Source organism: Pyxidicoccus trucidator, from assembly GCF_010894435.1.
In the GTDB taxonomy this organism is placed as follows: Bacteria; Myxococcota; Myxococcia; order Myxococcales; family Myxococcaceae; genus Myxococcus; species Myxococcus trucidator.
The window spans coordinates 230,686-286,706 of record NZ_JAAIXZ010000012.1; the positions used below are offsets into that span (position 1 = coordinate 230,686).

Annotated in this window: 51 protein-coding genes (2 of these 51 only partly in view); 21 read left to right on the top strand and 30 right to left on the bottom strand. The window is 70.7% G+C overall.

Annotation, left to right across the window (positions count from 1 at the left end; all coding sequences use genetic code 11):
- Positions 1–119, top strand: partial view of an AraC family transcriptional regulator gene (locus tag G4D85_RS30615; protein WP_164017576.1) — the end only. 727 nt of this gene lie to the left of the window's left edge; 119 of the gene's 846 nt are visible here — the last part of the coding sequence; the start codon falls outside the window, past its left edge; its stop codon occupies positions 117–119.
- Here the strand turns inward: G4D85_RS30615 and G4D85_RS30620 are convergent.
- Positions 94–1,059: an MBL fold metallo-hydrolase gene (locus G4D85_RS30620; RefSeq protein ID WP_164017577.1), complete on the bottom strand. Its 966-nt coding sequence runs from the start codon at positions 1,057–1,059 to the stop codon at positions 94–96. The two genes, G4D85_RS30615 and G4D85_RS30620, sit on opposite strands and share 26 nt — an antisense overlap.
- 361 nt (positions 1,060–1,420) lie before the next feature.
- Here G4D85_RS30620 and G4D85_RS30625 point away from each other — a divergent pair, with 361 nt between their 5' ends.
- The 7 genes from G4D85_RS30625 to G4D85_RS50400 all read left to right on the top strand — a co-directional run bounded on the left by G4D85_RS30625 (position 1,421) and on the right by G4D85_RS50400 (position 9,085).
- Positions 1,421–3,142, top strand: a complete 1,722-nt coding sequence (locus tag G4D85_RS30625) for a ligand-binding sensor domain-containing protein (RefSeq protein WP_164017578.1) — start codon at positions 1,421–1,423, stop codon at positions 3,140–3,142.
- Between the two features lie 165 nt (positions 3,143–3,307).
- Positions 3,308–3,547 (top strand): hypothetical protein, encoded by a 240-nt coding sequence (locus G4D85_RS30630; protein WP_164017579.1) that lies wholly within the window; start codon positions 3,308–3,310, stop codon positions 3,545–3,547.
- 91 nt (positions 3,548–3,638) lie between these two features.
- Complete coding sequence (gene glpK, locus G4D85_RS30635) at positions 3,639–5,129, top strand: glycerol kinase GlpK (protein WP_164017580.1); 1,491 nt, start codon at positions 3,639–3,641, stop codon at positions 5,127–5,129.
- Positions 5,129–6,502, top strand: a complete 1,374-nt coding sequence (locus G4D85_RS30640) for a hypothetical protein (protein ID WP_164017581.1) — start codon at positions 5,129–5,131, stop codon at positions 6,500–6,502. The genes glpK and G4D85_RS30640 overlap by 1 nt, the downstream gene beginning before the upstream one ends.
- Before the next feature lie 53 nt (positions 6,503–6,555).
- A complete protein-coding gene (locus G4D85_RS30645) occupies positions 6,556–6,867 on the top strand; it encodes a 4a-hydroxytetrahydrobiopterin dehydratase (RefSeq protein WP_164017582.1) in 312 nt (103 codons plus the stop codon).
- Positions 6,868–6,872: 5 nt separating this feature from the next.
- A complete protein-coding gene (locus G4D85_RS30650) occupies positions 6,873–8,210 on the top strand; it encodes a hypothetical protein (protein WP_240359581.1) in 1,338 nt (445 codons plus the stop codon).
- Complete coding sequence (locus G4D85_RS50400; RefSeq protein ID WP_164017583.1) at positions 8,210–9,085, top strand: DMT family transporter; 876 nt, start codon at positions 8,210–8,212, stop codon at positions 9,083–9,085. Before G4D85_RS30650 ends, G4D85_RS50400 begins: the two co-directional genes overlap by 1 nt.
- An 11-nt stretch (positions 9,086–9,096) precedes the next feature.
- Here G4D85_RS50400 and G4D85_RS30660 read toward each other — a convergent pair whose 3' ends face one another.
- Positions 9,097–9,672 carry a Uma2 family endonuclease gene (locus G4D85_RS30660; protein WP_164017584.1) on the bottom strand — a complete coding sequence of 192 codons (576 nt, stop codon included), beginning with the start codon at positions 9,670–9,672 and terminating at the stop codon, positions 9,097–9,099.
- Positions 9,673–9,919: 247 nt separating this feature from the next.
- Positions 9,920–10,495, bottom strand: coding sequence for a Uma2 family endonuclease (locus G4D85_RS30665; protein ID WP_164017585.1), 576 nt, complete (start codon positions 10,493–10,495; stop codon positions 9,920–9,922).
- A 269-nt stretch (positions 10,496–10,764) separates the two neighbouring features.
- On the opposite strand from G4D85_RS30665, the gene G4D85_RS30670 reads away from it, so the two are divergent.
- On the top strand, positions 10,765–11,619 hold the full coding sequence (locus G4D85_RS30670; protein ID WP_164017586.1) for an alpha/beta fold hydrolase: 855 nt from the start codon (positions 10,765–10,767) through the stop codon (positions 11,617–11,619).
- A gap of 35 nt (positions 11,620–11,654) precedes the next feature.
- On the opposite strand, the gene G4D85_RS30675 is transcribed toward G4D85_RS30670, so the two are convergent.
- From G4D85_RS30675 to G4D85_RS49785, 4 genes are read right to left on the bottom strand one after another with little or no spacing between them, the layout of a single operon-like run.
- Positions 11,655–12,896, bottom strand: a complete 1,242-nt coding sequence (locus G4D85_RS30675; RefSeq protein WP_164017587.1) for a substrate-binding domain-containing protein — start codon at positions 12,894–12,896, stop codon at positions 11,655–11,657.
- Positions 12,897–12,950: 54 nt separating this feature from the next.
- The gene (locus G4D85_RS30680) at positions 12,951–13,328 is read right to left on the bottom strand and encodes a hypothetical protein (protein WP_164017588.1); all 378 of its coding nucleotides are present in this window, start codon (positions 13,326–13,328) and stop codon (positions 12,951–12,953) included.
- Between the two features lie 27 nt (positions 13,329–13,355).
- Entirely contained in the window at positions 13,356–14,369 is a 1,014-nt protein-coding gene (locus G4D85_RS30685) for a PEGA domain-containing protein (protein ID WP_205525784.1), read from the bottom strand.
- Positions 14,366–16,339 carry a serine/threonine protein kinase gene (locus tag G4D85_RS49785; protein ID WP_240359582.1) on the bottom strand — a complete coding sequence of 658 codons (1,974 nt, stop codon included), beginning with the start codon at positions 16,337–16,339 and terminating at the stop codon, positions 14,366–14,368. Before G4D85_RS49785 ends, G4D85_RS30685 begins: the two co-directional genes overlap by 4 nt.
- A gap of 344 nt (positions 16,340–16,683) precedes the next feature.
- Here G4D85_RS49785 and G4D85_RS30695 point away from each other — a divergent pair, with 344 nt between their 5' ends.
- Positions 16,684–20,256, top strand: a complete 3,573-nt coding sequence (locus G4D85_RS30695; RefSeq protein WP_164017590.1) for a DEAD/DEAH box helicase — start codon at positions 16,684–16,686, stop codon at positions 20,254–20,256.
- 214 nt (positions 20,257–20,470) lie between these two features.
- Positions 20,471–22,036 (top strand): hypothetical protein, encoded by a 1,566-nt coding sequence (locus G4D85_RS30705; RefSeq protein WP_205525785.1) that lies wholly within the window; start codon positions 20,471–20,473, stop codon positions 22,034–22,036.
- Between the two features lie 70 nt (positions 22,037–22,106).
- On the opposite strand, the gene G4D85_RS30710 is transcribed toward G4D85_RS30705, so the two are convergent.
- The 8 genes from G4D85_RS30710 to G4D85_RS30745 all read right to left on the bottom strand — a co-directional run bounded on the left by G4D85_RS30710 (position 22,107) and on the right by G4D85_RS30745 (position 29,118).
- Positions 22,107–22,553 (bottom strand): cell envelope biogenesis protein TolA, encoded by a 447-nt coding sequence (locus tag G4D85_RS30710; RefSeq protein WP_164017591.1) that lies wholly within the window; start codon positions 22,551–22,553, stop codon positions 22,107–22,109.
- A gap of 124 nt (positions 22,554–22,677) precedes the next feature.
- On the bottom strand, positions 22,678–23,742 hold the full coding sequence (locus tag G4D85_RS30715; protein ID WP_164017592.1) for a tetratricopeptide repeat protein: 1,065 nt from the start codon (positions 23,740–23,742) through the stop codon (positions 22,678–22,680).
- Positions 23,743–23,972: 230 nt separating this feature from the next.
- Complete coding sequence (locus tag G4D85_RS30720; protein ID WP_164017593.1) at positions 23,973–24,737, bottom strand: LytR/AlgR family response regulator transcription factor; 765 nt, start codon at positions 24,735–24,737, stop codon at positions 23,973–23,975.
- On the bottom strand, positions 24,734–25,873 hold the full coding sequence (locus G4D85_RS30725; protein WP_205525786.1) for a sensor histidine kinase: 1,140 nt from the start codon (positions 25,871–25,873) through the stop codon (positions 24,734–24,736). Before G4D85_RS30725 ends, G4D85_RS30720 begins: the two co-directional genes overlap by 4 nt.
- Positions 25,874–26,020: 147 nt before the next feature.
- On the bottom strand, positions 26,021–27,109 hold the full coding sequence (gene dapE / locus G4D85_RS30730) for a succinyl-diaminopimelate desuccinylase (RefSeq protein WP_164017595.1): 1,089 nt from the start codon (positions 27,107–27,109) through the stop codon (positions 26,021–26,023).
- 115 nt (positions 27,110–27,224) lie between these two features.
- Positions 27,225–27,863 carry a dimethylsulfonioproprionate lyase family protein gene (locus tag G4D85_RS30735; protein WP_164017702.1) on the bottom strand — a complete coding sequence of 213 codons (639 nt, stop codon included), beginning with the start codon at positions 27,861–27,863 and terminating at the stop codon, positions 27,225–27,227.
- A 61-nt stretch (positions 27,864–27,924) separates the two neighbouring features.
- A complete protein-coding gene (locus G4D85_RS30740; RefSeq protein WP_164017703.1) occupies positions 27,925–28,749 on the bottom strand; it encodes a 2,3,4,5-tetrahydropyridine-2,6-dicarboxylate N-succinyltransferase in 825 nt (274 codons plus the stop codon).
- Positions 28,750–28,797: 48 nt separating this feature from the next.
- Complete coding sequence (locus tag G4D85_RS30745) at positions 28,798–29,118, bottom strand: hypothetical protein (protein ID WP_164017596.1); 321 nt, start codon at positions 29,116–29,118, stop codon at positions 28,798–28,800.
- Positions 29,119–29,329: 211 nt separating this feature from the next.
- Between G4D85_RS30745 and G4D85_RS30750 the strand changes: the two genes are divergently transcribed.
- Positions 29,330–31,729 (top strand): carbohydrate-binding domain-containing protein, encoded by a 2,400-nt coding sequence (locus G4D85_RS30750; protein WP_164017597.1) that lies wholly within the window; start codon positions 29,330–29,332, stop codon positions 31,727–31,729.
- Positions 31,730–31,743: 14 nt separating this feature from the next.
- Positions 31,744–33,417 (top strand): DUF1501 domain-containing protein, encoded by a 1,674-nt coding sequence (locus tag G4D85_RS30755; RefSeq protein WP_164017598.1) that lies wholly within the window; start codon positions 31,744–31,746, stop codon positions 33,415–33,417.
- A gap of 55 nt (positions 33,418–33,472) precedes the next feature.
- Here G4D85_RS30755 and G4D85_RS30760 read toward each other — a convergent pair whose 3' ends face one another.
- From G4D85_RS30760 to G4D85_RS48995, 3 genes are all read right to left on the bottom strand, one after another.
- Complete coding sequence (locus G4D85_RS30760) at positions 33,473–33,793, bottom strand: hypothetical protein (protein ID WP_240359583.1); 321 nt, start codon at positions 33,791–33,793, stop codon at positions 33,473–33,475.
- 134 nt (positions 33,794–33,927) lie between these two features.
- Positions 33,928–34,398 carry a hypothetical protein gene (locus tag G4D85_RS30765; protein WP_240359584.1) on the bottom strand — a complete coding sequence of 157 codons (471 nt, stop codon included), beginning with the start codon at positions 34,396–34,398 and terminating at the stop codon, positions 33,928–33,930.
- Positions 34,399–34,803: 405 nt separating this feature from the next.
- On the bottom strand, positions 34,804–35,040 hold the full coding sequence (locus G4D85_RS48995; protein ID WP_240359585.1) for an Rdx family protein: 237 nt from the start codon (positions 35,038–35,040) through the stop codon (positions 34,804–34,806).
- Between the two features lie 230 nt (positions 35,041–35,270).
- On the opposite strand from G4D85_RS48995, the gene G4D85_RS30770 reads away from it, so the two are divergent.
- Both G4D85_RS30770 and G4D85_RS30775 read left to right on the top strand, forming a co-directional pair.
- Entirely contained in the window at positions 35,271–36,713 is a 1,443-nt protein-coding gene (locus G4D85_RS30770) for a pyridoxal phosphate-dependent decarboxylase family protein (protein WP_164017601.1), read from the top strand.
- 206 nt (positions 36,714–36,919) lie between these two features.
- Complete coding sequence (locus G4D85_RS30775) at positions 36,920–37,558, top strand: DinB family protein (RefSeq protein ID WP_164017602.1); 639 nt, start codon at positions 36,920–36,922, stop codon at positions 37,556–37,558.
- Here G4D85_RS30775 and G4D85_RS30780 read toward each other — a convergent pair.
- Positions 37,536–38,102, bottom strand: coding sequence for a TetR family transcriptional regulator (locus G4D85_RS30780; protein WP_240359586.1), 567 nt, complete (start codon positions 38,100–38,102; stop codon positions 37,536–37,538). The genes G4D85_RS30775 and G4D85_RS30780 overlap by 23 nt on opposite strands.
- Before the next feature lie 118 nt (positions 38,103–38,220).
- Between G4D85_RS30780 and G4D85_RS30785 the strand changes: the two genes are divergently transcribed.
- On the top strand, positions 38,221–38,646 hold the full coding sequence (locus tag G4D85_RS30785; protein WP_164017604.1) for a VOC family protein: 426 nt from the start codon (positions 38,221–38,223) through the stop codon (positions 38,644–38,646).
- A gap of 17 nt (positions 38,647–38,663) precedes the next feature.
- Here G4D85_RS30785 and G4D85_RS30790 read toward each other — a convergent pair whose 3' ends face one another.
- Both G4D85_RS30790 and G4D85_RS30795 read right to left on the bottom strand, forming a co-directional pair.
- Complete coding sequence (locus G4D85_RS30790) at positions 38,664–39,653, bottom strand: extracellular catalytic domain type 1 short-chain-length polyhydroxyalkanoate depolymerase (RefSeq protein ID WP_164017605.1); 990 nt, start codon at positions 39,651–39,653, stop codon at positions 38,664–38,666.
- Between the two features lie 32 nt (positions 39,654–39,685).
- Positions 39,686–40,501, bottom strand: coding sequence for an alpha/beta fold hydrolase (locus tag G4D85_RS30795; protein WP_164017606.1), 816 nt, complete (start codon positions 40,499–40,501; stop codon positions 39,686–39,688).
- 120 nt (positions 40,502–40,621) lie between these two features.
- On the opposite strand from G4D85_RS30795, the gene G4D85_RS30800 reads away from it, so the two are divergent.
- Positions 40,622–41,266, top strand: a complete 645-nt coding sequence (locus G4D85_RS30800; RefSeq protein ID WP_164017607.1) for a TetR/AcrR family transcriptional regulator — start codon at positions 40,622–40,624, stop codon at positions 41,264–41,266.
- On the opposite strand, the gene G4D85_RS30805 is transcribed toward G4D85_RS30800, so the two are convergent.
- Entirely contained in the window at positions 41,263–42,639 is a 1,377-nt protein-coding gene (locus tag G4D85_RS30805) for a chymotrypsin family serine protease (RefSeq protein WP_164017608.1), read from the bottom strand. The genes G4D85_RS30800 and G4D85_RS30805 overlap by 4 nt on opposite strands.
- A gap of 196 nt (positions 42,640–42,835) precedes the next feature.
- Complete coding sequence (locus tag G4D85_RS30810) at positions 42,836–44,290, bottom strand: tectonin domain-containing protein (protein WP_164017609.1); 1,455 nt, start codon at positions 44,288–44,290, stop codon at positions 42,836–42,838.
- Between the two features lie 103 nt (positions 44,291–44,393).
- Here G4D85_RS30810 and G4D85_RS30815 point away from each other — a divergent pair, with 103 nt between their 5' ends.
- Positions 44,394–45,215, top strand: a complete 822-nt coding sequence (locus G4D85_RS30815) for an alpha/beta fold hydrolase (RefSeq protein WP_164017610.1) — start codon at positions 44,394–44,396, stop codon at positions 45,213–45,215.
- Positions 45,216–45,307: 92 nt separating this feature from the next.
- Here the strand turns inward: G4D85_RS30815 and G4D85_RS30820 are convergent, their stop codons facing one another.
- Both G4D85_RS30820 and G4D85_RS30825 read right to left on the bottom strand, forming a co-directional pair.
- On the bottom strand, positions 45,308–45,715 hold the full coding sequence (locus G4D85_RS30820) for a hypothetical protein (RefSeq protein WP_164017611.1): 408 nt from the start codon (positions 45,713–45,715) through the stop codon (positions 45,308–45,310).
- A gap of 140 nt (positions 45,716–45,855) precedes the next feature.
- Positions 45,856–46,791: a bestrophin family protein gene (locus G4D85_RS30825; RefSeq protein ID WP_164017612.1), complete on the bottom strand. Its 936-nt coding sequence runs from the start codon at positions 46,789–46,791 to the stop codon at positions 45,856–45,858.
- A 297-nt stretch (positions 46,792–47,088) separates the two neighbouring features.
- On the opposite strand from G4D85_RS30825, the gene G4D85_RS30830 reads away from it, so the two are divergent.
- The 3 genes from G4D85_RS30830 to nhaR all read left to right on the top strand — a co-directional run bounded on the left by G4D85_RS30830 (position 47,089) and on the right by nhaR (position 49,497).
- The gene (locus G4D85_RS30830; RefSeq protein WP_164017613.1) at positions 47,089–47,703 is read left to right on the top strand and encodes a PH domain-containing protein; all 615 of its coding nucleotides are present in this window, start codon (positions 47,089–47,091) and stop codon (positions 47,701–47,703) included.
- Positions 47,704–47,912: 209 nt separating this feature from the next.
- On the top strand, positions 47,913–48,506 hold the full coding sequence (locus G4D85_RS30835; protein WP_164017614.1) for a manganese efflux pump MntP: 594 nt from the start codon (positions 47,913–47,915) through the stop codon (positions 48,504–48,506).
- 82 nt (positions 48,507–48,588) lie between these two features.
- Complete coding sequence (gene nhaR / locus G4D85_RS30840) at positions 48,589–49,497, top strand: transcriptional activator NhaR (RefSeq protein ID WP_164017615.1); 909 nt, start codon at positions 48,589–48,591, stop codon at positions 49,495–49,497.
- A gap of 46 nt (positions 49,498–49,543) precedes the next feature.
- Here the strand turns inward: nhaR and G4D85_RS30845 are convergent, their stop codons facing one another.
- The 5 genes from G4D85_RS30845 to hflK all read right to left on the bottom strand — a co-directional run.
- Positions 49,544–50,692 (bottom strand): ice-binding family protein, encoded by a 1,149-nt coding sequence (locus G4D85_RS30845; protein ID WP_164017616.1) that lies wholly within the window; start codon positions 50,690–50,692, stop codon positions 49,544–49,546.
- 141 nt (positions 50,693–50,833) lie between these two features.
- Positions 50,834–53,350, bottom strand: coding sequence for an ATP-binding response regulator (locus tag G4D85_RS30850; RefSeq protein WP_164017617.1), 2,517 nt, complete (start codon positions 53,348–53,350; stop codon positions 50,834–50,836).
- A gap of 184 nt (positions 53,351–53,534) precedes the next feature.
- On the bottom strand, positions 53,535–54,425 hold the full coding sequence (locus G4D85_RS30855; protein WP_164017618.1) for an RluA family pseudouridine synthase: 891 nt from the start codon (positions 54,423–54,425) through the stop codon (positions 53,535–53,537).
- Between the two features lie 15 nt (positions 54,426–54,440).
- A complete protein-coding gene (gene hflC, locus G4D85_RS30860; RefSeq protein ID WP_164017619.1) occupies positions 54,441–55,379 on the bottom strand; it encodes a protease modulator HflC in 939 nt (312 codons plus the stop codon).
- Positions 55,376–56,021: the 3' portion of an FtsH protease activity modulator HflK gene (gene hflK / locus G4D85_RS30865; RefSeq protein WP_164017620.1), read on the bottom strand. Its footprint extends 428 nt past the window's final position; 646 of the gene's 1,074 nt are visible here — the last part of the coding sequence; its start codon lies beyond the right edge, outside the window; it ends in the stop codon at positions 55,376–55,378. Before hflK ends, hflC begins: the two co-directional genes overlap by 4 nt.

Genomic DNA, 56,021 nt, shown 5'->3' on the forward strand with positions numbered 1-56,021 from the left:
CCTTCACCGCCTTCACCAGCGAGCGGCCCCGCGACTTCCGCCAGCGCGTCGCCCGGGGCGTGACGCTGCCACCCCGGGCCACTCCGAGGCCGGCTACCCGCCGCAGGCGAGGCGGTTGACCAGCCCGTACACGCCGTACCCCACCATGTACTTCAGCGAGTACTCCGGGAAGGCCGTCGCCGCGCGCTGCTCCAGCTCCGCGTAGTGCGGCGCCGCCGCGTCACCGCACAGCTCCGCCTTGCGGCCGCCCAGCTCCGCCGCGTAGCCCGTCACCACCGTCACCATGCCGTCCAGGTAGCGCTGCTGCGCGCGGATGGCCTCCGTCACCGGCGCGGCCTCGCCCCGGCCGCCGTACACCATCGCGTCCGGCCACGCGGCCAGCTCGTCCAGCGCCGCCTTCCACCCATCCACGTCCGGCACCACCTTGCCGTCACGCAGGCCGCCCTCCAGCCACGCATGCGCTCCGTGGTGCACCAGGTCTCCCACGATGAGCGCCTTGCGGCCCGGCACGTACGCCACCGTCTGCGTCGTGGTGACGCCCGGGTGCTTCAGCTCGGCCAATTCCACCTTCGCGCCACCTTCCAGCGGCAGCGCGTATGTGCCGCTGAACGTGACGTCCACCGTGGCCTGCGCGGGGTACGTCTCCTCGGTGAAGGCCTTCGCCACCTGCACCCAGAAGTACTTCTTGTACGCATGCACCGCGGGGATGGCCGCCGCGGTGGCCGCGCTCGCCACCACCTTCGCGCCCGCGCGCTGGAACACGCCCACGCCGTTGAACTTGTCCGGGTTCGGGTGCGTCACGACGACATAGCGGATGGGGTTGCCCGTCCTCGCCCGGACGGCGGCGAGCACCTTCTCCGCCTCCGCCTCGGTGAACTGCGCGTCGAAGACCACCACCTCCGCGCCCGTGTCATAGAAGAACGAGTGCGTGTCGAACCCGCTCGCGTCGCTCGTGTAGCGCGCCACCTCCGCGTCCGCCAGGTTCGCCCTCGAACCCGCGCACCCCACCGCCAGCACCGCACCCAGCGACAGCACCGCCAGCTTCATCGTGAAAGCCATGTTCCGTGTCCTCGTGTCGAAGTGCCGGGGCCACATGTCCCGGCGAGCGATGCGGAAGATGCCGTTACGGCCCCTGGCGCGCTTGCGCGCATCCGCCGTGGATTTGCTCCCATCCGCCACGCCTCCCGAGCCGTCCCGACGTCGAGCCAACCGCCACTGAACGCCCCCGCCGCACCGCCGGGTCAGGCGTGGGACTTCCCCGCGTGGGCAAGGCGGCACCCTGCCCCACCCCGTGCGCTTCCCTCCCTGCGTCGCCGCGCGCCCTTCACCGCGCGTCAACTCCTGGCACTCCGCTTGCCTCTGGGCTCAGTGGCAACGGGTGGAACGTCCGTCGAAGGACGTTGGAGAGGCAGAGCAGGGTATGCACTGGCTGGGACGAGGCAGGTGGTGGGCAGGACTGCTGGGAGCGGTGTTGTGGGTCGGGTGTAACGGAGGCGAAGCGCCAGAGACCCGTCCGGCCATCGAGGACCCCTCGCCTCCTCCCAAGGAGCAGCCCGGGGACGACACGCCGCCTCCGCCCGACGACGAGGACCCGCCTCCCGAAGAGGAGGAGCCGCCCCCCGACGACGAGGACCCGCCTCCTGAAGAGGAGGAGCCCGACTCCGGCACGCCCGACTCCGGCACCGGCGAGGACCCGCCGCCGCCTCCTCCCGACGCGGGCACGCCGGATGGCGGCTCGGGCCACCCGGGCGGAGACAACGTGCCTCCCAACTCGAAGGACTGGCGCTTCCTCGGCGCCGCGCAGGGCGCTCCGCGCGAGGTGCTGGGCATCACCATGGACGAGGGCGGCAACCTCTGGGTGGCGGGCGGCGAGGACGGCCTGTGCCTGCTGCGTCCGGACGCCTCCACCTTCCGCTGCTACACGCTGGCTGACGGCCTGAAGCCGTGGGCGCCGTGGAAGGGCAAGGACCCCTTGCCGGAGAAGCGCTACCTCAAGGTGACGGCGGTGACGGGCGGCCCCGAGGGCACCGTCTGGGTCGGCTACCAGGGCCAGCTCAACTGCGAGAGCGAGTTCTACAAGGCCCCCGGCGAGCTCGAGGACCCCGCCATCTTCAAGAGCGGCGACGCGGACCGCGTGGAGTTGAAGGACGACGGGACGCTCCGGGTGGTGCACTACGACATCCACTCGCCCGCGCACTCGGTGCCCGGCTATGGCCACCGCGAGAAGCTCTGCTCGGTGAACCGCATCGTCTGGGACAAGCAGCGCAACAGCCTCTGGTTCGCCTCCAACCACGGCCTCGCCTGGGGTGAGCCGGACTACGAGGGCGCCGAGACGTGCTCCGACCCGGAGATTCTCGCCGCCAACCAGTGGGTCTACATCGAGAAGGACGCGGCCGGGAATGAGGTGGGCCGCGAGACGCGCCAGCGCTGCAAGTTCGGCGTCATGGAGCACGTCCACCCGGCCATCGCCATGAACGACAGCACCAGCGAGGACAGCCGGCTCGCGGGTGACGTGTGGGGCGTGGCGGTGCGTCCCGACGGCGACGTGTGGATGGGCACGCACATCCGCACCTCGCGGTTCAAGATAATGACCAACGCCTTCGGCCACGTGGGCACCGGCGCCCCGTGGAACTTCGAGGTGGCGCGCAAGCAGACGGAGGAGAAGAAGCACCGGGCCAACCGCATCGACCTGTGGCCGGACGCCGTGGCCGAGCCGCAGATTCCCACCCGCGAGCAGCGCAAGGACGACGTCGTCAGCGACCTGGTGCTGATGCCGGACGGCACCGTGTGGATTTCCAGCTTCGCCTGGGGCCTGGCGAAGCTGAGCGACGCGGGCGTGGTGACGGGGTACTACCTGGACGGCACCTCGGACCGCTTCGTCTCCTCGCTGGAGCGGGACTCGCGCGACGGCAGCCTGTGGATTGGCCACCGCTGGGGCCGGGGCCTGATGCGGATGCACACCGAGGGCGACTTCGTCAGCCACAACAGCGTGCTCGGCAACCTCGCGGGCCGGCCCGTCTGGGACATCCAGGTGGTGGGCAGCGGGGACAGCCGCAAGGTGCTGGTGGCCTTCAGCGCCTACCGGGACGCGACGGGCACCATCGTCCACCCGGGGGCCATCGGCATCTACACCGGGCGCTGAGTCCGCCTGCCTGCCTCCGGGGCCGCCACCAGGCCCCGGGGGCGCTCCCGTCCGGAAAGGGGGTGTCCCCGCCGGGGGGAGGCGTCACCTTGAAGGCACTCCGCCTTCGCGGGGGGCTCTCGCTCCCCGCGGGGGCCTTCAACCCAATGACGCACAGGAGGCACCATGTCTCTTCTGGGAAGCATTCTCGGAGGTCTCTCCCGCAGTGGTCGCAGCTATGGCTCCGGCGGCTGGAATCGCGGGCGCACCAGCTATGGGCGCCGTCCCATTGGCTTCGGCTATGGGCGCAGCCGGGCCTCGTCGGGCGGTTTCCTCGGCAGCACCCTGGGCCGCATGGCCATGGGGGGGCTGGCGGCGTACGGCATGCGCCGCTTCCTGGGCAACCGTCGTCCGTACGGCTACTAGGCAGGCGGCGGGCAGGAACCTCGCCTGCCCGCCCCCCTGGCTGGAGTAGGTTCCCCCCAAGCTGGCGTCTGCCGTTGGGAGGACTCACCCCATGCCGAAGACGAAGTACGTGCTGGCCCTGGACCAGGGCACCACCGGAACCCACGTCTCCATCCTCGACTCGAAGCTCCAGGTGGTGGGCCGCTCCTACAAGGAGTTCACCCAGCACTTCCCCAAGCCCTCTTGGGTGGAGCACGACCTGGACGAAATCTGGACCACCAGCGAGTGGTGCATCGCCCGGGCGCTGAAGGACGCGGGCCTCAACGGCCGCGACATCTCCGCGGTGGGCATCACCAACCAGCGCGAGACGACGGGCCTGTGGATGCGCGGCACCGGCAAGCCGCTGGGCCGCGCGATTGTCTGGCAGGACCGGCGCACCTCCGAGCTGTGCCGGCGCCTCAAGGAGAAGGGCGTGGAGCCCCGCGTGCGCGAAGTCACGGGCCTGGTGGTGGACCCGTACTTCTCGGGCACCAAGCTCACCTGGCTCTTCGAGCACCTGAAGGGCGCGCGCGCCCGCGCCGAGAAGGGTGACGTGTGCTTCGGCACCATCGACACCTGGCTCGTCTACAAGCTCACCGGCGGCATGGCCCACGTCACCGACGTGTCCAACGCCAGCCGCACGCTGCTGATGGACCTCACCACGCTGCAGTGGAACGACGACATGCGCTCGCTGCTGTCGGTGCCGGCCGCGTGCCTGCCACAGATTCGCGGCTCCGCGGAGGTGTACGGCACCACGCGCGGCATGCGCAGCCTGCCGGACGGCGTGCCGGTGGCGGGCATGGCGGGAGACCAGCAGGCTGCCCTTTTCGGCCAGGCGTGCTTCGAGCCCGGCGAGTCCAAGTGCACGTACGGCACCGGCGCCTTCCTGCTGATGAACACCGGCACCACGCCGGTGCGCTCCAACTCCGGCCTGCTCACCACGGTGGCGTGGCGGCTGGGCGGCACCGGCACCACCACCTACGCGCTGGAGGGCAGCAGCTTCATCGCCGGCGCCGCGGTGCAGTGGATGCGCGACGGGCTCAAGGCCATCAAGCGCGCGCCGGACATCGAGGCGCTCGCCGCCAGCGTGAAGGACTCCGGGGACGTGGTCTTCGTCCCGGCGCTGGCGGGCCTGGGCGCGCCGCACTGGCGTCCCGAGGCGCGCGGCCTCTTCGCTGGCATCGACCGCTCCACCACGGTGGCGCACCTCGCGCGCGCCGTGCTGGAGGGCATCGCCCTGCAGCTTCACGACCTGGCGGACGCCATGCGCCGCGACAGCGGGCGGGACATCCCCGTCTTCAAGGTGGACGGTGGCGCGGCGGCCAATGACCTCCTGATGCAGTACCAGGCGGACATCCTCGGCGTGCCGGTGGTGCGCCCGCGCAACCTCGAGACGACCAGCCTGGGCGCCGCGTTCCTCGGTGGCCTGGGCGCGGGCGTGTGGGACAGCCCGGACGCCATCCGCCGCGCGTGGAAGGCGAACAAGACCTTCAAGCCGAAGATGAAGGCCGACGTCCGCGAGCGGCACCTGGCCAAGTGGAAGCGGGCTGTGGAGCGGGCGTGATGAGGGCCTCGCGCTGGATGTGCGTGCTGACCGCCCTGCTCGCGCTGGGCGGCGGCAGCGGTTGCCCGAGCGAGCCCATGCCCTGCTTCAACGGCGCGCCGCCCCAGCGGCAGGGCTCGCCTGTCGTTGGCGTGGGCAACGAGGCCATCTTCAGCATCAGCGCCGACCTGACCCGGGCCTGCGACGCGCCCGACTCGCCGCGGCAGCCCGAGTCCGTCACCGTGGAGGTCAAGGACCCGGAGAACCAGCCCGTGCCCGCCACGGCGACACTGACCGGGGACGGCAACACGGCCACCATCCGCTTCACGCCCACGGTGCGGGGGCGCCACCACGTCATCGTCGCCTTCGCCCCGGTGGGCAGCCTCCACCAGCTCGGCATCTTCGCGGGAGAGGACCGCCGCGAGGAGCCCGCCCTGGTGAACCTTCCCACCAGCACGGTCTGCCCCTATGTGGACCGCACCACGCGGGGCACCTGGCTGTGTGGCGTCGAGGCCCGGCGCGAGCTGACCGACGCGCCCCAGTCCCTCAGCACCACGCCGACCATCATCATGGCGGTGGCCGGAGACGTGGTGTGGACGGTGGATGGGGAGCGGGTGCTCCGCTACGTCGACACCGGCACCGGCCTGCTCGAGCTCACCGGCACCGCGCCCTACCCTCCCGGGGCGAGCTCGGGCACGTTCTATCGGCCCCCCTACGCGCGGCTCGCCAGCCCGGACGAACTGGTGCTGCTGAGCGAATCCTTCCTGCACCGCTACACCTTCACCGAGGAGGACGGCCTCGCCACCGCGCCCACCAACGTGTGGGTCCCCCAGGGGATGAGCTTGTTCGGCGGGGACAACGTGGGCGGGCTGCTGGTGCGCGCGGGAGCGAGGCTGCTGGTGGTGACGCGCGTCTCCGACCCGCGGACCTTCGAGACGCGGACCCAGGCCTGCCCGTTCCAGCCCGGTGAGGGAGGCACGTACCACCCCGTGTCGGGCGAAGCCTGTCACACGCTGGTGGGCGACCCCGTGGGCTACGAAGAGGGCGTGGTGTGGACGCGCACCCTCAGCTCGTCGGTCACGGCACCGGCGGACACGCTCCGCCGCTTCACGGCCACCAGTGGCCGGCTGCTGGAGGAAGGCAGTCTCTCGCTGGATGGGCAGCTCACCGTCACCCTGCCCCCGCTGCGCCCGGGGCCTGCCGTCCCCTATCTGGCGACGCTGGGCGGCAGTACGCCCTTCGTCGCGCCTCGCTGGAATGCGGCGCGGGGGCTGCTGGAGCTGGAGCTGCTGCCCCGCCCGTCGAGTAGCAGCCAGCCCTACCTCGGACAGAACTTCCTCTGGATACACGGTGCGTCCAGCAGCATTGTGTACCCACGGCAGTCCACCCGCTGACGGCAGGGCATTGACGGCTTTCCTCGGGCGCGGGAGCGGGTAGAAAGAGGGCCATGGCCCCTGACCGCACGCTGCTCGCCCCCGAGGCACTCCAGTCCTTCCTCGCCCAGCACCCCGAGTGGAAGCACGAGGGCGGGATGATTCGCCGCACCTACGAGGCTCCCTCCTTCCTGGCCGGCATCGCCTTCGTGGAGAAGGTGGCGCACGCGGCGGAGAAGGCGGACCACCACCCGGACATCGACATCCGCTGGCGGAAGGTGACGCTGGCGCTCGTCACCCATGACGCCGGGGGCCTCACCTTCCGCGACACCGCCCTGGCCGCCGAGGCCGACCGCCTCTTCGCGGAGGTGGTGCGCGCGAAGTGAGCACCGTGTCTCCGAAGACCTCGACGGCGCGGCGTCCGGGTGACACGAGCGTTGGCACCCCGGGCACCCACGGAATGGACGTGCGCGGCGTGGGCACCCGGTGCGCGGTGGTGCTCCTGTGCGCGGCGGTGCTGGCCGTGGCCCCGGCGGCGCGGGCGCAGGACGCCGAGCCCGAGGCGCCGCATCCGGAGCGGCTGTACTACAACCCCGGCTCGCTGCTGGGCTCGGCGCGCGTGGTGGCGCTGGGTGGCGCGTACGTGGGCATCGCCGAGGGCGCGGCGGGCTTCCCCAGCAACCTGGCCGCGCTGGCGCACCGGGGCGCCGCGCTGGAGAAGGACTGGGACCTGGGCGTCACGCTGACCTGGCTGGATTTGCCCTTCACTGGCGGGCGCAAGCGGGACCTCGACAACGACGGGCGGCCGGACGAGTCCGAGGACAGCCGGCAGCTGCTGGGCGGGCTGCTGCTGCAATACAAGCGCTTCGGCATGGGCTTCGCGCTGCGCAACAGCGTGGTGACCTACTGCGCCACCGTGGCGTGTGCGACGGACTCCGAGCGCATCCGCGTGTCGCTGACACAGTCGGTGCTGGCGGGGGCGGTGGCCTTCGGCCAGGACGACTTCATCATCGCGCTGGGGCTCTACGCGGCGCAGGCCTCCTTCCGCCTCGCCTCCGGTGGTGACGAGCTTCGCTACGGGGACACGGGCGTGGAGGTGGACATCCTCTACCGGCCACACGGGCGCGCGTGGCGCATGGGTGTGACGGTGCGGCCGGAGGTGGTGGCGGAGTTGCGACAGGAGGACGGACAGGCGCCGGTGCTCGCGGGCCGGACGCTCTTCAGCGCGGTGGTGGCGCCGGCGGTGCTGTCGCTGGGCGCGAGCTGGCGCTTCGGCGAGGGCGCCCATCGCTACAACCGCCTGTCGCCCGCGGCCCGTCGGCAGCTGTTGGTGGAGGGCGACGCGCTGCCGGTGCCGGAGCAGGAGCCGAAGGACGCGCCCGCGGGACGGTGGCTGCTGAGCGCGCAGGTGGACCTCATCTCCGGCGTGGACAACGCGGTGCCGGTGCGCTCGTTCGCCTCCACGGCGGAGGCGCAGCCAGTGGGCCAGGCCGCCGAGTTCGCGCCCCGCCTCGGCGTGGAGCACGACACGGTGCCGGGCATGATTCGCCTCCGGGCGGGAGTCTATGCGGAGCCCTCGCCCTTCGACGGCCGGCCGGCGCGGCCCCATTTCACGGGTGGCTTCGAGGTGTTCGTCCTGCGCTACTGGGAGGACTGGGCCGTCACCGCGTCCTTCGACCTGGCGCGCCGGTACACCAACGTGGGCCTGTCCATCGGGTTCTGGCGGTGATGCGCACGGGGCTGCTCACGGTGCTGGCACTGGTGGGCTTCGCGGCCAACTCGCTGCTGTGCCGCGCGGCGCTGGCGGGCGGTGGACGACTCATCGACGCGGCCTCCTTCACCGGAGTGCGGCTGGTGTCCGGCGCGCTGGTGCTGGCGGTGCTGCTGCGGGTCCGGGGCGGACGGTACACGGGAGGCTCCTGGCCTTCCGCGCTGGCCCTCTTCGTGTACGCGGCGGGCTTCTCGCTGGCGTACGTGCGCATTCCCGCGGGGGTGGGCGCGCTGCTGCTGTTCGGCTGCGTGCAGGCGACGATGCTGGGCATGGGCCTGGCGCGGGGCGAGCGGCCGAAGGCCCGCGAGGTGGCGGGCCTGCTGCTGGCACTGAGTGGGCTGGTGGGGCTGACGGCGCCCGGAGGCTCCGCGCCGGACCCGGTGGGCGCGGCGCTGATGGCGGGCGCGGGCGTGGCGTGGGGCGTGTACTCGCTGCGGGGGCGTGGCAACCGGAACCCGCTGGCCGCCACCGCGGACAACTTCCTGCGCTCCGTGCCCATGGCGGCGGCGCTGTCGGCCGTGGGGCTGTGGGTGCAGGGGACGCCGCACGCGACGGGGCACGGAGTGGCACTCGCGGTGGCCTCGGGAGCACTGGCGTCCGGCGTGGGCTACAGCCTGTGGTACGCGGCGCTGCCGCACCTGACGGCGACGCGCGCGGCCATCGTCCAGCTCTCGGTGCCGGTGCTGGCGGCGGTGGGTGGCGTGCTGCTGCTCGGTGAGACGCTGACTCAGCGGCTCGTCTTCGCGGGAGCGGCGCTGCTGATGGGCGTGCTGCTCGCGCTCTCCGCGAAGGCAGCGCCCCGTGCTCCCGTGGCCGCGCCCACGCGGGAGTGAGTCACGTCAGCTCAGGGGGCATCCAGTTCGGGAGGCCACAGGGCTCCCAGCTCCAGCTCCACGGCTTCGAACGGCTCGGCCCGGATGCGAGCGTCACCCGACCAGGTGCCTCGCTCCACCCACTTTCCGTTGTGCCGCTGGAACACCTCCAGCGTCCGCGTGTCCGGGTCTATCAGCCACACATGCGTGACGCCCTCGCGCGCGTAGAGCTCCCGCTTGCGCTTCCGGTCCAGTGACGCGGTGGAGGGTGAGAGCACCTCGCAGACCCAGTCCGGCGCCAGCGTGAAGTACGGCACTCGCGGAATCTGGGGCATCCGCTCGCGGCGCCACCCCGCCATGTCTGGCACCAGGACATCCTTGCCGAAGTGCAGCTCCGGCTCGTCCAGGATCCACCAGCCTCCTGGCCCTCCCCGCCCTCGCTGGAAGGCGCTGAGCAGGTCACTGAGCATCACGGAATGAGCCACCGTATGCGGGCTCGCCGGTCGCGGCATGACGATGAGCTCACCGTCGATGATCTGCCCCACCACATGCTCGGGCAGCGCCAGCAGGTCCTCATAGGTGGCAGGACGCTTCGTCTCATTGCCCATCTCGGAACTCCCCAGTCCTCCAACTCCCCACCCTTCCATCATCGACCCTGCCTCCCTGGAGTGGAACCCCACCCACGACCGCGTGTCCAGTTCTTCCTACCCCAGGGGTCTGACACTGGAAGGAGCCCGCACCCCACCCCTCACGTCGCCACCGGCGGAAACGAGATGGGTGTGCTGCTCGCGCTCTCCGCGAAGGCAGCGCCCGTGCTCCCGTGGCGACCCCCTCGCGGGAGTGAGTCACGTCAGGTCAGGGGGCCTGAGGCTTCCGCAGCCACAGGGTTCCGAGATTCAGTTCCAGTTCTTCGAAGGGCGCAGCCCGGACACAGGCATCGCCCGACCACGTGCCTCGCGGCGCCCACTGCCCGTCCTGCTGCTGAAGCACCTCGAGCGTCCGTGATTCCGGGTCCACCAACCACATATGGCCAACGCCTTCGCGCGCATGGACTTCCGGCTTGCGCTTCCGGTCGAGCGCCCTGGTCGAGGGAGAGAGCACCTCGCACACCCAATCGGGTGCCAGGGTGAAATACGGAGCGACCGGTACATCTGGCATGCGCTCGATTCGCCAACCGGCGATGTCTGGAACCAGGACATCGCGGCCGAGGTGCAGCTCCGGTTCACCGACGATCCACCATCCGCCCAACCTTCCTCGCTCATGTTCGAAGGTGCCGTTCAGGTCGGCGAGCAGTCTGGAGTAGATCACCGCGTGGAGGTTCGCCGGCCGCGGCATGACGATGAGCTCACCGTCGATGATCTGCCCGACCACGTGCTCGGGCAGTGCCAGCAGGTCCTCATAGGTGGCAGGACGCTTCGTCTCATTGCCCATCTCGGAACTCCCCAGTCCACCAACTCCCCACCCTTCCATCATCGACCTTGCCTCCCTGGAGTGGAACCCCACCCACGACCGCGTGTCCAGTTCTTCCTACCCCAGAGGTCTGACACTGGAAGGAGCCCGCACCCCACCCCTCACGTCGCCACCGGCGGAAACGAGGCAAGAAGCGCAAGCACTGGCAACCATGACGCGCCCGTCACCGGCGGCTCGCCTTTCGCATCCATGCCATGTCACCGTCACCGGCCATCTCCCCAGGAGGGGCCATGGAACGACGCGCGACACCGCACCGGGGCTGCAACCTGAGCTGGTTCGTGGAGGGACAGGGAACTCCCGTGGTGCTCATCCAGGGCTCGGGCGTCGGCGCCAATGGCTGGAGGCCGCAGCTGGACGCGCTCACCTCGCGCTTCCAGTGCCTGTGCTTCGACAACCGAGCCTACGGCCGCAGCGTTCCCTCCGCCGAGCCCCTCTCCCTGGAACTGATGGCCGAGGACGTCCTCGCGCTGATGGACGCCCAGGGCTGGGACAGCGCCCACCTCGTCGGGCATTCGATGGGCGGGCTCATCGCGCAGTACGTGGCGCGACGCGCGCGGGCCCGGGTGAGGAGCCTCGCGCTCCTGTGCACCTTCGCGAATGGCGCGGCGCCGTCAAAGCTGACGCCATGGCTGGTCGGCGTGGGCCTGCGCACGCGCCTTGGCACCCGGCGCATGCGGCAACGGGCCTTCATGGAGATGGTGCTCACCCCTGGGGAACTGGCGGCCGTCGACCCCGACGCCATGGCGAAGAAACTGGCCGGCCTCTTCGACCGCGACCTGGCGGAGTCCCCGCCCGTCCTGATGCAGCAGGTGAGGACCATGGCTCGCGCGGATGCACGGCCCTTCCTCTCCGAGCTGGCCGGCCTCCCCACACTCGTCGCAAGCGCGGAGCACGACCGCATCGCCACGCCCGCCTCCGGCCGCGAGCTCGCGCAGGGGATTCCCAGCGCGCGCTACGTCGAGCTGGGCGGCACCGCCCACGCGATGACGATGACCCGCGACGCGGAGGTCAACGCCCTGCTGGTGGAGCACCTGGAGCGCGCGGAGCAGGGCTCCCGCTCCGCCACGCTCGCCGCTCGGGCCTGACGGGGCGAACGCCCGAGAGGCCCGCCTCGACGACGTCAGCCGCCCTGCTCGCAGTAGCCGTAGTTGCAGGAGGGCGCCGAGGACGGACAGTCCCCGGGGCCACCGCACGGCGTGCAGGAGGAGGCGCCGTTGGCCACCTTGTCGAAGAAGCAGCCGCAGCGCAGGCCGGAGGTGACGGGCGACAGCGGGCCCATCTCCGTGGTGCGCTTCACCCTCATCGCGCACTTGGGCACCAGGTGCTTGTTGATGATGGCCTCCAGCAGCGGCTGCTCGAGTTGCGGGGCGGCGAAGCGGCTCACCAGCGCGCCTGCGGCGGCCGTGGGCAGGCCATTCTCCACGCGCGTGTAGAAGTGCACCGGCCCCCAGATGGGGTAGTGGCCATCACGCACGTTCGCCTTGTCCTTGGCGAACGGAGTCGAGTCCGGCAGGAAGCCGCACTTCTGCCCCCGGGCCTGGAAGGCAAGGATGCGCAGGTTGGAGCGCTCCTCGTCCGCCACGTCCGTGGAGAGGATGCCGATGGCCTTCTCCGAGGAGCTGGCGTCCAGCAGCAGCTTCATGTTCTTGCGCACGCCGTCACTGCCGCCACGGTCCACGCCCCACCACTTGTCGGCCGGCACGCTGATGGCCCGGGCAATCATCTGCTGCGTGCCGGAGCTCGCGTTGCGCACGAAGAACAGCGAGGCCTCCAGCCAGGGCGTGGCCTTGCCCGCGTTGCCGCCCATGCCGAAGGCCATGTACGCCGCCTCCGCGCTGATGCTCTTCTGCGTGGAGTTCACCGGCACCACGAAGGTCATCGGCTGGATGGGGCCCTCGTAGTCGGCGATCTGCACCCCGGCGGGGGCCTCGACGGCGCACGTGGAGGCGAAGACGTCCGACACTCCGACGTCCACCAGCACGCCCTCCGGCGGCAGCGAGCACTCCTGCGCCGAGCCGTCCGCCTTGAGCAGGATGGCGTAGTTGGCGGCCCGCGTCCCCGCGGCGGGAATGTCCTTCATCACCCGCTTCGTCGGGTCCGCGCTGTAGATGGCGGTGACGCCGGTGCACGAGCCCTGGGCCTGGTAGACGACGCTATAGGCGGGCGTGTCCTGGGCGAGCAGCGGCGCCACCACCGTGAGGAACGAGCGGACGGCCGACGAGCCCGCCACGTAGACGACCTGGGTGGTGGGACAGGAGATGGTGGGCGTGTTCGTCTGCGCGTGGGCGGCCGGGACGGCGAGCGCGGCGAGGAGCAGGGCCAGCGCGCGCGCCGGGCCGCCGGAAAGGGCGGGAAGTCTCATGGGAGGCACGTCTTCGGGAAGGAGCGGAAACCGGAGGGAAGAGGACGAGGCGGCTCAGGGAGGCCGGGGAACGAGGTCGGGCAGCGCGCCGCTGGAGTCGCACAACCCCAGGCGCGCGCAGTTGTCGAAGGGCACGCAGTCCGCGCGCGTGCACTGATTCAGGAACTGCTCCTCGCTGGAGGCGGCACCGCGGAAGCAGCCCTGCGGACCGAGCCCGGAGGCCACGCACACCCCCTCCTGGCAGAGGGGGTAGGTGCCGAAGCGCTCGCAGTCCGAGTCCGCGGTGCACTGCGCGGACTCGGTATCCAGGGCCAGCGAGCAGCCGGCGCCCGCCAGCAGCAGCACCGGCACGAGCAGGGCGCGGCGCACCCGGCGGGAGGAGGGAACGCGCGGCCAGGCGAAGCCGCGCGAGTGGGGAGGAAGGGAAGGCATGGGTGTGGCTCGTGAAGGAGTCAGAAGCTAGAAGGCACCGGCGACGCCGACGCTGCCGGGGCCCACGCCCACCGTCACGGACGGGGCGGCAGCCTCGGCGGAGGAGCCGCCGGAGAAGGTCATGAAGGCGGAGATGCCGGCGGCCACCACCGTGGCCCCGGTGAGGATGTCGCTGGTGAGGGCCATCGTCTTCGCCTTGCTGCTGGCGTCATCCAACTGGGCGCGCGTCACCCCGAAGGTGTCGCGTTGGGTCTTCAAGTCACTGGCCGCGCTGCTGGCGAGCACGGCGGTGACGCCCGCTCCCACCGCCAGCGCGCCGGTGGCCGTCCACAGCTTCCAGGGGAAGCCGCGAGGCTCGGCCCGCGCCGTGAGGCCGGGAGTGGCAGCCGTGGGGACGGAGGACACGGGCGCCTGGGCGGCGACGGGCTTCTGAGCGGGCGGGGGCGCGAAGTCGAGCTGCACCCGCAGGGTGTCCATTCCGGCCACGTCCACGATGCGCGTCACCGGAGGCTCCCCGGGAAGCTCGGCCGTCACCTTGCGCCGGCCAGCGCTCACCACCACGGGCTCGGACAGGGGCGTGCGCCCCACCGGCTGGTCATCCACGGACACCTGCGCGCCCACCGGCTGGGTGACGATGTCCAGGGACGCCACGCGCGAGCGCAGGCGCTCCACCTCGCGCTGCACCTCATCGCGGCGCTGGGCGGGGATGTCCGCCTGCCCCTCCCGCAGGTACTGCTGGAAGCTGCCCAGCGCGCCCGCGTAGTCCTGCAGCTGATACTGGACCTGGGCGATGCTGTAGAGGAGCCGGTAGCTGGGCGCCAGTTCGTAGGCGCGCTGGAACTCCACGAGCGCCGCGCGGAAGTCGCTCTCCTCGTAGAACTCCTTGCCGCGCTCATAGCGCCGCTGCGCCTCCTCCATCTGCTGGGTGCGCGACGAGGAAGCCTTGCGAGCGGGAGCAGCAGCGCTGGCGCTGCCCGCCGCCAGCGCCAGGAGGAGCACGAGGGCGAGCCGGTCTGGACGAAACATCGAGATGGGAGTCATTGGCCTTCCGAGGAAGAGGTATTGCCCTGCTCGGCCCAGGGGTTGTCCGGGTCCAGGGTGCGCCGGGGTGGCTTGCGGCGGGTCGGCTTCGCGGGCAGCTCGGCGAAGTCCGGCTCCTGCGGCTGGGCCTGGGCCGGCTCGCGAGGCGTGCTCTCCACGACGGCGGGACGGCGCGACTCCTGGCCGCGCCGCGAGAGGGTGATGTCCAGCGCCAGGTCGCGGTCGAAGCGCACTTCCTTCACCACGGGCGCGTAGCCAGCAGCGGTGACGCGCAGCGTGTGCACGCGGCCATCCCGGGGAAAGCTGTCCGAAAAGGGGTTGCCCACCAGCGGCTTGTCGTCCAGACGGAGCTGCGCCTTGCGCGGCGTCACCGTCACCTGGAGTTCCACCTCCGTCGGCTCGGCGGGGGCCTGCGCCAGGGCCGTTGCGGCGCCCCCGGTGGGCGGAATGACGGTTCCTTCCGGGGTGGCAGCGGCGCCCCCGGCGCGCGGAACGACGGTTCCTTCCGGGGTGACGGCGGCGCCCCCGGCGGGCGGAACGACGGTTCCTTCCGGGGTGGCAGCGGCGCCCCCGGCGGGCGGAATGACTGTTCCTTCCGCGGCCGGGCCCCGCACCGCCGTGGTGGCGACACCGGCGGGTGGAATGATGGTTCCTTCCGGGGTGGTCGCGCCCGGCGCGCCCGTGGGTGCCGCTCCGTTCGTCGGAGACGCAACTCCTCGCGCCGTCGCGGCGGCCACGGGCGTGGAAGGCGTGGAAGGGACGTCCCCACTCCCGGGGCGCAGCACCATGGCGACCGCGCCGGCCAGCAGCGCGCCTGCCACCATGGCGGCCAGCAGCGCTCCCCGGCCTCGCGTCAGCAGTTGGGGATTCGTGGGCCCGGTGGACGGTGGCTCGGGGTTCACCTCCGTCGGGGCGCGCATGGACCCTCCGGTGATGGGGCGCAGCTGACCGGAGCCACGGGAGCCCTCGCGAGCCGGGCTGACACTGCCGGACACGGGCGTGCCCACCACGGGGCTGCCGCCGATGGGCACGGCGGCGCGGGTGATGAGCTGCGCCACGTGCTGCGTGCCCACCGGGTGCCCGCAGCTCAGCAGGTACCGGTCCAGGTCCGCCTGCATCTCCCGGCAGCTCGCGTAGCGCGTCGCACGGTCCTTGGCGAGGGCGCGCTGGATGATGCGCTCCAGGGCCTCGGGAACGTCCTCGCGCCGCGCAGCCACGGGGATGAAGGGCTCGAAGAGGATGGAGTGCATCAGCGCCGCTTCGTTGCCGGCCTCGAAGGGCTTGGCGCCCGCCACCATCTCGTAGAGCACCACGCCCAGCGAGTACACGTCCATGCGCGGGTCCAGCGCCTCGTTGCGCAGCTGCTCGGGCGCCATGTACGGCACCTTGCCCTTGAGCGTGCCCACCCGCGTCTGCGACGCCTGGCTGGTGACCTTGGCGATGCCGAAGTCCACCAGCTTCACGTTCCCACTGCGCGACAGCAGGATGTTGTCCGGGCTGACGTCGCGGTGGATCATCCGCAGCGCCTCGCCGGTGTCTGGATCACAGAACTCGTGCGCGAACGTCAGGCCCTCGCACACCGCCGAGGCGATGCGCGCGCACAGGGGATAGGGCATCGCCTGCCCTTGCGCGCCCAGCCGCCGCAGCAGCGCGCGCAGCGTCGGCCCGTCGATGTATTCCATCGCCAGGAAGTACGCGCCCTCCGCCTCGCCGAAGTCGAAGATCTGCACGAGGTTGGGATGGTTGAGCCGCGCCGCCAGCCGCGCCTCGGCGAGGAACATCTCGACGAACTGGGGGTCCTGCGCCAGGTGCGGCAGGATGCACTTCACCACCAGCGTCTTCTCGAAGCCGCCAGGGCCCGCGGCACGCGCGCGGAACACCTTCGCCATGCCGCCGTGCCCCAGCTCCGAGACGAGCTCGTATCTGCCCAGCAGGGCTGCGCTGCCTACTGCATCTCGGGGGGCCGACACCGTTACCTCTCCGTAAAAAACGCGGACCTGGAACAGACGGCTTTTTACAAAGCTGTCGCGCGTGAGAGCCAGTGCGGGGCTGATCTGTTTACACGTTCGTGACCGTTACATATCCGTGACAGTTACCAATTCGTGACTGTGACGTAGCCGTGACGCGCGGGAACGCGCGCGGATGCACAGGCCGACCTGCCCGGTTGATCCATGGACGTGGCCGGGGACGACCCGGGCGCCGCCATGGCGGAAACGCCCTCCGGATGCAACCCCGAAGGCCTGCCTGCTCGCCTGCCCGGGTGGCCCCGTCCCGCTTGCCTTTCCCCGGCGCTTCTTGAAGAAGAAGCCTCCCCATGCCCGCCGAGCCCGCGCAGCCCTCGCACCCCTCCGCACAGGAGGCCGGAGGCCCTCCGTTCGACACGGACGGCGCGCTCCTCACGTGGCTGCGGGCGCATGGCCTCGAGCACGTCACGCGCCTCAGCCTGGTCATGCTCGGCCCCCGGGTGGAGGCCGCGCTGGTGCCCCAGTTCCGGATGGCGATTGCGGGCCGCAGGCTGGTGGAGCTGACGAGCGCGGAGTCCGTGGCGCGCTGGGCCGCCGAGACGACGCCCTCGCCGAAGATGAGGGAGCTGCTGCCCCGCCTCGCCTGCCGCCACCTCGAGGACGAGCGGACGGCGGCCGAGGACGCCCGGGCTTCACTCCCGGAGCGGCTCCGGCCTCCCGAGGAGTCCCGCACACACGCCGTCCACCGGCTCCTCGTGGAGCTGCGAGGCCGGCTACCCGCCTCGGTGGCTCCGCGTCCCCGACGCCTGCTGACCGAGGAGTCCCTGCAATGGGATGTCCTACTCCCCGGCTTCCGTCTCCGCGAGGCACGCGCCTCGGTGCTGCCCGTCGGCGCCATCGCCGGCTTCATCCTCCCCGAGACGCGCCTCACCTTCTCGCCCACGGAGGCGAAGGCGGACTGCACCTGCGGCGCGACGGCGTGCGTGCACATGCTGGCCGCCATCGACAGCGCGCTCCTCTGGCTGCGCCAGCCCTGGACGGACGCGTTCGGCGAGCTGCTGGAGGAGATGCTGCGCCCCGCCTGGGAGCGCACGCTCCGGGCCCTGGAGCGCGCCGTCGAGGAGAGTCCCAGCGGCGCGTCCGGCACGGAGCTCTCCTGGCGCCTGGAGGTCATCCCCAGCTACGGCGTGGAGCTGGCTCCCTACGTCCACCGCCGCAACAAGAAGGGCCAGCTCAGCACCGGCTCGCGCCTGACGCGGCGGCGGCTCCTCCAGGAGTTCGCCTCCCTGCTCTCCCCCACCGACGCGCGCCTCGCCGCGCTGCTGCCGGAGAGCGCGGCTCCGGCCTCGCGGGAGCTGCTCTTCGAGCTGGTCAACCACCCGCGCATCTTCCTGGAGGACACCCCGGAGCTCGTGCGAGTCGAGCGCGCCCGGGTGGGGCTCGTCGCGGAGGACCGCGAGGGCACCGTCATCGTCACCGCGGGCGTGGATGGCGCCACGCTCCCCGCGACGCTGCTGGAGCGCGTGCGCAAGTCGAAGCCCGAGGAAGCCCTGTACCTCTGGGACGAGGGCCCGCGCCGGCTCACCGTGCTCGACGTCGGCCCGGAGGCCCGCTCGCTCCTCGCGGTGCTCCAGCGCCACGGCAACGCCTTCCCTCCGGAGAGCCACGGCGCGCTGCTGGAGCGCCTGTCGAAGTTCTCCCAGCGCCTGCCCGTGGCCATGCCCCGCAGCGTCATGGGCGAGGCCCTGCCGCCGCGAAACCTCCCGGTGCTGCGCCTCGAAGCCCAGCCCGGCACCGCCGTGCGCCTCGAAGTCCGCGTGCGTCCGCTTCCCGACAGCGCCGCGCTCGTCCCGGGCGAGGGCTCGCGCGACGTCCACGTGCGGCGCGGCACCACGCCCTTCCATGCGGTGCGCAACTTCGTCCATGAGCGGAAGGACGCCGAGGCGCTCCTGGCCCGACTCCCCATCGACACCGCCGAGCCGCAGGAGCAGCCCTTCACCTACCTGTTCAACACCGCCCAGGGCGCGCTCCTGCTCCTCAAGGTCTGCGCGTCGTTGGAACCGAAGCCGGAGCTGGAGTGGATCGGCTCGCCCATGCGGCTCCTGGCCGGACGCGGACCCGCCGCCCTCAAGGTCTCCGTCGGGCGCCGGCGCCAATGGTTCGGCGTGCTGGGCGAGCTGGCCGTGGAGGGCGAGCGCGTGGAGCTGGCCCGGCTGCTGGACGCGGCCCGCCGCAAGGAGCGCTTCATCCACGTCGGCGCGCAGTCCTATGTGGAGATTGAGGACGCCCTGCGCCAGCACCTGGAGCGGCTGTCGGACCATGCGTACCTCTCGCGCCACGGCCTGGAGGTGGGGCCGTCCGCGGTGGAGGCGCTGAGCGCGCTCGGCGCCTCGGGCGCACAGGTGGAGTCCGACGCCGCCTGGCGGGCGCTGGCCGAGCGCATCTTCGCCGCGAAGGAGCTGCGGCCCCGGGTGCCCGCCACGCTGAAGACGGAGCTGCGCGACTACCAGCAGGAGGGTTTCCGCTGGCTGACGCGGCTGGCCTCTTGGAACGCGGGCGCCGTGCTCGCGGACGACATGGGCCTGGGCAAGACGGTGCAGGCGCTGGCCGTGCTGCTGGAGCGAAGCAAGCTCGGCCCCGCGCTGGTGCTGGCGCCCACCTCGGTGGCCTTCAACTGGATGGACGAGGCGAAGCGCTTCGCTCCCTCGCTGAAGATGACGCTCTACGCGGACTCGGAGGACCGGGGCGGCACGCTGGAGCGGCTGGGCCCCCGGGACGTCCTCGTCATCAGCTACGGCCTGCTCACGCGCGATATCGAACGGCTGTCCGCCGTGCGCTTCGCCACCCTCGTCTTCGACGAGGCCCAGACGCTGAAGAACGCCACGACGCACCGCTTCCGCGCCGCGCGGGCACTCCAGGGGGACTTCCGCTTCGCCCTCTCCGGCACGCCGCTGGAGAACCACCTGGGCGAGCTGTGGGCCCTCTTCGCCGTCGTCTTCCCCGAGCTGCTCGGAAGCTGGGAGGCCTTCCGCGAGCGCTTCGCCGCGCCGATTGAGAAGGGCATCGACCCCACGGCGGCGCCCGCGCTGGCCCGGGTGCTGCAACCCTTCCTGCTCCGGCGCACCAAGGCCCAGGTGGAGGCGCAGCTTCCTCCCCGGACGGACGTGCGCGTGCCGGTGGTCCTCTCCTCGCCCGAGTGGCAGCTCTACGAGGACGCACGGCTCGCGGCGCTCTCGGACCTGGAGACGAGCAGGCCGACGATGCGCGAGCAGGAGCGGCGCGTGGAAGTCCTGGCCGCGCTCACCCGGCTGCGCCTGCTGGCGTCGCACCCGCGCCTCTATGACCCGTCCTCGACGCTGGAGTCCTCCAAGCTCCAGCGCTTCATGGAGCTGGTGCGCGAGCTGCGCGCCGAGGGCCACCGGGCGCTCGTCTTCAGCCAGTTCACCTCCCACCTGTCGCTGGTGCGCGAGGTGCTGGACGCGGAGGGAATCCGGTACGAGTACCTCGACGGCCAGACGCCGCAGGGCGCACGGGCGGAGCGGGTGCGGGCCTTCCAGGAGGGGGACGCGCCGCTGTTCCTCATCTCGCTCAAGGCGGGCGGCTTCGGGCTCAACCTCACCGCCGCCACCAGCGTCATCCACCTGGACCCCTGGTGGAACCCCGCCGTGGAGGACCAGGCGTCGGACCGCGCCCACCGCATCGGCCAGGAGCGCCCCGTCACCGTCTACCGGCTGGTGGCGCGCGGCACCCTGGAGGAGCAGATGCTGGCGCTGCACGAGCACAAGCGCGCGCTGGTGGCGGGCGTGCTCGAAGGAAAGGACCAGGCGGGCCGGCTCACCACGAAGCAGCTGCTCGCCCTCCTCTCCCAGAAGCTCGCGCCGCCGACCGCCGACGGGGATGAGCCGCCCCCCACCCGTCACTGAGGCAAGGCCGGGCCACTCCGGCCCGCGCGCCCCCGCCCGTGGGTAAAGCGCGGGCCTGCCGTGGGGGGCGCGGGGGTGCGGTGGAAGGAACGTTCGTTCCACTCACGAGAAGCGCGTTGCGCAACGGAGCGGGCAGGCGGGCAGACGTCGCACCTCTTGTTGCTGGCACCGCATGGCATGCGGACCCTCCCTCTGCGGTGGAGGGGGTTTCATCATGCGTCTGGAATGGCGTTGGGTCCGGACCGTCGTCGGGATGACGGTCCTGGGTTGGGTGGGACTGGTGACGGGCTGCAGCACGGACGACGAGGTCCAGGAGCCTCCCGACGTGGTCGGCTGCGAGGACATGCTCTCGGGGAGCTGCAACGAGACGCCGCCCGACGACAGCAACGAAGTTCCGCCGCCCGTCGAGGAGCAGCCCCAGGAAGAGCCTCCGCCGGAGGAGCAACCTCCTCCGCTGCCACCGCCGCTCCCGCCGGGCCCGGGCGCCACGCTGTGGCTGGCGCGCGAGGGCACGCCGCAGGACGACCTGGCGCTGGATGCCACGGTGGACGTGGGCGGCGACATCCTCACCGCGGCCGTCCACGGGATTGACGACCTGCACACCCGCCACCCGACGGATGACCGGGTGCGGCTGGTCCTCACGCGGCGCTCCCCGGACGGCGAGACGCGCTGGCGGCGGGCCTTCGAGGTGCGCGTGCCCGAGACGCCCGCGGAGCTGCGCGCCGACGTGCGCGCCCACGTGGCAGCGGACCCGATGGGAGGCTTCTTCCTCGCCGGCAACGTGCAGGGCCTGCTGGACTTCGAGACGCGAGAGCTGGGGAGCGGCGCGTTCGTCGCCCGGCTGGACTCGAACGGCAACCTCCTCTGGGCGAGCACGCCCCGGGGCGAGGGCCTCACTGTCGTGGACCTCACGGTGGACGCGCAGGGCCGCGCGCTGGTGGCCGTCAACACCTCCGGCCCGGCGGACTTCGGCGGCGCCACGCTCGGCACCAGCGCCGGCGTGGTGACGTACTCCCAGGAAGGGAAGGCCGAGCACACCCTGCCAGTCGGCCGGCCCGAGGGGGAGGACGACCGCGTGGAATTGGCCGCCGTGGCGGTGGACAGCCGCGGGCGGCTGGCGGTGGGCGGGCGCTACGTCGGCGCGGTGCGCTTCGGCGGCCAGCGCACGGAGTCCGCCCGGGACGGCAGCCCCTTCCTCGCGCTCTATGAGGAGGGCGCGCTGGCATGGGCCAAGGCGCTGCACCACGCGCGCGGCACGGTGCAGTCGGTGGGCGTGGACGGCCAGGGCGCGGTGGTGGCCACCGGCCCCTTCCTGGGCACCGTGGACTGGGCAGGGAAGAAGCTCCAGGGCCACCCCTACCGCTCCAGCCCCTTCCTCCTCGCCGTGCGGCCGGGAGGCGAGGAGCGCTGGAGCCGCAACCTGGGCGACGGGCTCCAGGTCGGCTCGCTCGCGGTGGGGGCCGAGGGCGAGGTGGTGCTGGGAGGCTTCACGTACAACCGCGTCGAGGACGGCACGGCCGGCTCGGATGGGCTGGGTTCCTCGCAACCCGTCGCGCTGCGCTACGACGCCACGGGTGCCTCGGTGGCCACGCGCCTGTTCCTGTCGGACCCGCCCCAGCCGCGTGGCGAGCTGGCGGGCCTGGAGGCCATGCCCACCGTGGCGGTGCTGCCGGGCGGAGACGCCATCCTCTTCGGCCACACGGACCGCGAGAGCGACCTCGGCACGGGCCGCCGCTTCGCAGAGCGGGGTGACGTCTTCCTCCTGCGGTTGAAGCGCTGACGCTCGACTCCGAGCGACGCGTCGAGGGCCACGGGGCGCGGAGGCCGTCCGCGCCCCTGTGGCCCGTGCTCTAGCGGCGCGTGGTGCGGCGAGCGGCGCCCCGGGCCTTGGCGCGTCCGGTGCCCTTGCGAGCGGTGGTGCCCTTGCGAACGGTGGTGGTCTTCCGAACGGTGGTGGTCTTCCGAGCAGTCCTTCCAGCGGCGGCCGTCTTGCGCGTGGTGGCCTTGCGAGCCCCACGGCCGGTGGCGCGGGTGGCCGCCTTGCCGCGGGCGGTCTTCTTGGTAGCCGTCTTGCCACGAGCGGCGGTCTTGCCAAGAGCGGCCGGGCGCTTCGCGGTGGTCTTGCGAGCGGGCTTCCGGGCAGCGCCCGTGCGAGTCGAGGTCTTGCGAGCCGTCGTGCGGCGCGACTTGGTGGCGCGACGCCGAGTGGAGGCGCCTCCCGTGCCGGCGGTGCCCGCGTTGGGGGAGGACGCCATGGCGTCGGTAATCTGCGAGTTCACGAGGGTCTCATTCGTCATGCAAACGCTCCGGGAAAAGAGAACAGCCTGGGATGCATGAACAGAGTACGCCTCTTCCTGCACGCGCAGTGGACTGTTCTCACGCAGATGAACGCCAGCGGACGAATGCACCTCGCGATGCCGCTCAGTGAAGCGTGATGCCGTGCTCGCGTCCGAGCCGCTCCACGTCCTCGAACATGATGCTCAGCCCGCGCTCGGTGGCCAGGGCCCAGGCACGACGCACCAGTGCCTCGACGCGTGGCTTCTCGCCCCGCAGGGCATGAGCGCGCGCGGTGTCGAGTAACAGGTCCACCGTGGTGAGCCAGTCCTGGTGGGCCTCGGCGTTGGCCATGGCCTGCTCCAGATACGAGAGCGCGGCGGCGGCATCCTCGCGACGCAGGTGGACCCGGCCCAGGGCGGCCTGGGCCTCACGCAGGCTCGCCGGGTCCTTCGTCTCCTCCGCGATGCGGAGCGCCCGCTGCACGGCCGCGAGCGCCTCGTCACTCCGGGGCTCGCGCAGGGTGAGGACGTTGGCCACGGAAATCAGTGCGAACACCTGCCCGGTGCGGAAGCCCACCTGCTCGCGCAGGCGCAGGCTCTCCTGGAACTGCGCGAGCGCCCCGTCCAGGTCCCCGCGCTTCTCGGAGAAGTCGGCCAGGTGCCGCAGGCTGTACGACTGCATGAGGGCGTCTTTCGACTCCCGTGCGATGGAGAGGGAGCGCTCGAAGAAGTCCTCCGCCCCCGCGGGGTCCCCGCCAAACTGCCGCGTGAGGCCCAGGTGGAAGAGGGCCTCGCTGACGCCGCGCGCGTCTCCCGCCTGCTCCGAATGGGCCTGGGCCCGCTCGAAGAGGGCGATGATGGGCTCCCACTCCCCTCGCCCCGAGACCACCTTGTCCCAGTAGAGGAAGTTGCCTTCCGCATCGAGCGCGGCGGCCTGCGCGCGCCGGTCTCCCGAGGCCTCGGCGAGCTGCCGTGCGCGCTGGAGGACGGCGAGCACGTCGGCTGCCTTCATCCCTGGCTCATGGCGGAGCTGGCGCGTGAGGATGCGTCCCAGCTCCGCATGGAGGCGGGCCTCCCCCGCGGCGTCCTTCAGCAGCCGGGCCCGCTCAATGGCGAAGCGGCCCAGCTCCACCCCCTCGCGGAAGCGGCTCTCCAGGTCATAGGCCGCCATGACGGCCACGGCGGAGGACGCGAAGGAGGGTTGTCCCACCGCTTCCGCGCCTCCAGCACGCCCTTGCTCCGCCCGTCCGGCAGCGCAGGCGGTAACGAGTCCCAGTCCCACCAACATGATGTGCCGCATGTCTTCCTCCCGTGGAGGCGCCCCGGCCTCCCAGCTCTCGGAAAGCTAGGGGGGTGCCGGACAGGAAGGGCGCCCGTGGGACGAGTCGCGGAAGGAGGGGATGAGTCGCGGGCTGGGAGGGGCGAAGCGCGCCGGGCCCATCACAGCGGATGGCCGAGCACCTGCTCCAGCCGGGCCCGGTACGTCCGGCTCAGGGTCAGCTCCCGTCCATCCCGCAACAGCAGCCGGTGGTCGCCGGACAGCGTGGGCGCCAGGGAGTGGATGCGGTCCACATTGACGAGCGCCGAGCGGTGGACGCGTGCGAAGCGGCGCGAGGCGAGCCGGGCCTCCAGCTCCGCCATCGTCTCGCGCAGCAGGTGTTGCTCACGGCCCACGTGCAGGGTGACGTAGTTGCCCGCGGACTCTACCCAGTCGATGTCCTCCACGGGCACGAGCAGCGTCTGGGTGCCGGTCTTCACCACCAGTCGCTCGGAAGCTGGAGCCAGGGGACGCAGCTCCTGGAGCAGGTGCTGGAGCTGCTGGCGCAGGTCTCCCGGAGGCGAGGCCAGGCGCTCACGAACACGGGCCAGCGTGCGCTGGAAGCGCTCCACCGTGAAGGGCTTGAGCAGGTAGTCCGCCGCGGCGGCGTCGAACGCGCGCACCGCGTGCTGGGGCCACGCCGTGACGAAGACGACCACGGGAGCAGGCGCCACGGCCATCTCGGCGAGCACGCCAAAGCCATCCCGCTCGGGCATCTCCACGTCGAGGAAGACCAGCGCCGGACGCTCCCGGGCGATGACGGAGAGCGCCTCCTGCCCGTCGCCACACTCGGCCAGTGGGTGCAAATCCGTCTCTGGAGCCAGCAGGGCGCGCAGCCGCTCGCGGGCCAGGGGCTCGTCGTCGACGATGAGCGTGCGGACCGTCATGGCCGGGCGCTCCGGTACGGCAGCGAGAGGGAGACGGTGAACCCGCGCGGAGCATTGGCCGCCAGCGTCAGCGACTGCGCGGCCCCATAGAGCTTCTCCAGCCGGGCCCGGGTGCTCCCCAGGCCGATACCCTCGCGGAGTGCCTCCAGGCCGGCGGAGGGTGGCCCCACCCCGTCATCACGGACCTCCACGGACAGCCGCTCACCGGAGCGGGCGGCACGGACCCACACCCTCCCCGGCCCCCGGCGCGGGGCGATGCCATGAAGGATGGCGTTCTCCACGAGCGGCTGGAGCAGGAGCGGCGGCACCAGCGCATTCCGGGCCTCGGGCGCCACGTCCACCTCCACCTGGAGCCGGTCGGAGAAGCGGGTGCGCTCGATGTCGAGGTACGGCGTGAGCAGGTCCAGCTCCTCGGAGAGGGGCACCTCGTGACGCCCGTCGCGCTCCAGGCTGGCACGCAGCAGCTCGCTGAGCTGTCCCACCATGCGGTCCGCGGCCGTCACATCGCGGTGCATGAGGGCGGAGATGGCGTGCAGGGTGTTGAAGAGAAAGTGCGGGCGGAGCTGGCTGCGCAGCAGGTGGAGCTGCGCCTGCGCGAGCTGAGCTTCGAGCTGTGAGGCCCGCACGGCCTCTTCGCGGACCTGCCGCGAGTACCGCAGGGCCGCGTCCAGGCCCACCACGGAGAGGTAGACGAGCAGGTCGAAGTCGGTGGTCTTCGACAGCATCCAGGTGAAGTAGGTCCACGTGGCGTCCCAGCCACCGGAAGGCTCCAGCAGCAACCGGCGAAGGAGCGCGTGCAGGGCCATGTGCGCCACGGCGAAGAGGAGCCCCGGGGGCACGTGGAGCACGAGCTGGACGGGCCAGGGCCGTCCGGTGGCGCGCACGCGGCGAGCGACGGCGAGGATGAGCGGGGTGAGCAGGGCCCAGCCGCCCCACTCGATGGCGCCGATGAGGAGCGACTCACCGAAGCCGGAGGGCTCGGCCCGGGACGCGCGGTAGACGGAGTGCTGCGCGCCGTACACGAGCGCCAGCACCGTGTACCCGGCCAGCACCAACACGGGCCCGAGCCAGCGCCGGGGGACGCCCGCTCGCGAGCCCTCCGGCACGAAGCGGAGGAGCCAGGCAGGCCAGGACACGGAAGGACTCGACGGCATGGTGGGCCGGGATTGTAGGCACACCGCCGGGGCGTTGGCGTCCCGAGGCCCGCCGGCAAGCCCGGGCCCCGTGCTTCAGCTCGCGCCCTGGAGCCCGCCGGGTGCACCGGCAAGCCCGGGCCCGGTGCTTCAGCTCGCGCCCTGGAGGAACGCGGCGAGCTTCTCGTACGCCACGGCCAGGGGAGGAATGGGCGCGCTCTCGTTGGCCTGGTGCGCCTGGGCCGTCTCACCGGGCCCGTAGTTGATGGCGTCCACGCCCCACTCGCCGAAGCGGGCCACGTCCGTCCACGCCTGCTTGGACGCGGCGGGCAGGGCGGTGACGGCCAGCAGCTTCTGGAACAGCGGGTTGCCCGCCACCACGGGGCCACTCGGGGACGCGTCGCTGAACTCCACCTCGGCGCGGCCGGCGACGAGCGCGAGCACGTCCTCCTTCGCCTGCGCCACGCTCTTGCCCGGGGCGAAGCGGTAGTTGAGGTTCAGCTCGAAGGCCTCGGGGATGACGTTGCGCGCGCGGCCGCCCTTGGCCAGCGTGGCGTTGATGACCTCGTAGAAGGGGAAGCCGGCGACGTTGACCTCCACGCGCTGGCGGCCGAGCAGCTCCGTGAGGAACGGGCCCGCCTTGTGGATGGCGTTCTCCCCCTGCCACGGCCGCGCCGAGTGCGCGCTGCGCCCGGTGAAGCGCACCGTCACCTGCATGGAGCCGACGCAGCCCACCTGCACCACGCTGTCCGTGGGCTCCATGGCGATGCCGAACTTCACGCCGGCCAGGTCGGGACGCTTCTCGAAGAGGGGGATGAGGCCGCTCTCCGCGTAGGCGCCCTCCTCGCGCTCGTAGAAGAGGAAGGCGAGGTTGACGGGCAGCGTGTCGCGGCGCAGGTCCTCGGCCAGCGCCATCATGACGGCGAGGCCGCCCTTCATGTCGGAGGCGCCGAGCCCGAAGATGCGCTCACCTTCGATTCGAGGCTCGCGGCCCTGGTCGCTCGGGTGCGCCGGCACGGTGTCGAGGTGGCCGATGAGCGCCACCGTGGGGCGCGGGTCGCCCAGGTGCCCGAGGAGCAGGGTGTGCCCGACACGGAACACCTCGTCGCGCTTGAAGTGCTGGAGGGCCCAGCGCTCGACGTGGTCGGCGATGGGGCCCTCGTGGGTGATGGGGCTGGGGATGCGGCACAGCTCGAGCGTCGTGCGGGCGAGCCTGGCGGCCAGGTCGGTGGAGGACATGCGGCAGCCACCATACCCCCGTGCCACCTCGGATTGGAGTTGGCCTGCCGACCGACTTCCCTGGGATGACAAACGAATCGCCAAGGAGAAATCCGCGTGCTGGACCACTCCCTGCTCACCCGAGCGGAGCCAACCCCTCCTCCTCGAAGCTCGTCACCCCCTCCAGCAGCGAAGCACAGAGGCACGCCGGCCCCTCCAGCGCGGTGAAGCCGTGCGAGCTGGCCTCGGTCTTCATCAGCTCCTCGCCGGGCCACACCTCATGGCCATCGTCCTCGCGGAAGCCGCCCTCCAGCACCAGGTTCCACTCGCGGCCATGGTGCAGGTGCCGTGGGTAGCGCACGCCCGGGTTCAACCGGAGGATGCCAGCCAGAGCCGCCTTGCGCGCGGGCCCCGTCTCCACCAGCAGCAACTCCGAGCCCCCCACCGGCCCCGGCATCCACACCGACGGGTCGCTCAAGGACGCCAGCACCTCCAGCGCCCGCTCCCGCGTCACGTCGAAGAACGCGGCCACGCGGTCCGCGAAGCGCGCCAGCCGTCCCGGCCCCTCCATCTGCTCCATCACCCGCGCCAGCACCTGGGGCGGAGGCTCCACCGGCACCACCAGCGCCGTCAGCCCCTCACGCACGGGCAGCAGCCGGGCAGCCTCGGCACGGCACCGGGCGCACCCCTCCAGGTGCCGCTCGGCGGCGTCCCGGGCGGGGGCATCCAGGGTGCCCAGCGCCCACTCCGGCAGGATGTCGTCCAGATGCTCCATCGTCACATTCCACCCCACTCCACCCTAACTACGGAATGTGGGTTCGCTTGGATTTCCACCGCTACACCGGCACCGCGAAGTCCCGCAGGGCGGCGTTGAGGCTCGTCTTCTGGTCCGTGGACTTCGTCCGCTGGCCGATGATGAGCGCGCACGGAACCATGAATTTCCCGGCGGGAAACTGCTTCTCCCGCATGCCGGGAATCACCACGCTGCGCGCCGGTACCCGGCCCTTGTAGACCTTCTCCTCCGGCCCGGTGACGTCGATGATTTGCGTGGACGCGGTCAGCACCACGTTGGCGCCCAGCACCGCCTCCTCCTCCACCACCACGCCCTCCACCACCACGCAGCGGCTGCCCAGGAAGGCGCCGTCCTCGATGATGACCGGCGACGCCGTGGGCGGCTCCAGCACGCCCCCCAGCCCCACGCCGCCGGACAGGTGCACGTGCTTGCCCACCTGGGCGCAGCTGCCCACCGTGGCCCACGTGTCCACCATGGTGCCCGCGCCCACCCGCGCGCCGATATTCACGTAGCCCGGCATCACCACCGCGCCCCGCTCCACGAAGGCGCCGTAGCGCACCGTGCCCGGCGGCACCACGCGCACGCCCGCGGCCTCCAGGCCCTTCTTGAGCGGCACCTTGTCGTAGAACTCGAAGGGGCCCACCTCCATCACCTGCATCTCCGACACGGCGAAGAACAGGAGGATGGCCTCCTTCACCCAGGCGTGGACCTTCCACCCGTCCGCGCCCTTCTCCGCCACGCGCAGCTCGCCCGAGTCCAGCCGCGCCAGCGTCTCGCGCACGGCGGCCACGTGGGCCGGGTCCTTCAGCTTCGTCCTGTCCGCGAACGCGGCGGACACCTTCTGCGACAGCTCATCGAGCGGAGACATGGCGGAAGACATGGCGCCTCCTTGAATCACAATTTGGCGCGTCGCGCCTCAGGAGTGCGCGCTGTTCCACCCCACCGGCTCCGTCAGCGGGTGCGTCTGCGTCGGAATCTCCCCGTGGAGCCCCCTGCCCGCCTCCACCCGCCGGCCGCCCTCCGGCCCGTCCAGCACCACCTCGCCCCGAGTCACCTGCCGCACCCGCGCCAGCGGCACCTCCGTCCAGTGACGGCTGAAGGGCCAGCGCCGCACATACAGGTGCTCCTGGCCGATGAGGGCCACGTGCCCCAGCTTCTTCCCGCCCCCGTCGTGCACCCGCATCCCCTGGATGATGGAGCGCCGTGCATACGGCGACGCCGGCTCTGGCCACGCCATGGATGAGACCTCCTGGACTCAAGCTGGGGCGCCGCCCGCCTGTCCGCGAGCACATGCCGGGCGCCCGGCTTCCTGCCCGTCCGCCCGCTCTCAACCTGGAATTTTTCAGCGGTTTTACGGGGATTTCTTCATTTTCCAAGCAACCGTCTGGTTCTCCAGCGGACAATCATGACACCCTTGAGTCACCCCCCACCCCCCTACTGGAGGGCTCATGCGCGCAACCCCCCGGCGCCCGTGGTGCCATGCCCTCGCTGTGCTCGCGCTGTCCGTCGCCGGCTGCTACGGCCAGGTCTCCCAGGACCTGCAGAACGGCGTGCCGGACTACAGCGACCCGAACCCGCCCCCACCCCCGGTGCAGCAGGACGGCACGCTCCCGTGTGACCTGGACAGCGTTCCAGCCGGCGTGACGCTGCAGACCATCGCCGCGGACTTCGCGAAGCAGGTGCACCCGGCCATGGTGCGCGAGTCGTCCGGCTGCATCTCCTGCCACGCCACCACCAGCGGCCGTCTCTTCAAGGTCAGCTACGAGGGCGTGGAGACGTTCTACGCCGCGCGCGCGGCCGGCTTCATGAACCCGGAGTCCGGCTCGCTGCTGTCGCGCCTCGTGACGCCCGACGCCGCGGTGCGCATGCCCCGCGGCCAGCCCTCCTGGAGCGCCCAGGAGATCGCCGCCGTGGCCAGCCTCACCTGCCAGCTGGAGGCGGTGGAGTCGCGCCAGCCCGCGGCCCGGCCGGACGAGGAGTTCCCCCAGGCCCTGCTCCAGCCCTACACCGGCCCTTCAGTGGCCACGTACGACAACCCCTTCATCGGCTTCGACCAGCTCAAGGGGAAGGTGAAGGCCGTCTTCAACGACACCTGGGTGCGCAACGGCGTGGACCGCTTCGCCCAGAACGTGGGCCTCTTCGGCGGCGTGGACTACAAGGACCACTACGTCGAGGCGCGCGCGGCCAGCGCGGACTTCCTCCTGGGCCTGGACGACCTGGCCCGCGACGTGTGCCTCGTCGCCGCCACCAACAAGACGGGCCCCTTCTCCGGGCTGGACCTGGCGCAGCCGCTGCTGGACATCCCCGCCCCCACCACGAAGCAGTATGAGATGGAGGGCGCCGCCCGCACGGACGGCACCATCCCCGCCGGCACGCAAATCCTCGCCAGCAATGGGGGAAGGTCTGGCAGCACCGGCTGGAACCTCTACACCACCGGCAGCCTGACGACGGCCCAGCCCTACCCCTTCACCGCCAGCGCCACGTACCGCTTCACGGTGAAGTCGAAGGGCGACCTGTGTGGCCCTGACCTGCCGCACCTCCAGCTCAAGGTGGACGGCGTCATCGTGAAGGAGTGGGACGTGCCCAACAACACGGCCTACGCGGACTTCGTCCACAGCCAGGCGGTGACGGCCGGCGACCACGTGCTGTCGGTGCACTTCACCAACGACTACGGCGAGACGGGCGTCTGCGACCGCAACCTGCACGTGGACGCGCTCCAGGTGTACGGCCCCACGGAGGCCTCCACCGGCACCCAGCGCGCGGACGCGGCGAAGGCCAAGGTGGATACCCTCTACCGGCGCATGCTGTACCGCGCCGCCACCGCGCAGGAGCGCACCAACGGCTACGCGCTGGTGAAGGACCTCAACGACTTCGAGCCCAACCTCACCAAGGCGTGGAGCGGCCTGTGCGAGGGGCTGCTGCGCGCTCCCGACTTCCTCTTCACCCTGCCCCCTTCCTACGAAGGGCTGAGCGGCAAGGAGCGCGACAGGCTGCTGCTGGTGAAGCTGGCGCAGGACCTGCTGGGCCGGCCGCCCACCTCCGCCGAGTTCACCGCGCTGGAGAGCGGGCAGAAGACGTGGGAGGCCATGGTCGACACGTACCTGGAGTCCCCGGACTTCCGCACGTACTACTACCACCGGATGCGCATCCGGACGGAGAGCGAGGGCACGCCCGACACGGACGAGCCCGCGCGCTTGTGGACGCACCTGGTCGCCGAGGGGAAGCCGCTGACGGAGCTGCTCACCGGTGACTACTCGGTGGACACCGCCTTCCAGCAGGTGGCCCGCGCACCCGAGCACGGGAAGACGGGCGTGCTCACCATGAAGGGCTTCATCAAGAACAAGCCCGGCCTGCCGCACTACAACTACGCGGCGCGTGTCATGACGGACTTCATGGGCGCCATGTACGAGGTGCCCTCGGAGGTCTTCGACATGCGCGGCGCGGCCACGGCCGCCTCCACGGTGGACCCCACCAGCATCTGCTTCGCCTGCCACCAGACGCTCACGCCGCTGGCGCACCAGCGCCTCAAGTGGGACGACGAGGGCAACTACCGCACCACGGACCAGGACGGGAAGCCGCTGGACGACAGCGACCGCGGGCTGGTGGGCGTCTACGCGTACAAGGGCACGGGCATGGAGGCCTTCGCCACGCAGGCGGTGAAGAAGGAAGCCTTCGTGCGCCGCACGCTCAACGCCCAGTTCGCCCTCTTCTTCGGCCGGGAGATGCGCCACTCGCAGGACGAGCGCGTCATCTACAAGCGCCTGTGGGACGTGACACAGGAAAACAACGGCAACCTCAAGGCCGTGCTCAAGGCCGTCGCCACCTCGCCCGAGTACCAGCGCCGCTGACTGGAAGGACCGCCATGAACCGCCGCCAATTCCTCGCCGGCGCCGCCGCCGGCACCGCCATCAGCGCCCTGGACTGGCTCCGCTTCTTCCGGGCCTTCGGAGTCCCGGGCACGAAGAAGGAGCTGGGCCTGGCCCAGGCCGCCGCCGCCGAGGCCACGGACCCGCACTTCCTCATCTACTGGTTCCAGGAGGGAGGCTGGGACGGGTACAGCATGTTCAACCCCGTCCACACGCCCAATGACGCCATCCGCGTCATCCCCGCGGGCACGCTGCGCCCCACGCCGTCCTGGAGCCAGCACCTCTACCGCCCGAAGAGCTACGGCACCTCGCCGTTGGACCCGCCCAGGACGCAGGGCAACATCCAGTACGGCTACCTCGCGCAGGACGGGCTGGAGCTCTTCAACAACCTGGCGGTGGTGTCCAGCCACAACGGCAACACGTTCCACTCGGGCGGCCGCTGGGAGTACCACTACGGCAAGTACAGCGCGTCCCTGTCCGGCAAGCGCAACCCGGACGAGCGCACCGTCATGCAGGCCTTCTGCGAGGCCTACGGCAACGGCTTCCTGCTGCCCCATGTCTCGTGGCACCGGTGGCTCTCGGACGGCGAGCTGTCCATTCCCTCCTACCCGGACGGCACCGGCTACTACGAGCGGCTGGGCCCGGTGCACGCGCACACCATCTACGGCAAGACGCCCGCCGCCATGCGCGAGCGCCTGTCCTCGCTGGGCAGCGTGGCCCAGGGCCAGCGCGACGCGCGCATCCGCCAGTTCACCGACAACCTCCAGCAGAACTTCCTCGACTCGAAGAACAGCGAGTCGGTGGCGGCCTTCGCCTCCGCGCTGGAAATCCACCGCTCGCTCACCGCGGGCGGCACCATCAACCTGGACCCGCGCACCCTCTTCACCAACACCACGCTGCGCGCCGAGTTCGGCATCACCGCGGCGGACGAGGCGACGGACTCCTCGTCCATCAACGGCAACCCCGCCCGCTCGAAGGAGACGCCCAACACCAACGTGCAGGCGCTGATGACCTACGAGCTGATGACGAAGGGGCTGTCCATCGGCTTCTTCATCGAGAACCGGGGCCTGCGCCACTTCGACAGCCACAGAGACCGCCGCTTCATCATGAACAACAAGGGCCAGGCGGACCAGCGCGACATGATGCGCAAGAACCTCTGGAGCCCGCTGAAGACGCTGGTGGCGAAGCTCAAGGCCACGCCGTACGGGACGACGGGGAAGAGCTACTACGACTTCACCACCATCGTCCTCGCCTCGGAGATGGGCCGCACCATCTCCGGCGACGTGGAGTCCATCCTCGCCAACACCGGGCTGACGGACACGCAGAAGTACGACGAAATCCTGGGCCAGGACTGCTGCCAGCACTGGCGCGTCAGCAGCGCGGCCTTCCTGGGCGGCACCGTGCGCGGCAACACGCAGTATGGCCGCGTGGGCAGCACGTCGCTGGAGGGCATCCCCCTCATGCCGGACGGCACGCTGGACCCGGCGTATGACCCGGACACCGGCCTGCTCGTCCCTGGCCGGACGAAGAGCACCAGCAGCTTCATCACCGACTCGGGCCACCTGTACTCGACGGCGCTGTACCTGTCCGGGCTGAACCCGGCCGCGCTCAAGGCCGCGGGCAAGGGCCGCAATGACAGGGCGCCGCTGACGTTCATCAAGAAGCCCTGAGCCTTGGACACGGACGCGGCCGGCAACTCCCGTGAGGGCGTGCCGGCCGCGAGCCCTACTTCTGGACCGACAGGATGCGCCACCCCTGGACATCCACCGCATAGGTGGCGCCCGCATCCAGAATCATTCCCTCCTGCTCACACGCTCCGGGGCTCAGCGTGAATCGGACGAACAGGACCCCGTCCGTTCCGGGAATGGTCGTCACGTCGAAGGAGTGGCGCTGGTACATGCACACCTCGTCGGGCGTGGCTCCACGAGGAGGCTTGATGTCCCGAGGACGGAAATCATCCATCGCCAGCTCGATTGCAGCGGCAACCGGGCCGGAGATTCGCGTCAACCCCTGCTTCTGCTGCTCGGACAGCGCGAATGGGAACACAACCCGGGCTGCCTCTTCGGGAGGCGCCCGGACCGGGCGGAAGGGACGACGGAACAGCGAACAGCCCGAGAGGAACAAGCAGCAGGCCAGCAATGCAATGCACTTCATGGGCTTCCCTTGCGTCCTCACCTGACTCATTCCCCATCCACGGCCGTGACAATCCCATAGGGCTTGTCTTCGGGCAGGATGCGACCCACCAACCTCCAGCGCCGCGCTTCTCTTGCGTACACCTCGCCTGGGCGGCTCTCACCGGCATACGGGATGAGCTTCATGACGCGGCATGCCGTATCGAACTGGATTCGTAGCAACCAGCGCTGGCTATGACTCCACAAGTCGCGGTCCGACATGGGGGACGGCTGCCATGGATGGCTGTGGTAGTCAGCGAGGATCGAAGCCTGCCCACGTACATCCACCACGTAACGAGGCACATGGCACTGCTTCCGATTTTCCGGGGACATGAGCACCGTCTTCCCGAGCGGAGAGCCGTAACTTGCGTAGTAGACGCCATCGAGGCTGTAGATAGCCCCACAGTATTCCTGGCCGTAGGCGCCAGCACTGGAGCGCGGCAGCTTCATGATGGCCGGGCACAACTGGTCAATCACCACGTCCACATCCCGGGATGACTGAATCTCCTCCCAGGGACCACGGACCCAGACATCGCCATTGCGGCGACCGTACAGCGTGCCCTCGCCCTTCCTCGTGTACCAGTCCCCACTGCTACAAGCGGACAGCAACCCGAGTACCAGCAGCCCACGAAGCCTCATCGGCACTGCCCCTCATGCACACGCTCCCAAGGAGTCGAGCGAGACAGGGCTCTAGATAGCAGCCAATGCCGGTAGCCTGGAGAAGTCCTGGTGCTGAGCGAGCCCCTGGGCCAGGCCACCGCCCACGGAGCGCTCCAGTTCCTCACGCTCTGGGCCCGGTCGCCGCCATCCGGCGGGAGACGCAACGCGGCCGGCAACCCGTGAGGGCGTGCCGGCCGCGAGCCTGGACTCATCGAGCCGGCGGGCCTACCTCGGCAGCACCTTCGACACCGCGTCCACGATTTCCTGCTCGGTGGGGAACGCCAGCGTCTGCTTCTTGATGACCACCCTGCCGTCGACAGCGACCTCGTAGACCCCCGACGGTCCCGGCTTCAGCTCTGTCTCCAGGTCCAGCTCGTCCTTCAATGCGGCCGCCGCACGGGCGGCCCGGGGCTTGTAGCCTCAGGAGTTGCAGTACGTAATCGACACCTTCGGGTCGGCCATGGTGGGCCTCCTTGCGCGTGCACGGGACGCACGGCGTGTGCGCCCGTACCCCTGAATTAGTGCGCCGCCCGGCCCTACGCCAGCCCGGCCGCCTGCCATCTCCCCCACGGCGCGGCGCCCACCCGGCCGCCCGGAGACGAGCCGCTCTGATTGGGAGAGAACCGGAGCCTTGGAAACCGACGAGAGGGCCGTTCCACCGGTGCGCCCGCGCGGTTAGGTTCCGCCGCACCATGACGGACTTCCACCAGCGGGTCGCCGCCGCCTACGACGCAGAGACGTTCCGCCGCGAGGGCCACCGACTGGTGGACACCCTGGCCGGCTACCTCGCCGGGACGGAGCGCGGGGAGGGGCCGGTGCTGCCCTGGACGGCGCCCGCGGTGAATGTGGACCGGTTCGCCGCCTCCTTCCCCGAGGAGCCCAACGGCGACTTCGCGGACCTGGTGGCCCGGGTGCTGTCCGGCTCCAACCACCTGCACCACCCGCGCTACGTGGGCCACCAGGTGACGGCGCCAGTGCCACTGGCCGCGCTGTGCGACGCCGTGTCGTCGCTGCTCAACAACGGCATGGCCGTGTACGAGATGGGCCCCGTCGCCACCGCCATGGAGCGCAACGTGCTGCGGTGGATGGCCGCGCGCCTGGGCCTGCCGGGGAGCACCGACGGCATCCTCACCTCCGGTGGCTCGCTGGGCAACCTCACCGCGCTGCTCGCCGCGCGCCAGGCGAAGGCCGGCTATGACGCCTGGAACCAGGGCGCGCACGCGGGCCCGCCCCTCACCGTGCTGGTGGCGAAGACCGCGCATTACTGCGTCGCCCGCACCGCCCGCATCATGGGCTGGGGCGAGGGCGGCGTGACGCCCGTCGCGGTGGACGAGCACTTCCGCCTGCGCCCCGAGTCGCTGGATGCCGCGCTGAAGACGGCCACCCTCGCGGGGCGCAAGGTGATTGCGGTGGTGGCCAGCGCCGGCTCCACCGCCACCGGCGCCTTCGACCCGCTGGAGCCGGTGGCCGACTTCTGCGAGCGCCACGGCCTCTGGTTCCACGTGGACGGCGCGCACGGGGCCTCGGCCGTCCTCAGCCCCACGTACCGCCACCTGGTGCGTGGCATCGACCGGGCGGACTCCGTGGTGTGGGACGCGCACAAGGGCCTGCTGATGCCGGCGCTGGTGACGGCCGTCCTCTTCCGCGACGGCGCGCGCTCCTTCGAGGCCTTCGCCCAGGAGGCCAGCTACCTCTTCCACGGCGAGGCCGAGCGCCCCTGGAGCGACGTGGCCCTGCGCACCATGGAGTGCACCAAGGAGATGATGGCGCTCAAGGTGTACGCCTGCCTCGCGGTGCTGGGCACGCGCCTGTTCTCCGACGCGGTGACGGAGTCGTATGACCAGGCCCGCCGCTTCGCGCAGCGCCTGTCCGCCGCCGATGACTTCGAGGTGGCGGTGCCGCCCGACTGCAACATCCTCTGCTTCCGCCACACGCCCGCGCACGTGCCGCCCGAGGAGTGGGACGCGCTGCAAGCCCGCCTGCGCGAGCGGCTGGTGACGCGCGGGGACTTCTACCTGGTACAGACGAAGCTGCCCAAGGGCGTGTACCTGCGCGTCACCCTCATCAACCCGCTCACCACCGACGCGGACCTGGACGCGATGCTGGAGGCGCTCCGGACGGCGGCTCGGCGGTAGGCCCGCTGTCGGGCGCGCCCGGGGACGTTGCCTTCGGGGCCACAGCTCCAGCGCGGCTGTTGCTCCCGGCTCTACACGTGACGAGGTGCCTCCCTCGGAGAGCCCCCCTGGCCCCGATGTTGCTCAGGCCCTCGTCCCTCTTGGGGCGCGTCGCACTCGCTGCCCGTGCCCGCTCGCCACCCGCACCTTCGACTTGCTGGACGCGCATGACCGCCCACACCCCTGATGCAGCCACCCCGCCGGAGCTGGAGTCCGCCGTCCGCATCCGCGCGCACAAGCAGTTCTTCCGCCGCACCCTCCAGGCCTTCCAGGACCAGGACGCCGCCTTCCAGCCCCGTCCGGGGATGCTGAGCGTGGCGGGCCACGTCCACCACGTCACCGCGGGGTTGGAGCTGTTCCTCGCGGGCGTCTTCCCGGCCATGGAGCGCTTCCAGGGGCGGGAGTGGAAGAGCCGCCGGGGCGAGGGGCAGGTCTGGCTCGGACTGGGCCCAGGATTCACCAGCATGGAGTGGACGAAGGTCTCCAACGAGAACCTGTCGGGTGGAAGCGACGCGGAGAGCCCGCTCGCCTTCGCGCTCCGCGCCTTCGACGAGACGATGGACCTGGCCGCGGAGCTGTATGGCCAGCTCAGCCGGGAGGAGCTGCTGCTGCCGCTCCCGGAGAACCCCATCCGCCTCCGGACGCCGCAGGAGGCGCTGGAAATCATGATTGACCACACGGCGCACCACCGCGGGGCCCTCGCGCAGTACGCCCGCCTGCTCGACCGGGAGCCCAAGATTCCCTACTTCGAGATGAGCGAGGCCATGCACGAGGAGCAGCTCCTCACGGGCGGGCGCGCGCCTTGACGGTGAGCAGCCCTTCGATGAGCGCGACGATGGCGCCACGGTAGTCCGCGGCGGACGCGCCCGCGTCGATGGCCAGCGCCGCGCGGTCGAACGCCGCCGACAAGAGCCCCGTGAGCGCGTCGAGCGGCCCCTTGACCATCGTGCCTTCGCGCATCGCCGCGGCCAGCCCCTCCCGCAGCGTGCGGCCCGCGTGGCGGAGGTCGATGGCATCCATCTCCGCGCGGCCGAGCACCGCCGGGCCGTCGAGGAGCAACAGCCGGGTGCGCCCTGGCAGGGCCATGGCCGCGAGATAGGCGTCCGCTCCGGCGAGCAGCGCCCGGCGCACCGGGAGCGCTGGCGGCGTGGCGCGCTCAATCTCCTCGGCGACGGCGAGCGCCTCCTGCTCGACCACCGCGCGGAAGAGCGCCTGCTTGTCCTCGAAGTGGTGGTACAGCGCGCCCCGAGTCACGCCGGCCGCGGCGGCGATTTCCGGCGTGCTGGTCTCCGCATAGGACTGGTCCGTGAAGAGCTTGCGCGCGGCCCCAATCAGGTCCCCACGAGTCACTTCCGTCCGCTCACGGTTCGAGCGCCTGCCTGCTCTACGTTGCATACATGCAGCCTGTATGTTAGTGGAATGGAAGCTACATACAGACTGTATGTACCTTGGAGGAGGAGCGAAAGAGATGAAGACCACCGCCTACTACCCGGTGTTGCTGGCCCCCGACGTGGCGGAGGCCGCGCGCTTCTACGTCACGCACTTCCAGTTCAAGCCCCTGTTCGAGAGCGACTGGTACGTGCACCTGCAGTCGACCCGGAGCTCGAGCGTCAACCTCGGCATCGTCCGGAACGACCACGAGACGCTCCCGCAGGCCTCGCGGGGAAGCACCTCCTGCCTGCTCCTCAACTTCGAGGTGGACGACCCGGACGAAGTCTACGCGCGAGTCCAGGCGGCGAACCTGCCCATCCTCCGGACCCTGCGCGACGAGCCGTTCGGACAGCGCCACTTCATCACCGCGGACCCGAACGGGGTGATGATTGATGTCATCAAGCCCATCCCCCCGTCGGCCGAGTTCGCAGCGCAGTATGCCGACGAGGCGCTACCGCGCTGAGGCCCGACCCAAGCAGGCTACGGCGCGTCCAGCGCGTGCTGCCGGAAGAAGTCCCACATGAAGGTGGTGGCGTCCGGGCCCGAGGGGTCCGCGAACGGGTAGCGCGCGTCTCCTCCCGGCCAGGCGTGGCCCATGCCGCGGATGGAGTAGTGCCTTGCCAGCAGCTCGCCCCCGTACACGTAGTCCGTCACGGTATACGTCCGGCCTCCGGGCACGCTGGCACTCGCCTTCCACGTCGCCACGTAGCGCACGCTGTCGTTGTTCAGGCCGTCATCACCGTAGTCACTGGTCTGCAGGAACTGCCGCACCGCCTGCTCGCCATTGATGGGGTTGACGACGTCGTCCTCGGTGCCATGCATGACGAGCACCGGCACCGTCCGGCCCGGCCGGCCCGAGCACACCCACGCATCCCTGCCCCGGTCATCCGGGTGGTAGATGCTGCCGAACGTCATCGCCCACGCGGTGCCTGAAATCGTCGTGGCCGCCTTGTACATCGCCCCCGCGCCCACCATGCCGGCGGCGAAGACGTCCGAGTAACAGGCCATCAGCGTGCCCGCCATGACGGCCCCGGCGGAGACTCCGCCGACGTAGACGCGGCGCGCGTCCACCGCGTAGTGCTGCTTCACCAGGTCCACCATGCCGACCATCAGCGCGGGCTCGCCCGAGCCGCGCTCCTGGTTGGTGCCGAGCATGAAGTTCCAGCACTGAGTGGGATTGGCGAACACCGCCTGGTTTGGATAGAGCACCAGGAACCGCTCCGCGTCCGCCTTCACGTTCAGCCGAGTGAGGCCGGCGAACTGGTCCGGGTTCTGGAGGCAGCCGTGCAGCGCCACCACCAGCGGGAGCGGCGCGTCGGGCTGGTAGCCCTCGGGCACCCAGAGCTGGAAGCCCCGTCCGCCATGGTAGCCGTGCACCCAGGAGCCGGCCTCGGCCGGTGCTCCCGTGAAGAGTGCGAGAGACACGAGCAGCATCCGCGCGAGCGCGCCAACACTCCGACTCATCGACATGGCCTGCCTCCTTCGGGGGAACTTCGGACCGCTCAGGCTGGGAGCCGCGTGGCCGGCGCCGCGCCTTCGACTTCGCGCAGGAAGCCCTCCACCGCCTCGGCGAGCTGCTCGGGCTGGTCGAGCGGCGCGGCATGTCCGGAGTCGCTCAACACCTGGAGGCGGGCGTCCCGGAGCAGGGCCACGTACGCCTGCTTCTCGGACAGCGGCGTGTAGTCGCGCTCGGAGTGGAGCACCAGCACGGGACAGGCGATGTCCTTCACGCGCTCCAGCACGCTCCAGCCGAGGAGCCCACGCGTCGCCCGCCGGTACGCATCCGCGTCGTTGTGCCCGAGGGTGTCCAGCACGCGCTGCCGCAGCTCCGCCTGCTCCGGCTTGGGGAAGAGCCGGGGCGCGAGCATCTTCGCCATGCCCATGGGGCCGAGGAACCGCAGCACCAGCAGCCGCAGCGCGAAGGCGAACTTGCGGCGCAGCGTCCGGGCCTTCAGCTCCGGCCCGCTGTTGACGATGACCAGGCTGCGCACCAGGTCCGGCCGGTCCACCGCGAGCTGGAAGCCCATCATCCCGCCCATCGACAGCCCCACCACGTGCACCCGGGTGAGGCCCAGCGCGTCGCACAGCGCGGCGATGTCCCGGGTGAAGAGCGGCACCCCGTACGGCCCCGACGGCGTCTCGCTCCGGCCATGTCCCCGCGCGTCCGGGACGATGACCCGGTGGCCCGCCGCGAGCCGGGGCGTCACCAGCTCCCAGTCCCGCCCGGACGAGCCCAGGCCATGCAGGAGCAGCACCGGCGCCCCGTCACCCCGCGTGTCGCAATGGAGGGACACCCCGTCGAGCGGAAGCATGGGCATGCCGGTCTCCAGACTCCGGCCGCCGGCTGAACGAACGGCCATTCACGGGTTCAGGTAGAAAGTGCTTCGATTCGCAGCGCCACCCTATCTGAACGAACGTTCGTTTTTCAAGGTTCTTTCATGAGTTCCCCTTCCCGCCCCCGGCTGCGAGCCCAGCCCGCGAGCCTTCCCCCCTCGGCCGGCCCCGACGGCACGCGTCGGCGCATCCTGGAGACGGCCCTGCAGCTCTTCGCGAGCCGGGGGTTCCACGACACGTCGATTCGGGACCTGGCCGCCGTGCTGGAGCTGCGGCCGAGCGCGCTGTACGCGCACTTCCCCTCCAAGGAGCACGTGCTCATGGAGCTGGTGCGCATCGGCCATGAGGCCCACCACGAGCTGCTCCGGGCAGCCCTGCTGGACGCGGGCGCCGAGCCCGCCGAGCAGGTGCGGGCGCTCGTCCGGGCCCACACCCGCGCTCACGCGGAGCACCCGCAGCTGGCCCTGGTGGTGAACGAGGAGTTCTACGCGCTGACACCGGAGATGGCCGCGCCCGCGCTGGCGCTCCGTGAGCAGTCGGCCGCCCTGCTCATGGAGGTCATCGAGCGCGGCGTCTCCAAGAGACGCTTCGCGCCTCCCCATCCCCTCGTCACCGCGCGCGCGATTGCCGCGATGGGGGTGCGCCTCCCGTACTGGTACGAGCCAGGAGGCGCACTGGACGTCGACACCCTCGCCGACGCCCACGCCGAGCTGGCGCTGCGCATGCTGGGCAGCGCCACCAGCCGCTAGAAGTAGGTCAGCGAGCCCAGGTCCAGGGCGATGCTGCTGTGGTGGCTGAAGATGAAGGTCGAGTTGCTGAACGAACCCCACAGCAGCCCACCGACAGGGTGCGTCGTCCCGTCCCAGGTGAAGACGGGCGAGCCGCTATCCCCGGAGTCGACGCCCGCGTTCACGGAGTACTGGCACAGGAGCGCAATCGAGGAGCCGCTCTGGTTCACCGTGAAGCACGTGTTCGCGATGGGGCCGAACGTCCAGCCCGTCGTCTGGCCCACCTTCTCGAAGTCCTGCCCGATGAGGGGAGCGCCGGACATGACGCCCACGGGAATCTCCGTCGAGGTGTTGACCGTCAGCGTGCAGTGGGTGGTGGGGTTGTTGCAGTAGGACACAGGCTCGGCGAGGCGTCCCAGCCGCGCCCAGGAGGAGTTCTTGAAGTTGGCATACGCCGAGTCGCTGTGCCGGCAGAGCTTGCCGCTGGGGCAGCCGGAAAGCGTGCTGATGTAGTTCGGGTCCATCCGCTCGATGCCGATGTCGTTCGGGTCCAGGAAGCCCGACTGGGGCTGGTCGAACTCGGTGTTCTCGGTGCCGCCCTGGACGTTGGTGCAGTGGGAGTTGGTGATGAAGCCCATCTCCCCGTTCCGGTCATTGTGGCGCACGGAGTAGCCGATGGTGCAGCCGCTCCCGTTGTCGTTGGTGATTTTGTAGCCACCCGGCACGGGGCGGACCTCGTCATCCAGCGTCGTCAGCAGCCGCACGGGCTCCTGGACGGAGACCTCCAGGCCCTCGACCGGCAGGCCCTGCTTCGCCCACCACTCGCGGACGCGCTCCGCGGCCTCGGCGGACGCCACGCCGACGCCGACGCGGTTGCGTCGCTCGTCCGCGTCGAGCGTCTGCACGCCCGGCACATTGAGGACCTCCACCGACCTGTCCCGCATGCTCACCAGCTCGGAGAACCGGAAGCGGGCCTCCTCGACAACGGTGGGCCGGCGCGCGGCGATGTCCTTGAAGCGCGAGGCGCGCTGGCCCGCCAGGGCGTTGCCAATGGCCGCGGCATTCGAGCGCTCCGCCGCGTTGGCCTTCCCGGTGAGCAGGATGCGCGCCGTTCCCGTCTCGTCCAGGTAGAAGCCTCCCAGGTTGGGCAGGCTCTGCTCGAGCGCGAGCAGCGCCTCGTCGGCATTGCTCGCCTTGGAGACGGCCTGGAGCGCGGTCGTCGTCGTCTTCGCCAGCACATCCTTGTCATTCACCGCCGTCCCGGCCGTGTCTCCGCAGGCGGACAGCGACAGCATTCCGGCCAGCGAGAAGGCCAGGGCCCCCTTGCGCACCAGACGTGACATGCCAACCGCTTCCTTCACGGACAACCGCTGCGACGTCTTCTCGGACTTCATCGCGTACTCCTCGCGTGGTGGGTGAGTCACCACGGATACGGTGCGCCATGATTTCCCTGGCAATTAGGGAGTGCTGGATTTGCTATTTTGCGGGCGGGGACGCGCTCCGGTGGCCCTGCTGACGTGTCAGGGCACTCCCCTGACACGTCAGTGCTCGCGACGAGGGAGCGCCGCGGCGCCCCTCATGCGCTCGCGGCTAGGGGACCCACTTGTAGACCATGCCCTGGGCATTGAGGCCCCAGACGGTGCCATCACCAGCCGCGGAGATGTTCCGCAGCGCGCCGGGAATCGGCTGCCAGGCAGCACCGGTCCACTTGAAGACCTGGTCCGAGCCGTTCAGGGCCCAGATGTTCTGGGCATTGCCCACCGTCACGAAGGTCATCCCCGCGGGGATGTTGTAGGCCCACTTCGTGCCGTCCCAGCGGAGGACGCGGTTGGCGTCCGGAGGGTTGGTGGCCCACAGCACGCCATCCGAGCCGACAGCGAGCTGACTGACGCAGCAGCCCTTCTTCTCCCAGGTGGAGCCGTTCAGCCAGAAGTGCGAGCCGCTATTGTCCAGGCCCCAGGCCGTGGTGGCGGTGATGGCGGCCACCTGCTTCATGCCGGTGGGGATGTTCCAGGTCCACTTGTTGTTGGCGACGTCCAGCTTCAGCACGCGCAGGGAGTCGGGAGGATTGGTGGCCCACACGGTGCCGTCGGCCGTGACGGAGAGGGTGCTGACGGTGCCGGCCTTCTTCTCCCAGGCCGAGCCGGTCCACCGCCAGGGGAAGCCGGCGGTATCCAGCCCCCAGATGGCGTTGGCGCTGCCCACCGAGACCTGCTTGAGCGTGGCGCCCGCGGGCCCCGCCACCAGCTCCCAGCGCGGAGTCGCCAGCGGCGCGGCCGGAGGGAAGAGGTCACTCCACTTCATGGTGATCTTCGCGTCCGACTGGCCGGCGAACACCACGTTCCTGCCGACGGAGTCCACGGTGATGGCATACACGTAGCGGGAACCAGGCTTCTCCCACTGCGCCACGACCTTGCCCGTGGCGTCATAGGCGACGATGCCCATCGCCAGCCGGTTGTCGGTGTAGCTGAAGGCCCAGTACGTGTAGCCCCCCCACTTGATGACGGGGCACGTGGTGGCCGCGGCCCCCGTGCCCGGCCCCTGAGTGCACGTCACCTTCATGCCAGCGGGGACGGCGGGCGGCGCGTTCGCCGGGACCTGGACGACCACGGGGGGCGGGAACAGCGCGTCCCACGTCATGGAGATCTTCGCATCCGACTGGCCCGCGAACGTCACGCTCTTGTTGGTGGCGTCCACGGTGATGGCGTACACGTAGCGGGCGCCGGGCTTCTCCCACTGCGCCACGACCTTGCCCGCCGAGTCATAGGCGACGATGCCCATCGCCAGGCGGTTGTCGCTGAAGCTGAAGGCCCAGTAGGTGTAGCCGTACCACTTGAGTACGGGGCAGGTGGTGGCCGCGGCCCCGGTGCCCGGCCCCTGCGTGCACGTCACCTTCATCCCCGGAGGAATGGCGGGGGGAGCGTTCGCCGGTACCTGCGCGACCGCGGGCACCTGCTGCTGCGCCTCGGCTCGGGGGGCGCCCACGAGCAGCAGCAATCCGATGGCGAGCCCCGCGAGGCTCGTGGCTTTCGAGTGACTTCTCATGTTCTTGGGTCCTCTGACGTTGGGGGTGTTCACGACGACGGCGCTGCTCAGAGCACGTCGCATGCCAACTCCCCCGGTGAGCGCCGCGAACTATGCTGGAGCCATGACGGCGCACGAGCGATTCGAAGTCGAACGGGGGCAGACGCGCCTCGCGGGCGAACACGCGGGGCGCGGGCCAGCGCTGGTGTTCCTGCACGCGGGAGTGGCGGACCGGCGGATGTGGCGCGCCGAGCTCGCCGCCTTCGCTTCCACACACCACGCGCTCGCGTATGACCGGCGCGGCTTCGGAGAGAGCCACGGGGCACCCGCGCCCTTCAGCCATGTGGAGGACCTCGCCGCGGTGCTCGATGCGCTGGGCGAGCGCCAGGCGGTGCTCGTGGGCTGCTCCCAGGGCGGACGCGTGGCGCTCGACTTCACGCTCGCGCATCCGGACCGGGTGCGGGGCCTCGTGCTCGTCGCGCCCGCGGTGAGTGGCGCACCTGCCCCCGCCGCGCCCGCGCCTTCCGTGGCGAGCCTCGCCGCGAGCATCGAGGAGGCGGAAGGCCGGGGGGATGTGGAGCGCGTCAATGCCCTGGAGGCCCGTCTGTGGCTGGACGGGCCGCAAGGTCCCGAGGGCCGGGTGGACGGCGCGGCGCGTGCGCTCTTCCTGGAGATGAACGGCGTGGCGCTGCGCGCACCGTCCCCCGGCGCGGAGCGGGAGCCCCCACCCGCGCTGCCGAGGCTCGGCGAGCTGCGCGTGCCGACGCGGGTGGTGTACGGGGACCTGGACCTGCCGCACCTTCAGGAGCGCTGCGCACTGCTCGCGCGCGGCATCCCCGGCGCGGACCTGCGCGTGATGCCGGGCTGTGCGCACCTGCCCAACCTCGAGCAGCCCCGCGCCTTCGAGACGCTGGTGCGCGAGCTGCTCGAGCGACTGGACGGCTGAGGAGGCCCCCGGGTGGAAAGACGGCACGCGGCGCGAGTGCTCCCTCGCGCCGCGATTCCCCGGCTACAGGCCCAAGGGTTGATGGCGCGCGGTCAGAGCTTCACGCAGGTCTTCCTATCCGCGCTCTGCGCCCAGCCACTGTAGGGGTTCGGGCGCGCGGTACACCGGCTGTAACCGTTGAAGGTGGAGCCGCTCAGGAACGGAGGGCCCACCGTTCCGCCGGTCAGGAGCGGATCGTTCTCGCCCAGGATGCCGTCCTTACAGAACATCGCAAGGTCGAGCCCGCCATTGGGGAAGTCATTGCAGTCGGAGGGACACGACACCGGGTAGATCGTCTTGCTGGAACCGCTGGCGATGACATACCCATCACCGAGCACACAGCTCGCCGCCAGCGAGCCCGTAGCGGACTCCACCGGCGTGGAGCCCCCCTTGTCGCCAGTCGGAGTGGCATCCCCCTGGGCGTCGCCGCCGCAGCCGAGCAACGCCATCGCACCGGCCAAGACTGCTCCCACCAACGAAGGCTTCAAGAACGCTTTGACGGACAAGTCGATGCTCCACACGTAGAGGGGACTGCTGCGCTGGCCGCGAGCTGGCGGCCATGAAGCATCCTGTGCAGCACGTCTGACACGCTCATCGGCGGCTATTCGAGGATGAAGTCCCGTGGCCGCAGCGGCTCGGGCTGTGGCTCGCCCAGCGCTTCGAGCAGATTCATCTCGGCCGTGCGGGCAAGCGCGAGCAGGGGCAGGTCATTGGGGGCATCCCCGAAGGGCTCCTCCAACTCGTCGCTCAACCGGTCGAGCCCGAAGAAGGTGTAGGCGATCATCGCCGAGAGCACCGGCGTGAACCAACCCACGGCTTCGGCGAGCCCGAAGGGAAGCAGCAGGCAGAAGAGGTACGCGGTGCGGTGGAGAAGCACCGTGTACGCGAAGGGCACGGGGGTGAAGCGGATGCGCTCGCAGGCGCACAGCACGCCCATCAGCGCATGCACCCGCTCGCTCAGCGTGCTCCAGGGGATGTCGGAGAGCCGGCCCTGCCGCCGCAACGCGGCCAGCTCCTCGGCGTGCCCGCGCAGCAGGGCATTCGGCCGGTTTGCACTGGCCAGCACGCGCGAGCGCTCCGGCTCCGGGACGAAGCGGGAGATATCCTCCCCGGCATCGTGCCCCCGCAGGTGCGCGGCGAGCGCGTGCGCGAAGGCGATGTTCCGGTGCACGAGCCGCCGCGCCACCTGTTGCCCTGCCAGGGGCAGCTCGGTGCGGCCGTCGTCCAGCAGGGTGATGGCCTCGTGCGAGAACGTGCGCAGCTCGATGAGGAGTGCGCCCCAGACCTTGCGAGCTTCCCACCAGCGCTCGTAGGAGGCGTTGTTCCGGAAGCCGAGGAAGATGGAGAGTGCGATGCCCAGCAACGACAGGGGCGCGGGTGAGGCGACCAGCGGGCGCATGCCGCTCTGCCTGAAGCCCCAGACGACGAGGCAGGACAGCACCGCGATGCCCAGGACGTGAGGCAGGACGCGCGGCAGGATGGTGCCGCGCACGACGAAGAGGAGTCGGAGAGGGCTGGGACGGGGACGGACAATCACGGTCCGCGCCCTCCTGCTCCAATTCCCCGGTGGCCGCAAGGACACTGCGCCCCGGTCCATTCAGGAAGCGAAGCGCCGCGTGGGCTGGAGCTCAATACACCGGGCCCGTTGCCCGGCCCGTGACACTTCGGTCGGAGTGCATCAGCGGCCCGATTCCCGGCCCTGGGAGCGGACGTAGCGCCAAGCCACTTTCGTCGCTCCGGGAGCTCGCTTATGACGGGTCTGCCTCGTCCATGAGGATGTGGGCGTCATGCCCACGCCACGACAACCGGGTCCAGCACCCGGCAGGAGAACGAAATGTTTGGGAAGCTCGCCGCGGATGCCCTCGGTCTCAGCGACATCGGCTCCGTCATCGCTCCGGCGGATTACGACAAGGTGGACTCCGACGACTACGTGATGCACGAGGACCAGGAGAAGATCTTCTTCCTCATCAAGTCCAAGTCCGACGAGTACTGCTTCACCAACAAGGCGCTCATCCACCTGGACGGCACCAGCGCCGCCAGCAAGAAGCGCATGCTGCGCCGCTACAGCTACAGCACCCATCCGGTCTCGAATGTGATGCTGGAGACGGCCGGCAACATGGACATGGACGTGGAGATCAAGTTCCACCTTGGCAACAAGGACTTCTCCATCGACGTGCACAAGAAGCAGCTGGAGCAGGTGAAGGACCTCTACAAGGCGCTGTTCCGCATCTCCGAGCTGATTCGGGAGAATGAAGTCATGCTCGGCCACGCCAAGGCCAGCGTCGAGGTCGCCTCGTCCACGCTCGGTCGCGGTCAGGCGGGCGCCACGCCCACGGTGGAGGCGTTCAAGGAGCTCAACCAGGCCGCCTTCGCCTGGCTCAGCGGCGCGCAGCAGAAGTACCACGTGAAGGACTTCGGCTCCGTGTTCGAGCGCTACATCAAGGCCTGAGCCGGTCGGGGTTGACTCCAGCGCAGACCGCCAGAGGGGACGGAGCGCCGTCAAACGCGCCCGTCCCTTCCGACTGGCGAGCAGGCAGGCCCCTGGTGGTTCTCCAGGAGGGACTCCCGCGCGCGAGCCGGCGGAGCCCGCGCCCGCCTCACCCCTTCGGGTAGCGCTCGAGGCTTCCGGGGCGACGCGCCTCGGGGTAGAGGGCACCCATGCCATTGACGATGTTGCTGCTCCTCGCGCTGGGCCTGGCCATGGACGCCACGGCCGTCTCCATCGCGAGTGCGCTCGCGGCCCCGCGCGTCCGGGTACGTGACGCCCTCCTCGTCGCTTCACTCTTCGGCCTCTTCCAGGCGGGCATGCCCGTCATCGGCTGGGCCGTGGGGGCGCAGTTCGCGGATGCCATCGCGGCCTGGGACCACTGGCTGGCCTTCGTGCTCCTCGCGGGCATCGGGGGCAAGATGCTGCATGAGGCCTATACCCACCGCCACCTGGGGACGGGCGCCGCACCGAAGGCGGGCGAGGCGCCCGTCGCGAGCGACCCGTTCCACCCGGCGCGGCTCACCGTCATGGCGCTGGCCACCAGCATCGACGCGCTGGCGGCGGGGGTGACGCTCCCAGCGCTCAACGTCCACATCGCGATGGCAGCGGCCATCATTGGCGGGGTGACGCTCGTCCTGTGCCTGCTGGGCATGAGCGTTGCGCGACGGTTCGGTGAGTCGCTCGAGGGCAAGCTCGACGTCGTCGGAGGCATCGTCCTCATCGGGCTCGGCTTCAAGACGCTCCTGGAGCACCTCCTCGCCTGAGCGCGGCGGCCCACGAGCGGACGCGGCCGGAGCTGGCAATCCCGGTGCCGCCCTCCGCGGGTTCGACATAGGGTCGTCCACCGTGGACTGGCTCAACTACCATCACCTCTACTACTTCTGGGTCGTCGCGAAGGAAGGGAGCATCGTCGCCGCGAGCAAGAAGCTTCGCCTGGCGCACCCGACCATCAGCGGCCAGATTCGCAGGCTCGAAGAGGTGCTGGGCGAGAAGCTGTTCGCGCACAGCGGGCGGAACCTGGTGCTCACCGAGGCCGGTCGCGTCGCGCTCCGTTACGCAGAGGCCATCTTCACCCTGGGCGGTGAGTTCCTCGACACCATCAAGGGACGGGCCTCCGGAGAGAGGCCGCTGCGCCTGGTGGTGGGGGTCGCGGATGTGCTCCCCCCGTCCCTCGTGCGGCGGTTCCTCGAACCCGCCCTGCGCTCCGCCCAGCCCGTCCGCCTGGTCTGCCGCGCCGACAAGTCCGTGGTGGAGTTCATCGCGGAGATGGCGGTCCACACCGTCGACCTGGTCATCGCCGACGGGCCCGCGGGGCCCAACCCGGTCCGGGTCTTCAACCATCTGCTCGGCGAGTGCGGCACGACCTTCTTCGCCGCCCCGAAGCTCGCCGCCGCGACGCGCCGCAAGTTCCCGCGCTCCCTGGATGGGACGCCCTTCCTGCTCCCGGGCGCACCTTCCGCCGTGCGGCGTGCCCTGGACCAGTGGTTCGAGTCCCAGGACATCCACCCGCGGATCGTCGCGGAGTTCGACGACAGCGCCCTGATGAAGGACTTCGGCAGGCAGGGGATGGGCGTCTTCGCGGCCCCGACGGTCATCGAAGCCGAGGTCATGCTGGACCATGGAGTGCGGGTGGTGGGCCGGGCGGAAGCCATCCGCCAGCAGTTCTATGCCATCTCCTCCGAGAGGAAGATTCGTCACCCCTCGGTGGTCGCCATCTTCGAGGCCGCGCGGCAGGAAATCTTCGCCACGAAATGACGAAGTCCCCAGCAGAGCCGGGGACTCCGAGGGGTGCTCCGCTCCGTTACGGGGCCGGCTGGACGACGGTGCTGCCGTCGAGGGTGACCGCCGTCTGTGCCAGCAGCCTGCCGTTGACCGAAGCGCCCGTCCTCAGCTTGATGGACGTCTGGCTCAGGATGATTCCCTCCAGGTGCGCCGTCGTGCCGAGGTCCACCTGACCGCTGACCTGCCAGAAGATGTTCTTGGGCAGTGCGCCACCCGCCAGGACGATGTCCGTGCCGCTGCTCAGGGTCAGGTCCTGGGCAATCTGGAAGATCCACACGTCCGTCGCACTGCCGGTGAGCGTCAGGTCCGTCGGGATGAGGACCGCCGTCCCCCACTTGTAGACACCCGGGGAGAGCGTCATCCCACCGAGGTTTCCCGTGCCCAGCTCCGTGAAGTCGGGAGCGCGCCCCGAGGCACTCGTGAAGGCCAATTCCATGTCACCGACCGCGGTGGTCAGGTTGGACGGAGTGGGTGAAGCGTAGTCCGCCGCGTACACCTTCCCCGTCACCTGAGGGGAGGTCGAGAACACGTTGGTGGAGTCCGAGGTCAGCGAGAAGCCGGTGATGTAGCTGGCGGCAGCGGGGCTGACCGCGAGGTTGCCCGTGATGGCCGAGGTCGGCACCGTGGAGATGCCGCTCTTCGCGAGGATGACATAGTCACCCGCGGTCCCGAGATTCACGGGCGTCCCCGCCACCCGGGTGCTGCCCGTGGTGAAGCTCCAGATGTGCGGCGCCACGAGCGCGACACCCGAGGCGCTCCGGGCGCCGGAGGTGAGGGTCGCGGTGAACACGGTGTTGCTCGCGAGGTGGGCGGCGGGCCAGAACACCGCCTTCGCGTTGGCGTAGTGCACCGTCCCCTGGACCGGCTCCGCCGCCACCCCGGCGGTCAGGGTGAAGGTGGTCGGGGTGAGCGTGGCGCGGTCCATCGCCTCGCTGAAGGTCGCGCTGACGCTCTCGTTGACGGGGACGCCAGTGGCGGCCGCGAGCGGCGAGTTGGAGAGGAGGGTCGGCGTCGTCGCGCTGCCCGCGTCCGCCGTGCTCCCGGCGTCCGCCCGACTCCCCGCGTCCTCCGGGTCCCGCGGGTCCGAGTCACCGCAGGCAGAGCCCACCAGGAGCAGGAGGAGCGTCGCGACAACCTTGAGCTGCTTTGCTTTTGACTTCGTTCTCATGGGGCCAGTGATGCGCCCCATGCAATTCTTTTAAAAGAAGGAACTTTCGCCTGCATCTGACGGTTTTTCCGTCAGTGGCCCTGGCACGGCGACGGCGGTGAGCCAGTGCAGCGGCGTGTGCGCGACGAGGACGGCCAGGACTCAGGACGGCAGGTCGACGATGAACTCGCTGCCCACGCCGGGCTCGGACTTCAGCGTCACCTTCCCACCCAGCACCGAGACCAGCTCGCGCACCAGCGTCAGCCCCAGCCCCACGCCGGGCTTGGACTTGTTGTCCAACGGCTCCAGGTGCTGGAAGGGCTCGAAGATGCGCGCCTGGGCCTCCGGAGGAATGCCCGGGCCGGTGTCCCGCACCCGCACCCGCCTCGCGCCGGCCACCACCTCCACCGCCACGTGGATGCCGCCCTGCTGGGTGTACTTCACCGCGTTCATCAACAGATTCAGCAGCACCAGTTGCAGCATGCGCGGGTCCGTCTGCACCACCACCATCCCCGCCGGCCGGGACACCGTCGTCCGCAGCCCCTTGCGGTCCGCCTCGCCGCGCACCTCGACCAGCGCATCCTCCGCCACCGACACCAGGTCCACCGACTCGCGCCGCACCACCAGCCGTCCCTCCTCCAGCTGGTTGTACTGGAGCACCATCTCCGTCATCTCCCGCAGGCGCGAGGTGGAGCGCGTCATGCGCTCGAACATCTCCATCGCCTTCGGCTGGAGCGGTCCCACCTCACGGAGGAAGGCGTGCTGGGTGAGCTGCAGCACCGACAGCGGCGTGCGCAGCTCGTGGGACACCAGCCGCAGCAGCGTGCTCTTGGACTCGCTGGCCCGCTCGGCCGCCGCGCGCGCCGAGCTGGTGCTCTCCAGCGCCGCCTCCAGCTGGCGCTTGCGCAGCCCCAGCTCGCGGGCCAGCACCTCCACGTCCGACGAGCGCGCGTCCAGTGAGCCTTGCAGCACCTCGCGCGTGCGCTTCATCACCGCCAGGTTCGACACCCGCGCCAACAGCTCCTCCGCCACGAAGGGCTTCACCAGGTAGTCCTGCGCGCCGGCGCGCAGCAGGTCCACCCTCAGCGCGTCATCCGCCCGCGCGGTGAGCAGGAGAATCGGCGTGGACTCCAGCCCGGCTCGCGCGCGCACCTCCCGCACCAGCTGGTCTCCGCCCATGCGCGGCATCATCAAGTCACTGACGATGACGTCCGGCCGCAGCGTCTCCGCCTGCCGCAGCCCGTCCTCGCCGTCCGTCGCGGTGGCCACCCGGAAGTCCTGCGCCAGCGTCTCCGCCACGTAGCGCCGCATCTCCCGGGTGTCCTCCACCACCAGCACGCGCGGGCGGAAGGGGTCCTCGGGCACCGCCTCCTCCGGCGCGTCCGCCGTCGGCCGCAGCACGTCCACCTCGGCGCGGGCCGCCAGCAGGGAGGGCTCCGGCTCGGGTACCGTCTGGAGCCGCGCATCCGAGGGCGCCAGCAGCGGCAGCTCCGCCACGAAGCGCGCTCCGCCCTCCGGGCGCTCCTCCGCGCGAATGCGCCCCCCGTGCAGCATCACGAAGTCGCGGGCAATGGCCAGCCCCAGGCCGGTGCCGCCGAACTGGCACGAGGTGACGCCCTCGCCCTGCCGGAAGCGCTCGAAGATGACCTCGCGCAGCTCCGGCGGCACGCCGGGCCCGCTGTCCTCCACCACCAGCCGGCCCCACCCCGCCTCCGCGCTCAGGGCCACGCGGATGGCTCCGTCCTCGGGGGTGAACTTCACCGCGTTGGAGAGCAGGTTGAGCACCACCCGCTGCAGCTTGTCCGGGTCCACCTGCGCGGGGAGCATGCCCGGCAGCTCCAGCGAGAAGCGCAGGCGCCGCTCCGCCATCAGCCCCTCGAAGTTCTCCACGCACAGCCGCACCAGGCGCGCCAGGTCCGTCTCCGCGTAGGACGCCCGCATCTGCCCCGCGTCCAGCTTCGCCACGTCCAGCAGCGCATTCACGTGCCGCATCAGCACGCGCGAGTTGCGCCGCACCACCTCCAAGTCCTTCTGGTCCTGCGCGGACAGCCCGCCCCGCTCCAGCAGCCGGTCCACCGGGCCCAGGATGAGCGCCAGCGGCGTGCGCAGCTCGTGGCTGACGTTGGCGAAGAAGCCGGTGCGCTGCGCCTCGGACTCCTTCAGCTTCGCGTAGAGCGTCTCCAGCTCCCGGCTGCTCTTCTCCAGCCGCACCCCGCGCTCCTCGGACAGCCGCGCGGACGCCACCACCTCCGCCACCCGGCGCCGCAGCGGCACCAGGTACAGCCCCGTGGCCACGGACGCCACCGCCGTCACCGCCTTCACGCCTCCCGCCAGCCAGTAGGCCGAGTTCCACACGTTCCACACCTCGACCAGGTGCGTCAGCCCGCACGCGCCGATGAAGAGGCCGAAGGAGAGAATCATCCCCCCGAAGGGCAGCCGGATGCGCCGCACCAGCACGTACAGCGACAGGGAGATGAAGAGGTAGGCGGCGCCGATGAGCGTGTCGGACAGCACGTGCAGCACCACCAGGTCCGGCTGCCACTGGTAGCAGTGGCCGTGCGGCATGTACCAGGCGCCATAGAGGAAATCCCTCAGGCCCTCGGCCAGCGCTCCCTCCGTCCCGGGTGGGGCCTCAACGGACAGCACTCCATGGCCCGCGTGGCCGTGGTGGTCAGTCATGACGCTCCCTGAGCTTTCGCATGGGGCGGAAAGGCCCCCCTGGCCCCTCCTCTCCCGACGCGAAATGGCATTTCACGCAAGTCGGGCAAGCCGCGCCACCCCCCTCGCCTGGGGAAGCAGGTCAGCGCGGTGGGTGCAGGACAGTCGCCCGGGCGGCGAAATGGCGTAGAGGCGCGAGCCGCCGTCAGCAGCGGAGCGCGACGGGAGGCGGGGCGTGCAGTCGCAGCCGCACGCCCGAGCGCGGGTGGGGGAGTGCGAGCGACTCGGCATGCAGCAGGTAGCCGCCGTCGCCGGGGAGCCCGGGGTTGTCAGCCCGCGGCAGGCCTCCCGCGGCGAAGAGCGGGTCCCCCACGAGCGGGTGGCCGATGAAGGCCAGGTGGATGCGAATCTGCTCGGGACGCCCCGTGTGGATGTCCACCTCGAAGAGCGTGTGTTCGGCGCGCCGCTCCAGCACCCGAGCCGTGCTGTGGGACGCTCGTCCCCGCTCGCTCGCGCCGTGCACCTCGCCCAGCCGGGGATGGGGCACCAGCCCGATGGGCGCGCGAATGTCGTAGTCCCCATGGGCGGCGAGCCCGAGGGAGAGCGCGCGGTAACGCTTGTGCACGAGGCCCTCACGCCAGCTGCTCGCCACGTGGGAGGCGGCGGCGGGCGTGCGCGTGAAGAGCACCAGGCCCGACGTGGCGCGCCCCAGGCGGTGCATGGGGACGGCCTCGGGCCAGCGCGCCTGCACCAGGGAGAGCAGCGTGTTCTGGAGGTAGCCCCCCGCGGGCAGCGTCGGCAGCCCGGGCGGCTTCACCACGGCGAGCAGCTCCGCGTCCTCATGCACGAGCTCGAAGGTCCGTGGCGTGTCGGGCTCCTCCCACGGCGGACGGTGCCAGCACAGCCACTGCCCCGCCCTCAGGGGCTCCAGCCCGCCCACGATGACGCCATCCAGCTGCACCTCGCCCCGCTCGAAGCGCGCCCGCCACTCGGACTCCGAGGAGTGACGGTACCGGTCCGCCAGGTGGGCGAGCGCGTTGAGGCCCCGGCGGTGCCCGAGCTGCTCGCGGTACACGTAGCCGTCATTGAGCAGCACCGGGGCCTCTTCCGCCTACTTCTTCGAGCTGCGCAGGTACCGGTAGAACTCGGAGTCGCTCCCGAGGAACAGGGAGGTGGAGCGGTCCACCACCTGGGGATAGGCCTCGAGGGTGCGCATGAACTGGTAGAACTCCGGGTCCCTGCCGAAGGCGTCCGCGTATATCTTCGTCGCCTCGGCGTCGGCCTTGCCGGTGATGTCCTGGGACTTGCGGTAGGCCTCCGAGCGAATCTCCTTGAGGTCTCTTTCCCGCTGGCCGCGGACCTCCGCCGCGCGGCCCATGCCCTCCGAGCGGGAGCGCTCGGCGATGCGCCGCCGCTCGGAAATCATCCGCTCGAACACCTTCACCTGCACCTCGTCGACGTAGTTGATGCGGCGAATCTGCACGTCCACCAGCTCCACGCCGAACTCCTTGACGATGTCGGCGGCCCGGTCGCGAATCTGCCGGGTGAGCTTGTCCCGGCCCTGGGCGACCTGCTCCAGCGACTCGCCGCGCTCCTTCTCGGTGATGTACTCGTCGTCCTCGAACGGGCGGTTGGTGGAGCGCACCGCCTCAATCAGGGCGAACGAGGCAATGGTGTTGCGCGTCTCGCCGTCGATGATGTCATCGAGCCGGGACTTGGCGTTGCGCTCGTCGCGCAGGCGCTGGAAGAAGCGCAGCGGGTCGACGATGCGCCAGCGACCGAAGGTGTCCACCCAGATGTACTTCTTGTCCTTGGTGGGAATCTGGTTCGGGTCTCCCCGCCAGTCCAGCCAGCGCTTGTCGAAGCGGTTCACCGTGTCGACGAAGGGCAGCTTGAGGTGGAGTCCGGGCGCGACAATCGACTGCCCCTTGGGCTCGCCGAACCGGGTGATGACGGCCTGCTCGTTCTCGCTCAGCGTGTACGTGCTGGAAAACCCCAGCACGATGGCGAGCACGGCAACCACGGCGATTACGACAGTGACGCGGCTCATCGCTGGGCCTCCGGCTTGTGGGTGGCGCTCGCGGGCACGGGGTCGTCCCCGTCCATCCGCAACAGCGGGGTGAGTCCCTTGAGCGACTCGTCCACGACGACCTTGTGTCCAGCCCCCTGGAGGACCTGGCTGACGGTCTCCAGGTACATCCGGCGGCGGGTGACGTCCGGAGCCTTGCGGTACTCCTCATGGACGCGGGCGAAGCGGTCGGCCTCACCCCGGGCGCGATTCACACGTTCGATGGCATAGCCCTCGGCGGCGCGCAGCGCCTCCTCTGCCTCGCCGCGGGCGCGAGGAATGGCCCGGTTCCGCTCGGCGTAGGCCTCGTTGATGGCCCGCTCCTTCTCCTGGATGGCCTGGTTCACCTCGTTGAAGGAGGGTTTGACAGGGTCTGGCGGATTGACGTCCTGGAGGACCACCTGCTGGATGTCCACGCCCGTCTCGTAGCGGTCCGCCAGGTCCTGGAGCAGCAGCTTGGACTGGGTGGCCACCGCCTGACGGCCGGTGGTGAGCACCTCGTTGACCGAGTGGTCGCCCACCACCGCCCGCATCGAGGCCTCGGAGATGTCCCGCAGCATCGCCTCCACGTTCTTCACCTTGAAGAGGTACTTGTACGGGTCCTTGATTTTGTACTGGACGATC

What these genes read in the sequence shown, in the direction of transcription:
- G4D85_RS30620 (WP_164017577.1), bottom strand. Translation starts at nt 1,059, where the DNA reads ATGGCTTTCACGATGAAGCTGGCGGTGCTGTCGCTGGGTGCGGTGCTG.
- G4D85_RS30625 (WP_164017578.1), top strand. Translation starts at nt 1,421, where the DNA reads ATGCACTGGCTGGGACGAGGCAGGTGGTGGGCAGGACTGCTGGGAGCG.
- G4D85_RS30630 (WP_164017579.1), top strand. Translation starts at nt 3,308, where the DNA reads ATGTCTCTTCTGGGAAGCATTCTCGGAGGTCTCTCCCGCAGTGGTCGC.
- glpK (WP_164017580.1), top strand. Translation starts at nt 3,639, where the DNA reads ATGCCGAAGACGAAGTACGTGCTGGCCCTGGACCAGGGCACCACCGGA.
- G4D85_RS30640 (WP_164017581.1), top strand. Translation starts at nt 5,129, where the DNA reads ATGAGGGCCTCGCGCTGGATGTGCGTGCTGACCGCCCTGCTCGCGCTG.
- G4D85_RS30645 (WP_164017582.1), top strand. Translation starts at nt 6,556, where the DNA reads ATGGCCCCTGACCGCACGCTGCTCGCCCCCGAGGCACTCCAGTCCTTC.
- G4D85_RS50400 (WP_164017583.1), top strand. Translation starts at nt 8,210, where the DNA reads ATGCGCACGGGGCTGCTCACGGTGCTGGCACTGGTGGGCTTCGCGGCC.
- G4D85_RS30660 (WP_164017584.1), bottom strand. Translation starts at nt 9,672, where the DNA reads ATGGGCAATGAGACGAAGCGTCCTGCCACCTATGAGGACCTGCTGGCG.
- G4D85_RS30665 (WP_164017585.1), bottom strand. Translation starts at nt 10,495, where the DNA reads ATGGGCAATGAGACGAAGCGTCCTGCCACCTATGAGGACCTGCTGGCA.
- G4D85_RS30670 (WP_164017586.1), top strand. Translation starts at nt 10,765, where the DNA reads ATGGAACGACGCGCGACACCGCACCGGGGCTGCAACCTGAGCTGGTTC.
- G4D85_RS30675 (WP_164017587.1), bottom strand. Translation starts at nt 12,896, where the DNA reads ATGAGACTTCCCGCCCTTTCCGGCGGCCCGGCGCGCGCGCTGGCCCTG.
- G4D85_RS30680 (WP_164017588.1), bottom strand. Translation starts at nt 13,328, where the DNA reads ATGCCTTCCCTTCCTCCCCACTCGCGCGGCTTCGCCTGGCCGCGCGTT.
- G4D85_RS30685 (WP_205525784.1), bottom strand. Translation starts at nt 14,369, where the DNA reads ATGACTCCCATCTCGATGTTTCGTCCAGACCGGCTCGCCCTCGTGCTC.
- G4D85_RS30695 (WP_164017590.1), top strand. Translation starts at nt 16,684, where the DNA reads ATGCCCGCCGAGCCCGCGCAGCCCTCGCACCCCTCCGCACAGGAGGCC.
- G4D85_RS30705 (WP_205525785.1), top strand. Translation starts at nt 20,471, where the DNA reads ATGCGTCTGGAATGGCGTTGGGTCCGGACCGTCGTCGGGATGACGGTC.
- G4D85_RS30710 (WP_164017591.1), bottom strand. Translation starts at nt 22,553, where the DNA reads ATGACGAATGAGACCCTCGTGAACTCGCAGATTACCGACGCCATGGCG.
- G4D85_RS30720 (WP_164017593.1), bottom strand. Translation starts at nt 24,737, where the DNA reads ATGACGGTCCGCACGCTCATCGTCGACGACGAGCCCCTGGCCCGCGAG.
- dapE (WP_164017595.1), bottom strand. Translation starts at nt 27,109, where the DNA reads ATGTCCTCCACCGACCTGGCCGCCAGGCTCGCCCGCACGACGCTCGAG.
- G4D85_RS30735 (WP_164017702.1), bottom strand. Translation starts at nt 27,863, where the DNA reads ATGGAGCATCTGGACGACATCCTGCCGGAGTGGGCGCTGGGCACCCTG.
- G4D85_RS30740 (WP_164017703.1), bottom strand. Translation starts at nt 28,749, where the DNA reads ATGTCTCCGCTCGATGAGCTGTCGCAGAAGGTGTCCGCCGCGTTCGCG.
- G4D85_RS30745 (WP_164017596.1), bottom strand. Translation starts at nt 29,118, where the DNA reads ATGGCGTGGCCAGAGCCGGCGTCGCCGTATGCACGGCGCTCCATCATC.
- G4D85_RS30750 (WP_164017597.1), top strand. Translation starts at nt 29,330, where the DNA reads ATGCGCGCAACCCCCCGGCGCCCGTGGTGCCATGCCCTCGCTGTGCTC.
- G4D85_RS30755 (WP_164017598.1), top strand. Translation starts at nt 31,744, where the DNA reads ATGAACCGCCGCCAATTCCTCGCCGGCGCCGCCGCCGGCACCGCCATC.
- G4D85_RS30770 (WP_164017601.1), top strand. Translation starts at nt 35,271, where the DNA reads ATGACGGACTTCCACCAGCGGGTCGCCGCCGCCTACGACGCAGAGACG.
- G4D85_RS30775 (WP_164017602.1), top strand. Translation starts at nt 36,920, where the DNA reads ATGACCGCCCACACCCCTGATGCAGCCACCCCGCCGGAGCTGGAGTCC.
- G4D85_RS30785 (WP_164017604.1), top strand. Translation starts at nt 38,221, where the DNA reads ATGAAGACCACCGCCTACTACCCGGTGTTGCTGGCCCCCGACGTGGCG.
- G4D85_RS30790 (WP_164017605.1), bottom strand. Translation starts at nt 39,653, where the DNA reads ATGTCGATGAGTCGGAGTGTTGGCGCGCTCGCGCGGATGCTGCTCGTG.
- G4D85_RS30795 (WP_164017606.1), bottom strand. Translation starts at nt 40,501, where the DNA reads ATGCCCATGCTTCCGCTCGACGGGGTGTCCCTCCATTGCGACACGCGG.
- G4D85_RS30800 (WP_164017607.1), top strand. Translation starts at nt 40,622, where the DNA reads ATGAGTTCCCCTTCCCGCCCCCGGCTGCGAGCCCAGCCCGCGAGCCTT.
- G4D85_RS30805 (WP_164017608.1), bottom strand. Translation starts at nt 42,639, where the DNA reads ATGAAGTCCGAGAAGACGTCGCAGCGGTTGTCCGTGAAGGAAGCGGTT.
- G4D85_RS30810 (WP_164017609.1), bottom strand. Translation starts at nt 44,290, where the DNA reads ATGAGAAGTCACTCGAAAGCCACGAGCCTCGCGGGGCTCGCCATCGGA.
- G4D85_RS30815 (WP_164017610.1), top strand. Translation starts at nt 44,394, where the DNA reads ATGACGGCGCACGAGCGATTCGAAGTCGAACGGGGGCAGACGCGCCTC.
- G4D85_RS30830 (WP_164017613.1), top strand. Translation starts at nt 47,089, where the DNA reads ATGTTTGGGAAGCTCGCCGCGGATGCCCTCGGTCTCAGCGACATCGGC.
- G4D85_RS30835 (WP_164017614.1), top strand. Translation starts at nt 47,913, where the DNA reads ATGCCATTGACGATGTTGCTGCTCCTCGCGCTGGGCCTGGCCATGGAC.
- G4D85_RS30845 (WP_164017616.1), bottom strand. Translation starts at nt 50,692, where the DNA reads ATGAGAACGAAGTCAAAAGCAAAGCAGCTCAAGGTTGTCGCGACGCTC.
- G4D85_RS30850 (WP_164017617.1), bottom strand. Translation starts at nt 53,350, where the DNA reads ATGACTGACCACCACGGCCACGCGGGCCATGGAGTGCTGTCCGTTGAG.
- hflC (WP_164017619.1), bottom strand. Translation starts at nt 55,379, where the DNA reads ATGAGCCGCGTCACTGTCGTAATCGCCGTGGTTGCCGTGCTCGCCATC.